The following is a 42959-nucleotide window of genomic DNA, read 5'->3' as shown; positions in this document are numbered from 1 at the left end:
GGCGGTCAACGAAGAACTCGCGGAAGCTCCCCCTCACCCGGAATTCAGGCTGCGCTTGAATTACGACCTCTCCCCGCAAGCGGGGCGAGGTGAAGACCACGGCGTCAGAACGGGCTGATCGAGAAATAGCGCAGCCACAGATCGGTGAAGCGGCCTTTTTCCCAGATCCGGAACAGCGCCCAGTTCAGCGACTGCCGCAGCAGGTCGTTGCCCTTGCGCACGGCGATGCCGACGCCCTCGCCGAAATAGCGGCTCTCGACGAAGGGGCCGCCGGAAAAGGCGCAGCATTCGGCGGAATCGGTGCCGTTGATCCAGAACGCGAGCGAGATCGCATCGCCAAAGATGAAGTCGACCTCGCCGCGGCGCAGCGCCGCGCGCAGCGCGTCGTTATCCGGATAGGAGTGGATCTCGGCGTCGGTGAACATCGCCTTGAGGTAGGCCTCGTGCGAGGTGCCGGCGATGACGCCGACCTTCTTGCCCTCGAGATATTCCGGGCGGATTTCCGGCATCACATTGTCGCGGCGCGACACGAAGCGGGCCGGCGCGCGGTAATAGGGATCGGTGAAATCGACCTTGGCGCGCAGCTGCGGCGTCACCGCCATCGACGCGATGATGGCATCGCCCCGGTTGGTCGCCAGCGCATCGATCAGGGTCTCGAAGCGCCGCATCTGGATGGTGCAAGTGACCTTGATCTCGTCGCAGAGCGAGCGCGCCAAATCGACATTGAAGCCGGCCGGATTGCCGTCCGGACCGGTGAAGTTGAACGGCGGATAGTCGGTCTCGGTCAAGAAGCGGATCACGGTGAGCCGCGACAGGTCCGGACGGTCCGGGCGGCGCCGCGGGTCCCAGAAGCCGGGCACCGCCTGCGGCGCGGCCTCAGCGGCCCTGGCCGGTTGGTTCGGTGCCGACGGAGCGGCGGCTGCCGGGGGCGTCGCGGGCGCACCGGTACGGGGGCGGGCTTTGCCGGCGAGGCCGGTGCGGGGGCGATCTTGGCTGCTGGTGCCTGCGGCGCGGCCGCCGGAGGTGTCTGCCCAACTGCCGGCCCCGCCACGGCCAGCATGGCGGCCGTCATCATTGCTGCGGCCAGGCGAAGCTGGCGCGAGCGGACGGCAAGGGGCTGGGCAGACGGATTTGGCATAACCGGCAATATCAGGAAATTGAACGGCTTATAGACCATCCGGCGCCCGATGCGAGCGCCGAATGGGTTAATTCTGGGCCGGAAATGGCGGTCAGAGATACCGTTTGAGATCGGCGGCCGCCTCTTCCGGCGTCCGTTTCAGATTGAACGGCGCGACGAAATGGCCGTCGCGGTCCATCAGATAGATCAGCGCGGTGTGATCCATCGTGTAGTCGCCATCCTTCAGCGGCACCTTCTTGGCGTAGACCCGGTAGCTCGACAGCACCTTGGCGATCGCTGTGGGATCGCCGGTCAGGCCCTTGAGGTGCGGATCGAAGCTCGACAGGTAGTCCTTCATCGCGGTGGCGGTGTCGCGCTCCGGATCGACCGAGACGAAATAGGCATTCACGCGATCGGCGTCCCTGCCCATCGCCTTCAGGACCTCGGAAATCTCGAACAGCGAGGTCGGGCAGATGTCCGGGCAATGGGTGAAGCCGAAGAAGATCAGCGTCGGCTTGCCCTGGAGGTTCTTGTCGGTGACGATCTGGCCGGCCTGGTCGGTCAGCTGGAACGGCCCGCCGATCGCGGCCGGCGCTGCGACGGTGCGCAAGCCGCCGACCGCCCACAACATGAGGAACAGGCCGACCGCCAGACTGCCCGCGAAGGCAGCGAAGATCACCAATGGGCGAGTGGTCCGGGGCATGATGCAGGGGCGTCCTTGTCAGAAGCAGGCGGCGATGCCGGCCGTGATCATTTCGAAAAACACCGCGGTCCCGTAGTGGAACCAGAGCGCGGCGGCGGCGAGCAGGGCCAATCCGCCGATGCCGGCAGCGCCCCACAGGATCGCGGACGCCACCCGGCCCTGCGGAGCCGTGACAAGCTCGGATCGGGTGGCGATCGGCTGAACCATGCGGTTGAGATAAGCCGGGTTCCCCCAGCCAGCAAGCGCAATGGCGGTCGCATTCCGTCAAATGATAGCGAGGCGATGTCCGCCGCGAACCCAGTCATGCCCGGCGCACCGGCCATGACGCGAGAGGATGTTGGACCGGGATCAGCAGCTCAGTGAGCGGGCTCAGCGGTCGCCTTGGGCGCCGAGGCCTGGGCGTTGAGATAGCACGGCTTGTACAGTGCCTGCAGTTGCTTGCCGCGCAGGAAGATCATGTGCCGGGTCAGGCCACCGCGATCGGTGATCCATTTGCGCACCGCCGGCGGGTACATCAGGTACAGCATATGGGTGGCTTCAGGATTGGGCACCGGGCGGCCGTTGTCGCCGTAATCCCAGGCAGCATGGAAGCCGAGCGTGGCGTGCGAGGTCACACAGATCCGGTCATGCGGGACCTTGCCGAGCACGATGGTGCAGGCCGAGGCGCACAGCCCGTCGATGATCACGGTCTCGCCCGATGTGCGCAGGTCCTGATACCTGTCGACATAGACCCCGATCTTGCCGCCACGATCGTCGGCGATCCTGACCACTGCTTGAGACGCCCCCATTCCCGCCAGCAGGAGAACCGCAGCGAGCAACCCCGTCAGCAACTTCATTGGCCTGCCCCAAGTCGAAACCGAATCTGTTGGTCTTGTGATGCAAGATTGGCGTGAGCGTGTTGCGCGCGCAGATTTTTGTCCAGACGAGCGAAGCCGGTCAAAACAAATTCAAATTGGGTGTTGCGCCGACGCTGCAGTGACGTGGGGAAAAGGTCCCAAACTGGAACAACTTGCCGCAACCATTTGGTGCCTCGCCGCCACAGGCAAGGTCCATTTGGCGTTGACCGCACACAACGACGCGGTCTTGAATCGCAACGGGACGGGGGACATCAAAATGGCTGACGATGCAGATGTGATCGTGATCGGCGCCGGACTTGCCGGCCTGGTCGCCGCGACCGAAATCGCCGACGCAGGCAAGCGCGTCATCGTGCTCGACCAGGAAGGGGAACAGAGCATCGGCGGCCAGGCCTTCTGGTCGTTCGGCGGCTTGTTCCTGGTCGATTCGCCGGAACAGCGCCGGCTCGGCATCAAGGACTCGGTCGACCTCGCGCTGCAGGACTGGATGGGCACCGCGGGTTTCGATCGTGACGAGGATCACTGGCCGCGCAAATGGGCCGAAGCCTATGTCGCGTTCGCGGCGGGCGAGAAGCGCGACTGGCTGCGCGCGATGGGCCATCGCATCTTCCCGGTGGTCGGCTGGGCCGAGCGCGGCGGTTACGATGCGATGGGTCACGGCAATTCGGTGCCGCGCTTCCATGTCACCTGGGGCACCGGCCCCGGCATCGTCGAGCCGTTCGAGCGCCGCGCGCGCGAGGCTGCGAAGAGCGGACGGCTGATATTCAAGTTCCGCCATCGCGTCGATGCACTCAGCGTCAGCAACGGTACCGTCGATGGCGTGAGCGGCGCGATCCTGGAACCATCCGGCGTCGAACGCGGCAAGAGTTCCTCGCGCAACGTGGTCGGTGATTTCTCTCTGCGTGCACCGGCAGTGATCGTCGCCTCCGGCGGCATCGGCGGCAACCATGATCTGGTGCGGCAGAACTGGCCGCAGCGGCTCGGCGCGCCGCCGACCTTCATGATCTCCGGCGTGCCCGAGCACGTCGACGGCCGCATGATCGGGATCACCGAGCAAGCAGGCGGCCGGCTGATCAACCGCGACCGCATGTGGCACTATGTCGAGGGCATCCAGAACTGGAACCCGATCTGGCCGCGTCACGGCATCCGGATTCTTCCGGGGCCATCGTCGATGTGGTTCGACGCATCAGGCAAACGGCTGCCGGCGCCGCTGTTCCCGGGCTCCGACACGCTCGGGCAACTGCATTACATCATGGGCACCGGCTACGATTATTCGTGGTTCATCCTGACCCAGAGCATCATCAAGAAGGAGTTCGCGCTGTCGGGCTCCGAGCAGAACCCCGACCTCACCGGCAAGAGCTGGCGCATGACGGTCAAACGCGCCACCAACAAGGGCGCGCCGGCGCCGGTCGAGGCCTTCAAGCAGCACGGCGCCGACTTCATCGTGCGCGACAATCTCGCCGACCTCGTCGGTGCCATGAACAAGCTTGTTGGCAACGACCTGTTGCAGTTCGACGCCATCAGGACGCAGATCGAGGCGCGCGACCGCGAGATCACCAATCCCTACGTCAAGGATGCGCAGGTGATGAACCTGCACAATGCGCGGCGCTACATCGGCGACCGGCTGATCCGGACCGCGAAGCCGCACCGGATTCTCGATCCCGCGCACGGGCCGCTGATCGCGGTCAAGCTCAACATCCTCACCCGCAAGACGCTCGGCGGCTTCGAGACCGATCTGGATTCACGCGTGTTCGGCAGGGATCATCAGATCATCCGCGGACTCTACGCAGCCGGCGAAGCCGCCGGCTTCGGCGGCGGCGGCGTGCACGGCTATCGCTCGCTGGAGGGAACATTCCTCGGCGGCTGCCTGTTCTCGGGCCGCAACGCCGGGCGCGCGGCGGCGAAGGCGGTGGGTTAACGCAATCCCCTCGCCACGGAAGAGACGGCGAAACGAAAATGAAAAAGCCCGCCGGGTTTGAGCCGCCGGCGGGCTCTTGTCATTGAGTCCGAATGTCCTGAGCGATCCTGGCGCTCACGCCAACTTGGTGAAGAGCGTGAGAATGCCGTTGCTGAGATTGACGGCGACAACCTGTGCCGAGCTCAGTCCCTTCGCCTTGAGCGCGGATGTCGCTTCCGTAGACGCGTCGATGGAACCGCGCAGGCTCTTCAGGTCTTCTTCGCTTGCCTTTGCGATGACAGCCTCGACCCTTGACCGGACTTCGGGCTTCAATTCCTTGACGTCCACGACCTGTATGGTCTTGATCGTGGCGGGTTGGTCAGACTCGGCCTGCGACGGCGTGTTCGGTTGCGTTCCCTGCGTTTGCGCCCAGGCAGGAGTTCCAAGCGAGAGCGCCGCAACGATGATCGACGCCGTAGAGATGCGGATGCGCATGAGCATTCCTTGTGTTGATGACCCCCAACATCCCGCGACAACGACCGTTCCTTGCTTAAGGTTCCGGCCGGAAACGCTCCAGTGCAGCATGAAGTGATGGGACCGTCGCATGGGGCGCTGCCAAAATATCGAAAAACAACCCCATGCAAAGCAGCCGGGTGGCCGACGTTCGACCGGGAACTTGACACGTCGGGCAACTCAGGGGCACACTTCTAATATTCAGAAATTGCGCAGGCGTCCCTCCCCCAAGGCCGGTGCATATGAAGGCTGTCGCATATGGCATTTGCGGGCTGCATTTGACGCTTCCACGTCGCAGGCGGGAGGGAACACGCCTTGGTTCGCGGCCATGGCTTCCCCATCTTGCTGCAAGGCGCGTAGTCATCTTCGTCGATGTCCGGTTCGCGCGGCGCCACATTTCGGGTCGGCCGAGGACCTTCAAAACTGCCGTTCTCATGAGATACTCCCATGCGGCTCCATTGCCTTGGCTTTCCGGGCTTCTCGCCAATTTGCGAAGCGCTGGACCACGACGAAGAACGCCGGCACGAACAGTACGGCCAGACAGGTCGAGGCGATCATGCCCGAGAATACCGTGATGCCGATCGACTTACGGGCGCTTGCGCCGGCTCCGGTCGCAAGCACCAGTGGCACCACGCCGAGAATGAAGGCAAAGGACGTCATCAGGATGGGCCGGAAGCGGGCGCGGGCCGCAGCGACCGCCGACTCGATCAGCGGCTTGCGGTCGCGCACGTGATGCTCGAGCGCCACCTCGACGATCAGGATCGCGTTCTTCGCCGATAGCGCGATCAGCAGAATGATACCGATCTGGGTGTAAAGATTGTTGTCGATCCGCAGGCTTGAGAGCACAAGCATCGGCCCAAGCAGCGACAGTGGCACGGCCAATATGACCGAGATCGGCGCATACCAGCTCTCATATTGTCCGGCAAGCACGAGATAGACCAGCAGCAGCGCGAGGCCGAACACGATGTATATCTGCCCGCCGACCGCCTTCTCCTGGTACGACATCGCCGTCCAGTCATAGCCGGTGCCCGGCGGCAACGTCCTGGCGGCGATCTCTTCCATCAGCGCCATCGACTGGCCGGAGCTGTAACCGGCCGCCGGCAAGCCGATGATGGTTGCAGACGGATAGAGATTGTAGAGGCTGATCAGCGAGGGCCCTACCGACGGCGTGACCTTCGCAACAGTCCCAATCGGAATCATGTCGCCATTGCTGTTGCGCACCATCATGTTGTCGATATCGCGGACGGTCAGACGGAATTTCGAATCCGCCTGGGCGTAGACCTGGAAGGTGCGGCCGAACTTGGTGAACTGGTTCACGAAGCTCGCGCCGAGATAGGATGACAGCGTCGAGAAGATCTGGTCGGGGGTGACATGCAGTGTCTCGCACTTGATGCGGTCGACCTCGACATCGAACTGCGGCACCATCGAGCGGAACGACGACGAGACGCGCTGCAGCGCGCTCTGCGTCTGCGCATTGGCCACGATTGCGCCGGTGACCGCTTGCAGTTTGCCATAGTCGGCGGTGCCGTCGCGCAGTTCGACCTGCATGGCAAAGCCTGCGGCATTGCCGATGCCTTGAATCGGCGGCGGCGGAATCACCAGGATCCGCGCTTCCGGGATCGCCGCAAGCTTCTCGTTGAGCCCGATGACCAGCGAGCGCAGGTCCTCGCCGGGCCCCCGCGAGTCCCAGTCCTTCAGCATCACATACGCGACGCCGGCATTGGCAAGGCTCGACGAGTTGTCGAGTGCGGAGATGCCGGCGATGGAGACCACGTTTTCGACGCCGGGCGTCTTCCCGGCGATCTCGGTGACCTGGTCGAGCACGCGCTGGGTGCGGTCGAGCGCGGCGCCGTCGGGCAGTTGCACGGCGGCGAGAAGATACCCCTGGTCCTCGATCGGAATGAAGCCGGTCGGTATCTGCGACAGGCCATAGCCGGCGAGCCCGATGAGGATCAGCGCGATCAGGACCGCGGCGCAGGCGTGCCGGACGATGCCTCCGATCAGCCTGGCATAACCGCGCTCCAGGCAGGCATAGACGGCATTGAAACCTCGATAGAAGACGTTGCGCCGTTCCGGCGGCACCGGACGGCGCAGCCACAAGGCGCATTGCGTCGGCTTCAGCGTCGCGGCATTCACCGCGCTGAGCAGCGCGGTTGCCGCGATCACCAGCGCGAACTGCGCGTACATCCGCCCGGTCAGCCCCGGCAGGAAGGCCGCCGGCAGGAATACCGAGATCAGGACCAGCGTGATGCCGACGATCGGCGCGAACAATGCGTCCATCGCCTTGATCGCGGCATCATGGCTGGACATGCCGCGCTCGATATTTTGCGCCGCGCCCTCGACCACGACGATCGCGTCATCGACCACAATGCCGATTGCGAGCACTATCGCAAACAAGGTCGACAGGTTAATGGTAAAGCCGAGCGCCGCCATCGCGGCGAACGCACCGATGATGGTGACCGGCACGGTGGTCGCCGGCACCAGCATCGCACGCCAGTCCTGCAGGAACACCAGGATCACCACCAGCACCAGCAGGCCCGCTTCGATCAGGGTCTTGTAGACTTCGATAATGGAGGCGTTGACGAATTTGGTAGTGTCGAACGGCGTGTCATATGTAACGTCGCGCGGAAACGCCTTTGCCAGCTCCGCCATCTTCGTCTCGACCGCCTTCTCGACCTCCAACGCGTTGGCGCCCGGCGTCTGAAACACGCCGATGCCGATGGCGGGCTTGTTGTCGAGCGAGAAGACCTGGCTGTAGGTCTGCGCGCCGAGCTCGACTCGACCGACGTCGCGCACCCGTGTCACGTCGCCATTGTTGCCGCTCTTGACGATGATGTTCTCGAACTGGCTCGCATCGTCGAGACGGCCGTTGACGTTGAGCGTGTACTGGAACGCCTGCCCCGCCGGAGCTGGTGGCGCGCCGACCTGGCCCGCAGTAACCTGCTGGCTCTGCTGCTGGATCGCCTGGATCACATCCTGCGGCACGAGCCCTCGCGCCTGCAGCTTGTCGGGATCGAGCCACACCCGCATCGAATACTGTCCGGCGCCGAACACCGTGACGTTGCCGACGCCTGGCAGCCGCGACAGCTCGTCGCGGATATTGATGGTCGCGTAGTTGGAGAGGAACAGGCTGTCATAGGTCTTGTTCGGCGAGGTCAGCGTCACGAACGAAAGGATCGAGGTCGAGTTCTTCTGAACCGCGACGCCCTGGTCCTGCACCGCCTGCGGCAGTTGCGACAGCGCGGCCGACACCCGGTTCTGCACCAGCACCTGCGCGAAGTTGAGGTCTGTTCCGATCTTGAACGTGACCGTGAGCGTATAGGTGCCGTCGGCGCCGCTATATGACTGCATGTAGAGCATGTTCTCGACACCGTTGACCTGCTGCTCGATCGGCAGCGCCACGGTGTCGGCCACCGCCTTGGCCGAGGCGCCGGGGTAGCGCGTCGTCACCTGCACGGTCGGCGGCACCACGTCGGGGTATTGCGCGACCGCGAGATTGTACAGCGCCACGCCGCCGATCAGGATCATCAGGATCGCGATGACGTTGGAGAGGACCGGCCTCTCGATGAAGTATTTCGAGATCATCGTGTTCCCCTATTCGGATACGTCGATCTTCCGCAGTTGCGGATCGACCTTCTGACCGGGAATCGCGCGCAGCAGCCCGGCAGTGATGACGCGGTCGTCCGGACTCAGGCCGCTTTCGATGACCCGCAGATCGCCCTCGCGCGGGCCGGCAGCCACCTTGCGCTGCTCGACCAGATTGTCGTTGTTCACGACCAGGACGTAGCGTCCGGCCTGATCGCTGCCGAGCGCGACATCAGGCACCAGCAACGCGTCCTGCTTGTCGAAGGGCACGCGGACCCGGACGTAAAAGCCCGGCAGCAAAGCGTGGTCGGGGTTGGAGAACACGCCGCGCGCCGCGAGCGTGCCGGTCGACTGGTTGAGGGAAGGCGAGACGTAGTCGAGCTTGCCCTTATGCGGATAGCCGATATCCGTCTGCAGCCCCACCTCGACCGGCACTTGGTTGAGGTCGTCCGCTGTCATGCCGCGCCGCCGCATCACATCGCGAATTCGCAGAACGTCCTGTTCGTTGACGTTGAAATTCACATAGATCGGATCGAGCGCCACGATGGTGGCCAACTGGGTCGGCGACCCCACACCGACGAGCTCGCCGACCGAGACGAGGTGATTGCTGACGATGCCGTCAAATGGCGCCGCGACATTGGTGTAGCCGTAATTGATTTCGGCGATCTTGGCGTTGAGCTCGGCCTGCCGCCGGCTCGCCTGGGCGTTGTCGCGTGTGGCCGTCGAGACGTCGAGCGTCGACTGCGCGACGTCGTCCTTCTGGACCAGGGTCGCCTGCCGCTGGAAATCGAGCTGAGCCTGTTTCAGCGTCGCCTGCCCGCCGGCTTCCGCGGCTCGCGCCTGCTCGAGCTGGAGCTCGTAGGTCTGCGGCTCGATCGTGAACAGGCTGGCGCCTTGCTTAACGAAAGCGCCGTCCTTGTAATTGATCGATTGCAGGAAGCCTTGCACACGCGCGACCAGGTCGACGGTGTTTATCGGCGCCAGATTTCCGGTCGTCTCCAGATAGCGCGTGAAGGTCTTTTGAACGGGGTGCGCGACCTCGACGACGCGCGGCGGCGGCGGAACGAACGTGTTCTGCTCGCACCCCGTGAGCAGAACACCAGCCGTCAAAGCGAGAAGACTGCGCCGACTAAAAGCAATGCTGTTTTTCATTTGGAGAACTCCAAAGGGTGATTCCCGTGGCCGTGAGACAGTTGACGTCGACGATCGATCCTCTTCGCTTCCAGAAGCGCCGCCCGTCCGATGGACTTCAGTTCTCTTTTCAATTTCTTGCCGCTCTGCGCCGCCTCGAGTAGCCGGCTGGCGACATGGGTACGGATCGTGACTGCGTCCGCAGCAACGCCCTCGCAAACTTCACTGTGGATGGAGCGCAGGACAAAAACCATCTTCGGGCCGAGACTCATGACGCGTATCGATCTGATGTGAGGAAGAAACCGCTGCTCGTCTGCCGGCGCCTTCATTCCGGCAGACGAGAGCGACGCTGGTGGGTTCGACGAGCTAGTGCCAACTCATATTGACAGACGCTCGTTGACGCGCGTCGAGCCGATCAACGGACGTAGTAATAGCCACGCGATCCGTAGACGACCGGCGGCGCGACATAGACGGCTGACGGTGCAGCGTAGGCTGACGTCGCTGCCGCGCCCACCGCTGCACCCGCTACGGCGCCCGCGGCAATCCCGCCTCCGTAGCAGCAACCGCCAGCCCAGCCGCCGCCGCGGTATCCGCCACCCCAATAGGCGCCGCCGCCGCGATAGGCTCCGTAGCTGACGCCGTGAACGCCGCCGAATCGCCCGACTGCGGCTCCGTGAAAGCCAGCTGCTGCGAACGCCCGAGCTTCTGCCGGCACAGCCAGCGATGTTGCGGCGATAGCGACGACCGATGCCGCCAAGACAAGATTGCGTACCATCTGACACTCCTTTAGTTACCGCGACGGTCGATGCCGTCCAGCGGTGTTGCGTGTGAGTAACCAGAGCGCCTGGAGGTGGCGCCTGCTTCGGCGACTGCGAAGCAGGCAACCATTCAGCGTTGGCTACGATGCGTTGTTATGATGAGGTGCGATCAGGGATCGTCACTCGCGTTACAGTCGGGCGGGAGGGAGCGTCACAAGCATGTGTTGGGCGCGTCCCTATAGGGCTACTTGCCCATTTTCGCCTTCACTGCTTTCAGCGCCTTCGCACAGCCAACGCTCACGTCGTCCGGATGCTGTTTGAGGCATTCAATCATGGTACCGCCCCCCGGAGTGACGCCGGGACACATCCTCTCCGCGTCGACCAAACAGTGAGAAAGGGTAGTGTCATCTTGGGCCCTGGCCGCTGATCCAGAAAGCGAGGTTAAGACGATTGCCAGCGCAGTTAGCGATGGTGCGGCGAAAGCGGCAACCGACGCCGCCAAGACAAGTTTACGTGACATCTGACAATTCCTTGAGTTGCCGCGCCGGTCGACGCCGTGCAGCGGTGTTGTGTGAGTAACCGGACCGCCTGGAGGTGTCGCTCTGTCCGAACGACTGCGGAGCAAGCAATCCTTCAGCGTTGGTTACGAGCCGTTGTTCTGACAAGGCGCGAACCGCGATCGTCACTCGCGTTACAATCGAGCAAGAGGGGTCGTCACAAGCACGTGTTGGGCGCGTTAGCTCACGTGTCTGCAGATGCCCACAACTGCAGCACATGATGAAATTTTGTTCGTCTCGGATGCCGCGCGAACGCCGTGAAAATGGCAACGCTCGCAAATTGCCCGGCAGCTCCGGCTTTTCGCGAGGTCAATCGGTTCCACCGGGCTCGATTGAGATCGTCGCAGCGCAGCGATACAATCGAGCGTGAGCGCGTTAGACGAAGCAAGACGGATTTTGGAAGGCGCTGAATGGCTGGCGCCCGACGCCCTCAAGCTTGCCCCGCTTTTGGTCCAACACGGTAGGCTGGTCCGTCGTCCGGCGGGAGCATGGATTCACTCAGAGGGCGACGAAGATACCGGATTGCTCGTCGTCGTGGACGGCGCGGTCGATCTTTTTTGTCATGGAGCAGGTGAACAACGCGTACGTGTTGGGCTCGTTGGACCAGGAACCGCCGGAGGGCAAAGCGTGCGCTTCGGCGGCGGGCGGCGTCTCGTAACTGCTGCGGCTGCAATCCCGTGCGAAATTCTCGTCGTCTCGGACACCGCGCTGAGCCGCATCGCGGAACAAAGCCCCGAAATCTGGCGCGCGTCGCCAAACTACTCTATCGTCAGCTCCGCGCTGCCTTGAGGTTCGGCGCAGACGTATTGACTCTGCCACCCACTCAACGAGTCGCCGCGCGACTTTCGGACATCGCGGAAGCAACCGTGAGGCTTGACGCGCTGCCACTCAGCCAGCAGGCGCTGGGCGAAATGACGGGACTGACACGAAAAACCGTCAACGAGATCCTGCAACGGCTGCAGGCCGACGGAGTGCTGGTGTGCGACTATCGGCGAATTGAGATTCGAGATGTCCACCGACTCCGAGATATCGCTCGGCTTTCGACCTAAGGCCTTCTTACAGAATCCAGATGGTCGTTGGCAGCGAACTACCTTGCTTTCGTTCAGCTCGCCTCGATGAGGCTATGGCTGCGCCTTAATGAGACTGGTCCCGCTCCACCTCCACGCTCGCGAAGCGCACGCCGAACGTGTCGGCGTTGGCCTCGCCCCAATCGTAGAGTGCCTGCAGCATCGGCTTCAGCATCTCGCCGCGCTTGGTCAGGCAGTAGCGCGAGGAGCCGCCGCCGCGCTCCTGTTTGACGAAGCCTGAATTGCAGAGGTCGCGCAGCCGCTCGGTCAGGACCTTGTCGCTGAGCTGCGGGATGTCGTGGCGGAGTTCGCCATAGCGCATCGGCCGGACCTTGAGCCGGCTGAGGATCACGGTCTTCCATTTGCCGCTGAGCTGATCGATCGAGAACTCGACCGGGCAGCCATATTTGTGCTTGGTCTTGCGGATCATCGCAACTCTCCCGCGGCACTTTCCATCTGGTTCGTTGAGAGCCGCCATCGATCCATCTAAGCACGCTTCGCACGGGTTGGGCGAGCTTAGGGATCATTGCAAGGCATGACAGACAACAGTTCCGTCCAAGGTGCGAGCGACAGGCAACACGCGCGCAAGCGCATCCTCGTCAGACGCAACGGCCCCTACGAACCCGAGCCCGGCATTGCGATCGTCGATCATCTCGGCGTACCTGTTGCGGCCGAGGCGCCGGTGCGGCTCTGCCGCTGCGGACAATCGCAGACCAAACCGTTCTGCGACGGCAGCCACGTCGCACGCGGCTTCACAGACGCGAGGGATCCGCGACGCGTGCCCGACAAGCTCGAGGTCTATGCCGGGCAGCAGGCCCACGTGTTCGACAACCGCGGCACCTGTGCGCATTCCGGCTTCTGCACCGACCGGCTCAACTCGGTGTTTCATCTCGGCGAGGAACCGTTCGTCGCGCCGAGCGGCGCGCGCCTCGACGACCTCATCAACGCGGTGCGCGGATGCCCGTCGGGCGCACTCGGCATCGGCATCGGCCCCGCGCGCGATGCCAACCTGTCCGACGTCAGCCGGCCGCCGCAGATCGAAGTGTCGAAGGATGGTCCCTATCGCGTCACCGGGGATGTCGAGCTCGTCGATGAGGATGGCGTACCAGTCGCACAGAATGCGGGTGCATCGCAGGAACATGTCAGCCTGTGCCGCTGCGGCGCGTCGTTGAACAAGCCGTTTTGCAGCGGCATGCACTGGAATGTCGGGTTTCACGACCCCGTCCCCGATCCCTTCCCCGATCCCTTGCGCGAGCCGACATTGTTCGAATGGGCCGGCGGCTATCCCGCGCTGCTCGACATGACGCGGATCTTCTACAGCCGTTACGTGCCGGAAGACCCACTGCTCGGCCCGCTGTTCGCCGAGATGTCGCCGGATCATCCCGAACGGGTCGCGGCCTGGCTCAGCGAGGTGTTCGGCGGACCGCGTCTCTACACCGAGCGCTATGGTGGCTATCGGCGGATGGTGTCGCAACACATCGGCAAGGAAATCCGGCCGGAGCAGCGCGCGCTGTGGGCCACCTACATGGTGCAGAGTGCCGACGATGCCGGACTGCCGTCCGATCCGGAATTCCGCGCCGCCTTCGTCGCCTACATCGAATGGGGCTCGCGGATCGCCGTGGAGAATTCAGGCGCCGACGCGAAGCCGCCGCCGAACATGCCGGTGCCGCGCTGGTGGTGGGTCTGCAACGCGACGCCCGCGGCACGCCGATCCGCAATCGCGGGCGATGCGCAGGCCGCGAACGAAACCGGCGTCGCGCTGCCCGGCCCCGATGAGGCCGTGCAGTTCGAGCAGCACATCCGGCCGCTGTTCCGGCCGATGGATCGCAGCTCGATGCTGTTCGCCCTCGATCTCTGGAAGGAGCAGGACGTCGCGCGGCACAGCCGCCAGATTCTCGCCCGCCTGGAGGCCGGCACCATGCCCTGCGACGGCGCCTGGCCGGCCGAGCAGGTGGCGCTGTTCGCGCGCTGGACCAATGGTCTGAATCCGCCAGCCTGATTGCGCCGAGGCGACCTCGGAGCAATTTGGAGCGTTTCCGTGAACAGCGCTGCAAATGCGCAGTGGCGGCGGTCGCTTTGGCGGGTTAGACAGTGCCGCCATTCAAGTGGAGACCCAAATGAGCATTCAGCGTTTCGAAACCGGCCCGCGCATGAGCCAGGCCGTCGTGCACGGCAACACCGTCTATCTCGCCGGCGTCGTCGCCGGCAAGGCCGCGGGCGGCAGCGTCACCGACCAGACCAAGGACATCCTGTCGATCATCGACGGCCACCTCGCCAAGGCCGGCACCGACAAGTCGAAGCTGCTCAGCGCGACCATCTACATCACCGACATGAAGACCTTCCCGGAGATGAACGCGGTGTGGGATGGCTGGGTCTCCCAGGGCAACACCCCGGCGCGCGCCACCGTCGAGGCCAAGCTCGCGGCGCCGCAGTACAATGTCGAGATCATGGTCGTCGCAGCCAAGTAAGCCCGCGCAAGCTGATCGAACAAGACCTCTCGAGCCCCGGATTGCAAACCGCAATCCGGGGCTTGTTCTATCCGCAGCCTTACGCACTGATCCGTGGCCGTTGAGCCGAGGCATCGCCGATGTCGGACTGAAGCCAGCGCGCGATCCGGCGCCATGAGCTGGTCAGCGCCTTGCAGCCCATGAACAGGCCGAGGTGCCCGCACGGTTCGGTGCCACGCTCCAGCCACATCGGCGGCGTGCCCAACAGCCGCGCTGTCGCAAACGCCTGATCGCGCGGAACAACAATGTCATCGTCAGCGGCCAGCAGGAAGGCAGGCGTCTTCACCTCGGCGAGATTGATCCTGCGGCCGAGCGCGACGAAGTCTCCGCGAGCGATCCGGTTCTGACGGAAAATCCAGTTGATCACCTCGAGATAGTAGACGCCGGGCAGATCGAGCGTCTCGCGATTCCAGCGCTGGAAACGATCGAGCAGCGAACCGGCATCGTCCGATGCGTCGTGCAGGCTCCGTTGCAGCACGGCTTCCACATCCTGCAGGCCGAAGGGAATGCTCCAGCATTGCAGCATATGCTTGCCGCTGATGATGCCGTCACCCTGATGCACCAGCGCCGCGAAGCTCTGCTCGGGCAGCGCGGCCACCATCCCGGAGAGTTGCGATGGCACCGAGATATCGATCGGACTGCTCGCCAGCACGAGCCGCCGCACCTTGCCGGGGAAACGCGCGGCATAGAGCAGCGACAGCCATCCGCCCTGGCAGAGACCGACAAGATCGACCGGCGGGCCGATCGTGTCGACGGCGACGTTGAGGTCGGAGAGATAGCTGTCGATCGAGAAATAGCGCATCTCAGGCGTGGCCGAGTGCCAATCGGTGAGATACAGACGCGCAATGCCCGACTGTTCGAGCGCCTCGATCAGGCTGTGGCCGGGCGCGAAATCCGCGATCAGCGCGCGGTGCAGCGCGTAGGGCGCACAGATCAGCAGCGGCTGCCCTCGCGCGGCCTGCGAAAAATCCAGCAGATGCATCGACGGCAGTTCGAGCGCGATCCTGTTTGGCGTCGTCCAGGCGAGCTGTGCGCCGCCCGGGTCTGCATGCCCGGGTGCGTGGTCGGCGTACCACTGCCAATATGCGTCAAACACCAGCCTCGCGGCTTCAAACGGCCACAGCCAGGCATGCTGCGCCTCGACAGCGCCCGTCTCCCGTTCCGGTAACTTCGCGTTTTCGGTCAAATCATTCACCGATCGATCGCCGCCGACATGGTCCGGCCAGCACGGGTCGAAACCTTGACCCCGATCAAGAACCGACGAATTCAGATCGAAAATTCTACGCCAAATCAAAGGGAGTAGCCGCCACGCTGGGGTTCACGATCTCGCGACCCCCGGGATGACGTTCCAGCCAGGAAGAGGGCCGCCGGCCCGCTCCAACCAAAGCGCGATGAGATCAGGTTGAAGCGTCATCGCGCTTTAGCTCTTTGTTTGAGCATGATCTTTTCGGAAAACCGCATGCTTTAGGCTGCTCGGGCGGCGGTGCGCTCCGCCTCGAGCCTGCGCGCGAACAGCCAGCGGAAATAGGTCAGCGGCGCATCGGCGCCGATCGCCAGCAGCTGATAATCCGGGTCGACGTCGAGCACCTTCTGCTGCGCCTCGATGAAGTCCTTGTCCTCGTTGAAGGCTTCCTCGAGCGAATGCCGCAGCGACAGCGAGATGTTCGGATTGTCGGTGTCGAAATCGTGCAGATAGTTCCAGAAGAAGTGCGTCGAGGAACGGGTCTCCGGGGTCATGAACTGCGCGTTGCGGTATGACCGCGTGCCTGGAACCTGAACACCCTTCTCGACACCCTGCCCGGCCGGCGCAAACGTGGTGTCGAGCGTGAAGATGCCCGGCACGATCATGCGGCCGATATTGCGGCGATCGACCTTGTCGTCGCGGTTGGAGATCACTTTCTTGTGGTAGGGCGGCGCATCGGCGCCCATGTGCCAGCGCTCGACGCGGAAGCCGTCGTCGAGCTTCTCGATCGCGACCGGCTTGGTCTTGTAGGCGTACTCCTCGGAGCCGCCGAGCGTGTTGGTGTGCACGAAGGCGAGATGGGCGAAGTCGCTGAGGTTGTCGACGATCAAAAGCCAGTTGGCCTTGTAGTGCATGTAGCCCGGCAAGCCGCGCCATTTTGGATCTTCCAGCGGCGGATAGTCGAGGACCAGCTTCGGATCGGCCTTCTCGGGATCGCCGGTCCAGATGAAGATCATGTTGTAGCGTTCGACCACGGGATAGCTGCGCACGCCGAGCTTGGCGGGAATCGCGTCCTGGCCCGGGATCTGGATGCACTTGCCGTCGGCCGCGAACTTCATGCCGTGATACATGCACCTGATGTCGTCGCCCTCGACGCGCCCCATCGAGAGCGGCGCGGCGCGATGGCAGCAACGGTCATCGAGCGCGACGACCTTTCCGCTGGCGCCGCGATAGATCACGATCGGCCGCTCCAGGATGGTACGCGCCAGCTTCTTGCCGTCGATCAGCTCGTGATTCAGCGCCGCCACGTACCAGGCGTTGCGCAGGAAAATTCCGTCGTCGGCCATATCACCCTCCCGATGCAAATTTGCTTGCAATCAGGTTAGGTGATCCCGGCGATCGGGATAATCCGATTTGGCTGGACACACTGTACCGCTGGATGGACAATCGGCCATGGAATGGCGCGACTGGGAGCTGTTTTGCGAGGTTGTCGAGCATGGCGGCTTCACCGCGGCTGCGCGCGTGCTCGGGCACCCCAAATCGAGCCTTAGTGCTGCGGTGCAGCGGCTCGAGGCCAATCTCGGGCTGCGGCTGATCGAACGCACCACGCGGCACCTGCGGCTGACCGATTCCGGCGAGACCATCTATCGCAAGGTGCGTCCGCTGTTCGCCGCGCTGCACGACACCCACAGCGAGGCGCTGGCGATGTCGAGCGCGGTCGCCGGCACCCTGCGCATCAAGGCGCCGTACGAATTCGGCGCGCACCATGCGGGGCCGGTCGCCTGCGCTGTGATGAGCCGCTACCCGGAGCTCGCGATCCGGATCGACGTCGAGCACGACATCGTCAACCCGATCGCCGAGAATTACGACATCGTGTTCGCGATGCTGGAGGCACCGCTGCCGTCGGCCGGCATCGTGATCCGCCGCGTCTTCACCCTCGAGCGCGGCCTGTTCGCGGCACCGGCGCTGCTGGAGAAGCTCGGCGAACCGCGCACACTGGATGAGCTGAGACAACTGCCGCTGTTGACCGGCCCCAGCGATCCGCCATGGGCGATTACAGCTCCCGGCGGCGCGGTCGAGCATCTCGCGGTCGATCGCGCGCGTCTCACCTCTTCGAATGCCCATGTCCGGCTGCAGGCGGCGCTCGCCGGCCATGGCGTGCTGCGGGTCACCGCGAGCTACACCCGCGCCGCAGTCGCGGCCGGCCAGTTGCGGCGGCTGTTGCCGGATCATGCCTGCGAGCCGCTCAACGTGCACGCGCTGCTGCCGGCGCGGCAATTTGTCCCGGCCAAGGTGCGCTGCTTCCTCGATGCAATGGAGGCGCATGCACGCGGCGATCCGGAGGCCTATATCAGGCCGTGACCGGCGCGCCGTTCCACGCGCGATGACCTCCGAGGTAATCGATCGGCACCTGCAAACCTTCGATAGTCCGGGCAGCCGCCTAAGGCCGGCAGATCAGAAGGAGAGCACCATGACCGACCACACGACTATCGCCCGCAACTACATCGAGCTCTGGAACGAGCGCACGCCGAGCCGGCGCCGCGAGATGCTGAGCCAGAACTGGACCAGTGATGCGCGCTATGTCGATCCGCTGATGAGCGGCGACGGCCACGAGGGCGTCGATGCGCTGATCGCCGGCGTGCAGCAGAAGTTTCCGGATTTCACCTTCAAGCTGATCGGCGAGCCGAACGGCTTCGGCGACCACGTCCGGTTCTCGTGGGGCCTCGGGCCCGACGGCGTCGACAGCCCGATCAAGGGCACCGACTTCGCCATGCTGAAGGACGGCCGTATCCGGAGCATCACCGGCTTCCTCGACCAGGTGCCGGGCGCCTGAGGCGATTTCCCACGGGACAACTTCCACCTTCGTCATTCCGGGGCTCGCGAAGCGAGAGCCCGGAATCCATCGGGCCGCAAGTTTCGTGGCTGAATGGATTCCGGGCTCGACGCTGCGCGTCGCCCCGGAATGACTGGGGAACGGGTTCAAACCGCCAGAAGCCGTGGCGGCCAACCGCTTCCACCCCCGTGGCGTCGCTGCTAGTCTTCCCGAAACACAGGGAGGACACCATGAAGGCCGATTACGCCTTCAAGACTTCGGTCGTCAGCGACATCACACCGGCGCTGCTGGCGATCGGCCGCGACAGCTTTGCGCAGGCCCTGATCGGCGCGCTGCGCCGCGTCGCCGGGGTCGGCCACTGCATGGTGTTCTCGTTCACCGGCCCGCGCTCCGCCGCATGCCTGCTCGATGTCGGCAACATCCCGACCGGGCGCGACCTCGGGATCGCCTATTCCGAACATTTCCATCAGGCCGACCCGAACCGCGATGCGGTGTTCGAGGGGCAGGCGCAGGCGGCGCCGATCCTGCTGCCGACCTTTGCCCGCCGGATGTACAGCGACGGCTACCGCAAGATCTTCTTCGACGATTCCGACATCGTCGACAAATTCGCTTCCGCAATCTGGACTGGCGAGACGTGCTTCTACGTCAATTTCTACCAGATCACCGAGCAAGGCCGCTTCAGCCGCGAGCAGATCGCGCGGCTGGCCGCGGTCGCACCCGCATTGACGGCAGCCGTGGCGCGGCACTTCCAGCACGATCCAGCGGCGGACACCGATCCAATCGAACGGCTAAAAACCCTGTTCGCAACCGCCGAGCCGCTGGTCCGGCTGACCGGGCGCGAGAAGGAGGTTTGCCTGCGCATTCTCTCGGGCCTCAGCTCGGAGGCGATCGCGGCCGATCTCGGCATCGGGCTGCACTCCGCCCTCACCTATCGCAAGCGCGCCTATGACAAGCTCGGCATCTCCTCGCAGAACGAGCTGTTCACGATCGCGCTGCGGCTGATGGCGTCGGCACGCCTGCTGAACTGAAGGGGCGCGGAGCGACGGGTCTCCCCCTGTCCCCAACGGTGGGGACAGACCGGCGGCGCCTGGGCGCCTATGCTCGGTTCGAAACCTGAAGGCCAACCTGAGATCGCGCCGTGAGCACCGCTCCCCATTTCGACATCGATGTCCCCGCCTTCTGGCAGGACCCCTATCCGACACTGGCGCGCATGCGCAAGGAGGCGCCGATCGCCTTCGTGCCGCAGCTCGGCAGCACGCTGCTGTGCAACCGCGACGACATCTTCGTCTCCGAGAAGCAGATCGACGTGTTCTCGTCGCACCAGCGAAGGGCTGATGAACAGGCTGATGGGCCACAACATGATGCGCAAGGACGGCGATGCGCACATGAACGAGCGCAAGGCGATCTTCCCGGCGATTTCGCCGAAGACGGTGCGATCGCACTGGACCGCGCAATTCGCCGGACACGCGACGCGCATCCTCGATGAATTGCAGGCGGACGGCGTGGTCGACTTCGTGCAGGCCTTCGCGCTGCCGTTCTCGGCCGAATGCCTGAAATCGATCACCGGCCTCACCAACATGCCCTTCCAGGACATGAATGCCTGGTCGCAGGGCATGATCGACGGGATCGCCAATTATGTCGGCGATCCCGCGATCGAGGCGCGCTGCCATGCGGCGACCTCGGGCATCGACGCTGCGATCGACGATATGGTGCCGGTGCTGCGCGAGACGCCCGACCTCAGCCTGCTCGGCGTGCTCTGGCAAGCCGACATGCCGATGGAGAGCGTGCGTGCCAACATCAAGCTCGCGATCTCGGGTGGCCAGAACGAGCCGCGCGACGCGATCGCCGGCGCGGTGTGGGCGCTGCTGACCCACCCGGACCAACTCGCGCTGGCGAGGAGCGGCGCGGTCCCCTGGCTGCAGGTGTTCGAGGAATATGCGCGCTGGATCTCGCCGATCGGGATGTCGCCGCGGCGGATCGCAAAGCCCTGGACGATCCGGGATATCGCATTCGAGACCAACGAGCGCGTGTTCCTGATGTTCGGCTCGGCGAACCGCGACGAGAAGCATTTCAGCGAACCCGACGCCTTCGACGTGCGCCGCGACGCCAGCAAGAGCATCGCGTTCGGCGCCGGTCCGCATTTCTGCGCCGGCGCCTGGGCCTCGCGCGCCATGGTCGCCGACGTCGCGTTGCCCGCAATCTTCGAAAGACTGACGAATCTGCGCCTGATCGCGGACCGGCCGCCGCGGATCGGCGGCTGGGCGTTCCGCGGCCTGCTGGATTTGCCGGTGACGTGGGACCGGTAGCGCACAAGGCGGCCGGTCGCCCGCGACGCCGAGCCCGCCCTGCGGCCGGATTTGTTTAAGTTCCGCAACGGAAGACACACATAGACATGAAAATGCGGCTCCAGCCGCCGGTGCGGACGCGCGCGCGACCTGCCAAAATGCGTCTTGTGCACCGCGACACCATGCCGCCGCAACCGGTCGGACGGCTGTAATCAAACTGTCACGAATCCATTTCAATCCGCCGTTATTGGTGAAACTGCAATTAGTTGTGCGGTCACAAGGGATTTCCGATGAACCCGAACACCAATGGTAGCAGTCACGATACCGCCTTCCACCATGACGCCCCCGAACAGGAATCCGAGGAAGGCGGCGGCATCAACAAGACGGTCGCGGTCGTCGCGGTGGTGGCTGTCGGTGCGGCCGTGTTCGAAGCTGCCTTGCTGCCGGGACTTGCCCTCGGCGTTGCCGCAGTCGCGGCGCCGAAGTATCTGCCGAAGCTGGCGGGCGCACTCAATCCGCTGTTCAAGTCCACCGTTCGCGGCACCTACAAGTTCGCGCAGAAGTCGCGCGAGATGTTTGCTGAAGCGCACGAGCAGGTGAACGACATCGTTGCGGAAGTGAAGGCCGAAGGCCAGGCGCAGGAAAAGGCAGCGGCGACAGAGGGCCGGACTCACTCCGCGGCCTGAGCCGGGCGTCAGACGCTCAAGATACCAGGCGACGACACGCGCCGGTGACCGTCCTTGCGACGTTGAGACCGGCGCCCGCAGGCAATCGTGTTTGACGACGGCATCGTTCGCGTCCCGCGCCGGCGTTCGAATGCTGTTAGAGGACTACGATGACCAAGATGAAGCTGCAGATCGCGCATCAGGTTCCGGGCCGGATTCGCATGAAGGTGCCGTCGGCCAAGGAAAACCCCGAGCTTCTCGAGCAGATCAAGCAGACCTTCAGCGTCATTCCCGGCATCGAGAACGTCATCGTCAACCCGACGACGGGAAGCGTCGTGCTGCACTACGACACCGACCGGCACGACGAGTTTCATGGCCGGCTGCAGCATCACACCGGCGGTCACTACAAGCCGCCGACCAATGAAATCGACGCGCTGGCGAACAAGATCGAGCAGGAAGCCGAGTATCTCGCCGAGCATTCGCACACGGCCAAGGTCATCGTCGACTTCTTCAGGGATTTCGACCACGGCATCAAGATCGCCAGCGGCAACGTGATCGATCTGAAGATCGTGCTGGCAGCCGGAATCGCCGGCTTCACCGTGTTCGAGGTTGGCGCCACCGCGGCGACGCCGGTTTGGGTCACGCTGGCAGTGTTTGCACTCAACCACATGATTCAGGCCAACATGGGTGCCGCCGAGCAGGCGGAGCCGGCAGGCGCGACGGCCTGACCCGCCAGGGGCGAGAGCGCAGATCCATGGACTTCCGCTTCTGCCACTCCATGCCAGGGCGCATTCGTCTGAGCATTCCCGCGCTCGGGCGCGATCGCAAGCTAGGCGAAACCTGCCTCGGCTGGCTGCGGGCGCAGGACGGCATCAGGACCGCGCGGATCAATTACGACTGCGCAAGCCTCGTGCTGGAATACGATCCGGCGCACGAGCAGCGGCTGCTCGTGCTGCTGACCGGCTTCAAGGCCATGAGCCTCGCCGACGTGAAGGCGCTGTGCGCGAGCGCCGCGCCGGAGGCGGCTTCGCCGCGCGCCAGCGTGCCGGAAGTCTCCAAGCGCTCGCCACTGGCGCTGCCGACGCTGTCGTTGTTCATGGCGTTCAGCGCCAATCCGGTGATCGCGGCGATCAACATGCCGCTGATGCTCTGGAATGCGATCCCGATCGCCAAGCGCGCCTGGAAGGTCTGGGCCAACGAGAGCCGGCTGAACATCGACGTGCTCGATACGTTCGCGATCAGCGCCTCGATGCTCCAGGGCAACCCGCTGGCCGGCTGCATCGTCACCTGGTTGATCAAGCTCGGCGACTGGATCCGCGACCTCACCGCGGCGGGCTCGCGGCGCGCGATCAATGAGCTGCTCGAATTCCAGTCCAAGACGGCCTGGCTGCTGCGCGACGGCGAGGTGGTGTCGATCCCCGCCGCCGAGCTCAAGAACGGCGATATCGTCGTGGTGTATCCCGGCGAGATGATCCCGGTCGACGGCGAGATCATCGACGGCTCCGCCACCATCGACCAGAAGACGATCACCGGCGAAGGCCTGCCGGTGCATCGCGGCAAGGGCGAAGCGGCCTTCGCCGCGACCGTGATCCGCGAGGGCCAGATCACGCTGCGCGCGCTGCGCGTCGGAACCGCGACCACCGCCGGCCAGATCGTGCGGCTGATCGAATCCGCGCCGATCGGCGACACCCGCATGCAGAACCATGCCGAACGCTTCGCCGACCGGCTGGTGACCCCGACGCTGGCGCTCGCCACCGGCACCGCCATGGTCTCGGGTGACTTCAACCGCTTCCTGTCGCTCGTCATCGTCGACTACGGCACCGGCATCCGCGTCGCCGCGCCGACGTCAGTGCTGTCCTCGATGACGCTCGCCGCCCGCACCGGCATGATCATCAAGAGCGGCGGCCACATGGAGAAGCTCGCCGGGATCGACACCATGGTGTTCGACAAGACCGGCACCCTCACCCACGGCACGCCCGCCGTGATCGACGTGATCTCCTACCAGAATTCCATCACGCCGAACCATTTGCTCGGGCTCGCCGCCGCCGCCGAGACCAAGCTGCAGCACCCGGTCGCCGAAGCGTTGCGCACGCGGGCCCGGCAGCTCGCGGTGAACATTCCGCCCTGCAATGAGACCACCTACCGCCTCGGCCTCGGCGTCGAAGGCCAGGTCAACGGCTATTACGTCCATGTCGGCAACCAGCGCTTCATGCGCCAGAGCGAGATCGCCGTCGATGCCTCGGCCCTCGATCGCGCGGCGCTCGACCAGCGCGGCTATTCGAGCCTCTATATCGCCGTCGACGGCAAGCTCGCGGGCCTCGTGCCCTACTCCGACGAGATCCGGGAGGAGAGCCGCCCGGTCATCCAGCGCCTGCATGAGCTGGGCGTCAAGAACAGCATCATGCTGACAGGCGACAATGCCGTCGTGGCGCGCGCCGTTTGCAACAGGCTGGGGCTTACTGAGCACTTCGCCGACATGCTGCCGGCCGACAAGGCCGGCGTCATCCAGGAGCTGCAGCGCCAGGGACGCAGGGTCGCCATGGTCGGCGACGGCATCAACGATTCGCCTGCGCTCAGCTTCGCCGATGTCGGGATCGCCATGAAGCATGGTGCCGAGGTCACCCACGAATCCGCCGACGTCATCCTGATGGAGGACTCGCTTTGGAAGCTCGTCAAGGCGATCGAGATCTCGCAAGGCGCCGTCAGCCTGATCAAGCAGAACTACGCCATCGTCGCTGCGCTCAACACGCTGGCGCTCGGCCTTGCCCTGCCCGGCGGCCTGATCACGCCCGAGGTCACCGCGCTGATCAGCAATGGCTCGGCGATCCTCGCGAGCTTCAACGGCATACGGCCAATTCTCAGGTATCAATGAGCCAGGATGTCACCCAGCTCGTTGTCCTTCCTCCCGGCGATCGCGCCGCGCTACAAGCCGCAGTCAAGGCGCTGGAGAGCTCCAACCTCGCGGCACGGATCGCCGACTATGCCGGCGTCCCGGTCAATCGCGTCCTCAACCTGCTGCCGAAGGCCGCCAACCGCCAGCTCAGCGGGCTGGTGCGCACCGCTGTCATGAAGGGGCTGGAAGTCGCCGTCGACACGCTCGACGAGAAGCCGCCGCCTGCACCCGCCGTCACCTTCTCCTCATTCCTCGCAGGGGTGACCGGGGGCGTCAGCGGCCTGTTCGGTTTCGGCGCGCTTGCGGTCGAGCTTCCCCTGACGACGACCTTGATGCTGCGCGCGATCGCGGAAATCGCGCGGCACCAGGGCGAGGACCTCTCCAACATCGAGGCGAGGCTCGCCTGTCTCGAAGTGTTCGCCTATGGCACCAAGCGAACCGACGAGAATGTCGATATCGGTTACTACGCCGCCCGCGCGCTGATCAGCAAATACACCAGCGACGCCGCCGCCTACATCCTGGAGCGCGGCGCGGTCGATGCCTCCGCCCCCGTGATCTCCCATCTGGTCAGCGAGATCGTCTCCCGGTTCGGCCTGGTGGTTTCGGACAAGGCCGCGGCCGGCGCGGTGCCGATCATCGGCGCGGCATTCGGCGCGACCGTCAACGTGATCTTCATGGACCATTTCCAGAAGATCGCGAAGGGACACTTCACTGTGCGCCGGCTGGAGCGGGTCCATGGCAGCGCCGGCGTCGGCAACATTATGCGGCGATCGCGGCCGGGCTCGCGCCGCGGCGCGGCGTCGCGACGGCATGAGGCGGTTGGCAGCAATTGGACATCGGCGCCGTGCTTCAAGACACCAGGCTGCGCGACCTTCGTCGCATGCGGGCGCTTGCCACGGCCCTGCTCGTGGTCATGCTGCTGGTGTTCCTGGCGACCTCGATGGCGCAGCCGCACTGGCCCTGGCTGGCCTATCCGCGCGCCTTCGCCGAAGCCGGCATGATCGGCGCCTGCGCCGACTGGTTCGCCGTCGTCGCGCTGTTCCGTCATCCGCTCGGCATTCCGATTCCGCACACCGCGATCGTCCCGCAGAACAAGCAGCGCATCGCAGTCGCGCTCGGCCGCTTCATCGCCAACAACTTCCTGTCGCCCCGCGTGGTCGGCGATCGCATCCGCGACGTCGACATCGCCGGCTGGGCGGCGCACTGGATCGAGCGGCCGACGCACGCCCGCAGCACGGCCCAGCGCACCGTCTCGGCGGTCCATCAGGCGCTGCAGGCGACACCGAGCGCCGAGATCAACGCGTTTCTGACCCGCCGCACCCGGCAGGGGATCGCAGCCGTTCCTGCAGCCCCGCTCGCCTCGCGCGTGCTGGCGCTGCTGTGGGCCCATGGCAACGCACAGGCGCTGGTCGAGCGCTTGATCACATCGGCGAGCGTGGCGCTCGCCAACAACAAGGAAACGATCCGCAAGAAGGTCTCGCAGCGCTCCTACCGGTTCGTGCCGAAATGGGTCGACGGCATGGTGGCCGACCGTGTCATTTCCGGCGTCAGCCAGACGCTCGACGAGATGCGCGAGCCGAACCATCCCTGGCGCGTCGAGCTCAAGGCCGAGATCGAGCGCCTGATCGACCGCCTCGCCACCGATCCCGACTACCTCGCCAGGGGCGAGGAGCTGAAGCAGCAGATGCTCGACAATCCCGCCGTGATCGGACAGATCGATGCGATGTGGCACGCCATCGAGGCGCGGCTGAACTCCGCGGCGACTTCGGCGGCAATCGCGGACGCGATCGAAACCGCCCTGATCTCGGTCGCGCGCGGGTGCGGGACGATGCCGAAATGCGCGACCGCATCAACCGCTGGCTCCGCGTCGCCGCGCTGCGCGCTGTCGCGTCGCGGCGTCAGGAGATCGCGGCCTTCATCCGCAAGGTGGTCGAGAACTGGGACACCGAAACGCTGATCATGCGGATCGAGCTGCAGGTCGGACGCGATCTGCAATTCATCCGGATCAACGGCACCGTGGTCGGAGGGCTCGTCGGCCTGGTGATCTTCTCTGTGTCACGCTGGCTCTGACGCGTGATGAGATTGGGTTGAGCTGGAACGGCGTCGAAGGTTCACCTCTCCCTTGGGAGAGGTCGATTTGCGCAGCAAATCGGGTGAGGGGTTACGGTCTATCGAGAGAGCAAGAGCCCTCACCCGGATTGCACTGGACGATGCTTCGCATCGCCAGGCGCAATCCGACCTCTCCCCAAAGGGGAGAGGTGAACCGAGACCACGCCAAGCGGATTCAACGACGCTCTAGCGCGCCAATACAAGTTCAGGGAAAGCGAATCCGCAGCAGCGGCAACTGCTGGAGCTTGTCGAGCAGGCTCACCATTTGGCTTGCGGCAAGGCTGAGGCCACCGAGGATAAAGTGGCGGCGGGTCAAGCCGCGCTCGCGGCCCGCGAATTCCAGGCGCTGGAGACGCGGTTCGGGAGCAGTGTTCGCACGCAGGGCAGGAAGCGTCGTCATATCCATCAGCCGATCGGAATCCGGATTTCCGGAGCGGTGGTCATCTGCTCGATCGTCCCGTCGAACGACAGGCAGTCCGGATTCTCGCCCGGCATTCGGCGCAAGGTCTCGACCAGCTGCTCCTGCTCCAGCAGGAATGTGCGGCCGTCGCGCAGCCGGGCATAGGCGGCCCAAGGCACGAATTTGGTGAACGGAAACGGGAATTCCTCGCGCGGCGACACGTCGATGTTGAGGCCGGAGACGAACAGCACGTTCTTGGTCGCAAACGCCGGCTCGCGCAGGATGCTCCGGTAGGTGCGATCGAACTCGGCCTGGGTGACGAAGCGGGCGGCATCCAGCGCGGGATGCGGCGACGTCACCAGCGCCGGCATGACAGGAGCGAGTGCCGCCTCGAGAATGTCATGGCCGTCGGGACCTTCGGCCGGCGCACGGCGGAAGTGAAACAGATCGGGCGACAGCGCCGTCCCGATCGGCGCCGGTGTCTCGCGAAAGCAGGCGTCGCCGAGCCGCTCGCGGATTGCCGGGCTAGCGCGAAAGACCTTCGACGTGCTCAGCACGCTCAGCGGCTGGCGCGGCGTCTCGACCATGCGGTCGAGCCACAGAAAGAGACCTTCGCTGCGGCTGTCGTCGAGATACTGATTGTCGACCTGGAACACCGGCTCGCCATCGAGCCGGCCGCATTGCACCTGCCGGCAGGCATGGGCGTATTCGTCCTCGTACCAGCGCAGCACGCCGCAGAGCTTGCCGCAGCAATCTCCGAACCTGCAGCCGTCGGTGCGGTGGCGCTGATAGACGCCGAAGCGGCCATCATCCGGATTGTAGCCGACATGGCTGGCCTGGATCAGCACCAGGTCCTCGCCGTGATGGGCATAAGGCCCGTGGCGGTTGATCGCGACCTTGCCGCCGACCCGCCCGTGGTCGAACGGAAACGTCCCGAAATGCTGGGCCAGCAGCATCACCGGATAACCCTGGCTCTCGTCGGAGCAGAAGGCGCGTGACGGCAGCATGTGCTGCCGCTGAAAGCCGAGCGACCGGCAATAGTTGTAAAGCCGCGGGACGAAATGCCCGTAGCGCATCGCAAAACCGCCAACCCGGAAGGTTTCGGTCATCCTCTGCCCGAGCGGTCAGACGTGTCCAGAGTGCACACGCGGGGCAAAATTCCCCGCTCCCCGTACCTGACAGGAACGGTAGATACCGTTGTTGACGGTTATGTGAATGCAGCCGGGAGCGATGATCCGGACGGGCAGCCTATGACGCTCAGCGTCCCCAGCGCAGCACCACCGGATCGAGCGTGCGCGCGATCTCGATCAGACCGGCACGCGTCGCCGGATGCAGCGGCTGCAGCGGGTGCCGTACCGCATCCGACTTGATGACGCCGCCCTCGCGCATCAGCACCTTGCAGGCCTGCAACCCGCATTGCCGGTTCTCGTAGTTGATCAGCGGCAGCCAGCGCGCATAGGCCTGCACGGCTTCGTCGCGGCGCCCGGCAAGGAACGGATCCATGATCTGACGGATGCCGTCGGGATAGCCGCCGCCGGTCATCGCACCGGTGGCGCCGGCATCGAGGTCGGCCATCAAAGTGATCGCCTCCTCGCCGTCCCACGGTCCCTCGATCACGCTGCCGCCCTTCTCGATCAGGCCGCGCAGCTTGTTCGCGGCCATCGGCACCTCGATCTTGAAGTACCTGACATTGGCGAGCTCCTTCGCCATCCGCGCCAGGAAATCGACCGAGAGCGGCGTGCCCGCGACCGGCGCATCCTGGATCATGATCGGGATGTTGATCGCATCCGAGACCACCCGATAGAACTCGTAGATCGCCGGCTCGCCCACGCGGAAGGTCGCGCCGTGATAGGGCGGCATGATCATCACCATCGCAGCACCGGCGGCCTGTGCCTCGCGGCTGCGCGCGGCACACACCGCCGAGGAGAAATGCGTGGTGGTGACGATCACGGGGATGCGGCCCGCGACGTGCTCGAGCACGGCATGCATCACGGTCTCGCGCTCGGCATCGGTCAGCACGAACTGCTCGGAGAAGTTGGCGAGGATGCAGATGCCGTGCGAGCCGGCATCGATCATGAAATCGATGCAGCGCCGCTGTCCGTCGAGGTCGAGGTTGCCGCTGGCGTCGAAGATGGTCGGCGCCACCGGAAAGACGCCGCGATAGGGGCGCTGTGCCGAACTCGTCATGTCAAATCCTCCCTCATGATCTTGTCGCAGCTTGTCGTGTCACGCGCTGCGGAACGGCAGCGGCGGGCCTTCGAGCCTGCGCAGGCCCGGCTCGCGCCGCTCCAGCCACCAGCCATACTGCTTCGGCCAGGACGCGAACACTTCGCTGCTTCCGCCGCCGAGCGCGAGCTCGGCATGCAGCGGCCAGTTCGGATCGAACAACGCTTCGCGCCCGATCGCGACCAGATCGGCCTGGCCGCCTGCCAGCACATCCTCCGCCTGTTGCGGATGCAGGATCAGGCCGACCGCGATGGTGGCGACGTCGGCGGCGCGCCGGATCTCGTCCGCATAGGGCACCTGGAAGCCATAGCCGCGCGGAATCCGCGCCGCGGTTGCCGAACCGAGCAGGCCACCCGACGAACAATCGATCAAATCGGCGCCCCGCGCCTTGGCTTCGCGCGCGAACGCAATCTGGTCCTCGAGCGTCAGGCCGCCGTCGACACCGTCGACCGAGGAAATCCGCACCGCCAGCGGCCGCTCGGCAGGCCAGGCTGCGCGGACGGTCTCGATGATCTCGAGCGGATAGCGCATCCGCCCGGCGCGGTCGCCGCCATAGGCGTCGCTGCGGCGATTCGACAATGGCGACAGGAATTCGTGCAGCAGATAACCATGCGCGCAATGCACCTCGACGAATTCGAAGCCGGCCTCGACCGCGCGCAAGGTGGCGCGGCGCCATTGCTCGCGCAGCGCGGCGAGCTCGGCCGCATCGAGCGCGTGCGGCATCAGCCAGCCTTCCTCCATCGGGATCGCGCTCGGCGCCACGGTCCGCCACGGCAGATCGCCGCGGGCGCGATCGGCCTCGTCGAGCGCGGCATTGCCGTACCAGGGCCGCTGCATGCTGGCCTTGCGGCCGGCATGCGCGAGCTGGATCGAGGGCACCGCGCCGTTGTCCTTCAGGAAGGCGGCGATGCGTTCGAGCGGCGCGATCTGCTCGTCATTCCAGATGCCGACATCGCCATGCGTGATGCGCCCTTCGGCCGCGACCGCCGCGGCCTCGACCATCACGAGCCCGGCGCCGCCCTGGGCGAATTTACCAAGATGAACAAGGTGCCAGTCATTGGCGAGGCCGTTGGTCGCCGAATACTGGCACATCGGTGAAATCAGGATGCGGTTTCGGGAGGTCACGCCGCGAAGCGTGATCGGCTGAAACAGAAACGGCTGCGACATCGGGACCTGCGGTAGCGTGGTGGCGGAAAGAATGGCGGCCGCAAGCTAGGCGGCGCGTCCCGCAATCGCAAGTCGCGCAACGGCGCAGGCGGCAGGACCTGCACGCATGCAGCATCCGGGGCGACAGCACGATCCAACCCGCAATGTTTGCCGCGGATATTCACGCGGCTGGTCAACACATTCCACTATCCCTTGATGACTTTCAGTCATCCCCGGCTGACTTTCAGTCATGCCTGGGATCATGCCACGGATCGGCGAGTTCAGAATCCATCCTCCCCTGGAGGGGTCGAGACGAGCGGAGCTCGCTCTGGGATCGGTTCGCATGAAAAATGCGAACCGAGGTGGGGTGAGGGTCTCTCATATCGGGCGCTGCCCGAGTGGAGAGATCACCCCACCCCGCCTCAAATCTCGCTTCGCTCGCTGTGAGCCGACCCTCCCCCTCCAGGGGAGGGTGACCTCTGTTCTCGCCGTTCGTGTGATCGGTCGCAATTCGCATCGGCCGTGCCTACATTGCCGAGATGAAAAAAATCGGATTCCTTTCGTTCGGGCACTGGACGCCCTCCCCGCAATCCCAGGCCCGCTCGGCCGCGGACGTGCTGCTGCAATCCATCGACCTTGCGGTCGCCGCCGAAGAGCTCGGCGCGGACGGCGCGTATTTTCGCGTCCATCACTTCGCCCGACAGCTGGCGTCGCCCTTCCCGCTGCTGGCGGCGGTCGGCGCGAGGACCAGCCGGATCGAGATCGGCACCGCCGTGATCGACATGCGCTACGAAAATCCGCTCTACATGATCGAGGACGCCGGCGCGGCCGACCTGATCGCGAAGGGACGCCTGCAACTCGGCATCAGCCGCGGCTCGCCCGAACAGGTGATCGATGGCTGGCGCTTTTTCGGCTATCAGCCGGGCGAAGGCGAGACCGACGCCGACATGGGCCGGCGTCATGCCGAGATCTTCCTCGACATGCTGCGCGGACAAGGTTTTGCGCAGCCCAATCCGCGGCCGATGTTTCCCAATCCGCCGGGCCTGCTGCGGCTCGAGCCGCTGTCGGAAGGCCTGCGCGAACGCATCTGGTGGGGCGCCGGCTCGAACGCGACCGCGGTCTGGGCGGCGAAGCTCGGGATGAACCTGCAGAGCTCGACGCTGAAGAGCGACGAGACCGGAGAGGCCTTCCACATCCAGCAGGCCGCGCAGATCCGGGCCTACCGTGCCGCCTGGAAGGAGGCCGGCCACACACGCGAGCCGCGGGTCTCGGTGAGCCGCAGCATCTTCGCGTTGATCGACGATCGCGACCGCGCCTATTTCGGCAACGGGCAGGAGGAAGACAGATCGGCTTCATCGACGAGCGGACACGCGCGATCTTCGGCCGCGGCTACGCCGCCGAGCCTGACAGACTGATCGAGCAGCTCAAGACCGACGAGGCGATCGCGGAGGCCGACACCCTGCTGCTGACCGTCCCCAATCAACTCGGCGTCGCCTACAACGCGCATGTGATCGAGAGCATCTTGACCCACGTCGCGCCCGCGATGGGTTGGCGCTGAATCCAGCGAGGAACGCCGCGGCACCCTCGTCACGCGGGTCGAATTTGGACAAGGACCCGCGGCGGCCGTGCTCTAGGGGGGTGTGGTTGAGAGCGGACGACTGGCCGCGGGCTTGAACCGGCCATGCTCCGCCGGAGGTGAGGCCGGTTCTGCCTGGATAATCCCGGAACACGCAGAAACGTTCCGGCGGAACTCCGTTCTCAAACGCGGAGAACTACGGAAACATAACTGCGCGTTGTGAGAAGAACAGGTTGAGTACAGTTCGTTAGGCGCGCACGTTGCGTGAACAGACCGCCGTAATATCCCGGGACCCCGGCGCGAGGTCGGTTAGGGGTCCCGGTCACGCGTGCGGCGATCAAGATCGAGGCGATCGATACGCTCATCGATCCGCCGGTTGAGTTCCTGATCCCCGTCCGAATCCCTGCCGCGCCGGGCGCGGACGGCAAACACGCACCCGATCAGGACGACGGCAAACAGCGCGAAGTACCACCATTCCATGCATCGATCTCGAATGAACGCTCGCAGGGACGAGCGGAAGGGTCATCGTTCAGGCCGGTCAGGACGCCCCGATCTTGGAACGTAGAACGGGTTCACCAGGCAGGTTGCCGGATTGCCCGCCATGCTGGCCTGGCACTGCTGCAACGATGTGAAGATACAATCCATTCGCTCGCCGAGCAGTTCCCCGTAAACATGCATGCAGACGGGATAGCGAGGGTCATACATTTGCGCCGATGCCGGCGTCGTCATGTAAAGCGCGCCGAGCGAGAGCAACAGCGCTGCAAGCAACCTCACGTCTCGTCTCCTGCTATGCTCGCGCGATTTTTGCCTGGGGACTGGAGCGGGCGAAGGGAATCGAACCCTCGTATGCAGCTTGGGAAGCTGCCGTTCTACCATTGAACTCGCCCGCGATCTCAATTGCTTGAGGTCGAACCCCACGGGGGCGACCGGCCGGACCATAGCCCGGGCGGCGGCTGAGGATCAAGCGTGCAGTGACGCAGGTCGCGGCACCGCCGCGCGCTACTGGCCCATCCTCACGAGCACGTCATTGATGAAAAAGGGCGCAGCGGCCGATGTATCGCAGTTCCCGCCGCGTGCATAGATGCAGGCATCGCTGAAGCCGACGCGGGCACAGCTTTGCTGCGAAAAATCCGCCGGCAGATCGCCTGCGGCCTCGGGCCGCGCCAGGATGCGATTGAAGGCCGGCCTGGTCGCCTGCAGCAGCAGCGGCGGCAGAATCAGCTCGGCGAGCGGATCGGCGGGCTGCAGCGCGTAGAGCGGCGCCGGGCCGACCAGTCGCTCCCGCCCCGGCAATTGCTGGAAGCGAACGTTGTAAAGCGCAAGGCCGCACATCTGCGGATCGCTGCGCAGTTCGGCGGCGAGCCACGCGGCGCCGACGCCGCGCATCCAGTACTCGCGCATCCCGTCGCTGGCGCCGGCCATCGCGACCGACAGCAACGCCCAGCCGCCGAGCACGATCGGCAACGCCCAGCGGCGCCACGCGGCTTTCGCGCGCAGCGATTGCACCCAATCGGCCGAGCCCAGCGCCGCGACGATGATGAACAGCACCAGCGACAGGAAGACGAAGCGGTATTCCTTGTGCGTGATCAGGCTGTGGAAGACGAGGTTGACCAGCGCAACGGTCAGCAGCAGCGGCGCGTGCCGCCAGCCGCGCCAGATCGCAGCGAGCGGCAGCAGGATCGCCACCGACCAAACGGTCAGGAAGTCGATCAGATAGGCCGAAGGCGGCGACACGCCGAACTCGATGGCGCGATCGTGGACGAGGTTTTCCTTGATGTTCGCGATCAGCCAGGCGAACGGCACGGCGCCGTGCGCAAGGTCGATCGCGGCGGCGAGCAGCAACGCAACGAGCCCGCCGGCGACCAACGGAACGAGGTTTCGCCAGCGTGTCCAGCACGCCCCGAGGGCCAGCACGGCGATCGCCGGCGCATACTGGAAGCGGCAGACAAAGGCGAAAGCGAGCAAGGCGCCGCCAATCGCGAGACGCCGCTGCGACGGATGATCGGTGATCAGCAGCGCCGCCGGCACGATCAGCGCGGTCGCCAGCGGCTCGCCCAATGTATGGGGTGCGAGCATGAACAACTCGAACCAGGTCGCGGCGGCAAAGGCCGCGACGACGGCATGGGTTCGCGAGATCCGCGCGCCCAGCAACCAGGCGCTGACCACGATCGACAGCGAGGCGCAAGCGGCGATCAGGCGCGGCAGCAAGAAGGCCCCCGCGCCGCCAGGCGCAATCGCATCACCCAGAGCAACCGGCCCGGCCATCAATGTCGGCATGAACCAGCCGCGAATACCCTCGCGCCATTCCCAGGTCAAAATGCCGTCATGGCCGAGCATCCGCCACGCCGGCTCGAGATACTGAAAGACCTCGTCGGGATAGATCACGTTGGGCCAGACGGCGACCGCAAGGCGGATCACCAGCGCCAGCAGCAGCAACGCGAACAGCGGGTGCAAACGCCCACTCGCGCGCCCGGCCATGGCAGCGCTGCCGGGCGCGGCCTCGGCGCTCGTGCTCGTCATCGTCCCAAAGATCGTCTTCTGGAGCAGCATGCCGGCGACCAGATAGCGGGCAAAGCATTTAAGATGCGTGACTGGACGATGCGTGACCGGACGTTGTCGAGGTCACACAGCGCCGGTCGCAACATGCTTAACCAAACGTCAAGATTATCGGATGCGCCGGTCCGCGACGATGTTATGCTCGCCTGCGTGGGGGCGCGTGGCGTCATGGCGGGGCGTGGGTACACCATTTTCGACACGGCAATCGGCCGATGCGGCATCGCATGGGGCGAAGCCGGCGTTGCCGGTGTCCAGCTTCCCGAGCTCCGCGAGATCGACACCCGCAGGCGGCTGTTCCAGCTCTATCCCGATGCGCGTGAGACGCGGCCGCCCGAGGAGATCGAGCTTGCGATCGAGGGCATTGCAGCGACCTTGCGCGGCAGCGATGCCGACCTCGCAGGCGTGGCGCTCGACATGAGCGGCATGCCGGCTTTCAACCAGCGCGTCTACCAGGCCGTCCGCAGCATTCCCCGCGGCGAGACCCGGACCTACGAGGATATCGCCAGCGCCCTCCGCGCGACCGGCGCGGTCTATTCGGTGGCGCAGGCGCTCGGCCGCAATCCCTTCATGATCATCGTGCCCTGCCACCGCGTGCTCGAGGCGGGGCACTATCCTGACCGGATTTCAGCGAACGGCGGCAGCATCTCCAAGCGGCGGCTGCTCTCGATCGAAGGCGCCCAACCGACCACCAGCAAGACCCTGTTCGACGTTCTGCTGCCCGTTGCACGGCCCCGGCCGCACGCCTAAATCTCGGGTATGACCCACACCACGCTGTTGCAGCGCGATCGCATCACGGTGAACGAGTTTCGCTGCACGGCGGAACCCGGCGACAAGCCGTTCGCCGAGCAGTTCGCCTGCCACTCCGTGTCCTATGTGCGCAGCGGCAGCTTCGGCTGCCATTGCCGCGGCCGCTTTCATGAGCTGGTGGCCGGCTCGATCCTGGTCGGCCATCCCGGCGACGAATACACCTGCACGCACGACCATGTGGTCGGCGACGAATGCCTGTCATTCTTCCTCGACCCCGAGCTGGTCGAGACGATCGGCGATCGCACATCGGTCTGGCAGGTCGGCTCGGTGCCGCCGCTGCCGGAATTGATGGTAATCGGCGAACTCGCCCAAACGGCGGCAGCTGGCAACAGCGATGTCGGGCTCGACGAGGTCGGCCATCTCCTGACGAGCCGCCTTGTCGAGTTGGTGTCGGACCGCAAGGCAAAGCCCCTCACCGCCGGCCTGCGCGATCGCCGCCGCGCCGTTGAGGCGGCGCTGTGGATCGACGCCAATTCGCATCATCAGATCGATCTCGACGATGCAGCCGAACAGGCCGGGTTGAGCACGTTTCATTTCCTGCGGCTGTTTTCTGCGGTGCTCGGCGTCACCCCGCATCAATATCTCGTGCGCTCGCGGCTGCGCCATGCGGCGCGGCGGCTGGTTGACGACGACAGCCCGGTCACCGACATCGCCTATGACGTCGGTTTCGGCGATCTCTCCAATTTCGTGCGCAGCTTCCACCGCGCCGCCGGTGCCTCGCCGCTCAAGTTCCGCCAGGCCTCCCGCGGCGACCGCAAGATTCTCCAAGAACGCCTTGCGCTGCAATAGCTAGGCTTCTCCAGTCCGCGTCCGTCGACGCGCACAGCGACTGGAGACTTCATCATGTACGACCATATCGGATTGCGCGTCGCCGACCTCGACGCCAGCGTGCGCTTCTACACCGCGGTGCTGGCGCCGCTCGGCTTCGTGCTGTGCTCGCGCGACGACAGCGGCGCCGGCTTCGGCCCGAAGGGCGAGCCCGCGCTCTGGCTGCATCTGCAAAAGGGCAAGGCGCAGGGCGGCGCGCATATCGCGTTCCGCGCGCCCAGCCACGACGCAATCAAGACATTCCACACCGAGGGCCTGAAGGCCGGCGGCAAGGACAACGGCGCGGCGGGCCATCGCAAGGACTACAGCCCGACCTACTACGCGGCGTTCCTGCTCGACCCCGACGGCAATAATGTCGAGGCGGTGTCGACCTGAGTGCACGCGGCAAACTCCGCCGTCATTGCGAGCGGAGCGAAGCAATCCACCTTCCCGCTTGCTGCGACATGGATTGCTTCGTCGCTTCGCTCCTCGCAATGACGGCTTCACCATCTTTCGAAGGACCCAATCTCATGGCTTCCATTCACAAAGACATTCCAATCGACGCGCCGGCCGACCACGTCTGGGACGCGCTGCGCGATTTCGGCGCGCTGCATACGCGGCTGGTGCCGGGCTTCGTCACCGACACGCAGCTCGACGGCGACGTACGCACCGTCACTTTCAGTAACGGCACCGTGGCGCGCGAGACGCTGGTCGATTGCGACGACAAGCGACGACGGCTGGTCTATGCGGTCAGCAGCGAGCGGCTGAAGCAGCATTCCGCCTCGGTACAGGTATTTACCGACGGCGATGCGCGCTGCCGGGTGGCGTGGATCGCCGACGTGCTGCCGCACGAGATCGCGCCCTACATCGACGCGCAGATGGACCTCGGCGCGGCGGCGATGCAGGGCGCGCTTGCGAAATCGGCCAGGGAGAAGAGCGCGGCGTGATCCGCCAGGTCATGCGACCGGCCGCGCATTTCAAACTATGACCGTCACCCCCGCGCAAAGGCTTTGCCTTTGTCGCTGGAGGAGGCCACGAAGCGGCCGTCTCGAAGGGCGACAGCCCAGCTGTTTCCACGAGCGCACGCCGAAGCAGCGGGGCCGTCGATCCTTCGAGACGCCGCTTCGCGGCTCCTCAGGATGACGGATTGACAGATTTTAAGACAGCGCCGGCTGCGCCTCGGCGACCGGTGCCGACTTCCCCCAGCGCGTCAGGATCACGCTGAGGCAGGACAGCACGCCGAGCACGCCCATCGAGGCGGCGGCGAGTGCGAAGAAGTTTTGCGCGCTCGCCTCATGCGTCGACAGCCACCAGCCGCCGGTGCCGATGAAGATCAGCCGCGCGGTCTGCGCCAGCACCGGGCCCAGCACCTTGGCGGCGCCCTGCGAGGAGAAATACATCGACATCGCAAGGCCAATGAAGGCGTACATCGGCGCGGCGGTCGACAGATATTGATGGCTGGTCGCCCGCACATGCGGATCACTGGTGAACAGATTGACCCAGAGGTCGGGGAACACGGCGATGAAGCTGCCGACCACGCCGACCGACAGGAACGACACCGTGCCCGCGGTCCAGGCGATGCGGCGGGCGCGCGCGACGCGCTCGGCGCCGACTGCCATGCCGATCATCGGCACCGAGGCGATGCCGACCGCGAAGGCGACCGAGGTCAGCATGAATTCCAGCCGCGCGCCGATGCCGTAACCGGCGAGCACCGCGGTGCCGAACTGCGCCAGCATGTGGGTGAAGATCGAGATCGTCAGAACCGATTGCAGCGGCGAGAAACAGGAGACCGCGCCGACCCTGAGGATGTCGATGAACATCGCCCATTGCACGCGCAGCCCCTTGAGCTTCGGCTTGACGCGGGCGCGGCCCGAGAACAGGTACCAGCCCATCACGCTGATGCTGATCGAATAGGCGATCAACGAACCCGCGGCGACGCCGCGCATGCCGAATTGCGGCACCGGCCCGAGGCCGAGCCCGAGCGTGCCGCCGAGCATGATCTGCCACACCGCGGACGACAGGATCATGGTCGACGGCAGTTTCATGTTGCCGGTGCCGCGCAGGATGCCGGCCATCGTGTTCATCAGCCAGGGCAGGATCGCGCCGCCGAAGAATATCTGCGTATAGGCGATCGCCTGTGCCAGCACATTGCCGCGGCCGCCGAGCAGTTCGAGCAGGCGCGGACCGAAGATCAGCATGCCCAGCATGAAGGTGACGCCAAACGTCAACCCGATCAGCAGCGCATGCATCGCCAAGGTCGAGGCGCGCTCGATCTCGCCGGCGCCGAGCGCGCGCGCAATCGCAGATGCGACGCCGCCGCCCATCGCGCCGCCCGACATCGTCATGGTCAGGATCACGCAGGGAAACACCAGCGCCATCGCCGCGAGCGACTCGACGCCGAGCCGGCCGATATAGGAGGTCTCCGCGATGACCACGCAGGTGCCGGCGGAGAGCGCGATCACGTTCGGCCAGGCGAGCCACAACAGCGTGCGCAAAATCGGCCCGTCGAGCAGCGCGTTGCGCGCCGGCTTGGTCACCGGCGGCGGCAGCGGCCGTTCTTGTTCGTCGACAGGTATTTCGGCGAGGCCGAGATCGGACATTTCCACCCCCACGCGCGATCTGGGGAGCCGCGCCAAGGTGTTTCCCTACCATGGCAGCGACGGATTCCACGTGCGCGGGACGCAAGGGGGGCCTGCGCGATTGCAGGTGAAGCTTGATGAACCTCTGATCTAGCCGATCGACCACACGAACGGCGCGCTGGCGGCGCTGTTCGGCTTCAGATGCACCGGAATGTGCCGCCCGCAGCCGGCTGCCAGGCCCTCGAACAGCCCAGTCAGCACGCTGGCGCAGGCCGGATGATAATCGGCGACATCGGCCATCAGCTTCCAGCCCTGCTGGCGGAATTCGAACTGGCCCTCGGACTCGCTGATCTCAGTGACATCATCCTGCGACTCGAAGAGCGTGCGCAGAAATGCGGCAAATTCCGTGGCACGGCCACGGCTGCCGCCGAGCCCCTGCGCGACCTCGTCGAAATACTGCATGCCAATCAGCTTGCCGGTGAGGTGCAGCAGATAGCTCGCATCCTCAGGCCCGAACACCTGCACGATAACCGGTGCGGCCGTCTTCACATATTCCATCGCGTAGTTGCGGTAGGCCTTCTCCAGCCGCTGACGCGGCCAGCTGTCGACCGGCAGCGCCGGCGCGGTCTTCGGATCGAACGCCGGCGCCTCGAGATGGCGCGCGAACACCAGGCGCTGATCGAGCTCGAGCGGATGGTCGTATTCGCAGTAATAGCCCTCGAGGCCATCCTGGCCGTCGACGCTCTGCTTGGTGCAGACGAAACCGAGCCTGAGATCGCCGAGCGCCACACCGTTGTTGGCGTGCCAGCCGCGCAGCATCGCGCGCGAGACCTCGCCGGGCACGCCGCAGATCGCGGTGCCCTTCCAGATCCAGCGCGGCGGCGGATAGCGGATCCAGGCCTTGCGGTCGGTCTCATACATGTATTCGACGTGCACGCCGCCGATCCAGTTGGAGAGATAATGATACTGCGCGGCCGCGACCGCAGGCGGCAGGCCGTCGAGGCCGAGCTTCTTCAAGCCGGGCAGGAAGCGCTCCTGCTGCTGGCGGCGAAACACCCGGAAGACGAGCTCCGCGGCATCAGCCGTGCCGCGCCGCGTCACCACGGTGAGGATCAGCCCGGTGAAGAAGGCATGATAGAGATCAGCGACGCTGCGCCACTTCCGCCACTGCGCCTCTTGCTGCGCTGAATCTGTTGCGGCGCTCATGTTCACTCCCGATTTGTTGTTTGCCGGAATGTGTCATCGCCGAAGAACCGGCGCAACACACACACTGTCATCGCCCGACTTGATCGGGCGATCCAGTATTCCAGAGACAGTCGTTATCGATGGAGAGGCCGCGGCGTACTGGATTCCCCGCTTTCGCGGGGAATGACGGCGGAGATTGTTGGCGAGGATCGTAGCCCGGATGCAGCGAAGCGCAATCCGGGGCAGCTCAATGCGCGTATGCAGCGTCCCGGATTTCGCTGCGCTTCATCCGGCTACGGAATTACGCGCGCCGCGAAACGGAATTACACGCGAAAATGCTTGGAGAGCTTGAGGCCCTGCGCCTGATAGTTCGAGCCGATGCGCTGGCCGTACAGCGCGTCGGGACGCTCGAGCATCCGCTCATAGACGAGACGGCCGACGATCTGGCCGTGCTCGAGGATGAACGGCACCTCGCGCGAGCGCACTTCGAGCACGGCGCGCGCGCCCTTGCCGCCGGCGCCGGCATAGCCGAAGCCGGGATCGAAGAAGCCGGCATAGTGGACGCGGAATTCGCCGACCAAGGGATCGAACGGCACCATCTCCGCCGCGTAGTCCGGCGGCACCTGCACCGCCTCTTTCGACGCCAGGATGTAGAACTCGCCGGGATCCAGGATCAGGCTGCCGTCGGGCCGCGCCTTGATCGGCTCCCAGAAATCGTCGACCGCATAGCCGCCGCGGCGATCGACATCGACCACGCCGGTGTGGCGCTTGGCGCGATAGCCGACGAAGCCGCCCGAGCTCTCGCCGGAGAGATCGACCGAGAGCGCGACGCCATGGGTGAGATCGGCATTGTCGGCATCGACCAGCCGCTCGGCGGCATGCAGCGCATCGAGCTCGTCGGCGGAAAGCGTCGCCTCGCCGATCCGGAAGCGGACCTGGCTGAGCCGCGAGCCCTCGCGCAGCAGCACGGGAAACGTCTTCGGTGAGATCTCGGCATAGAGCGGGCCGTGATAGCCGGCGCCGATCATGTCGAAGCGGCGGGTGCCGTCGGCGATCACGCGGGTGAAGACGTCGAGCCGTCCGGTCGAGCTCTTCGGATTGGCGGCGGCCACGATCTCCGGCGGCAGCGCTAGGCTCTCCAGCAGCGGGACGATGTAGACGCAATTGGTCTCCAGCACCGCGCCGTCGGAGAGGTCGATCTCGTGCAGCTTCAGTTGGTCGATCCGCTCGGCGACGGTGGCGTCGGGCCCGGGCAGGAAGCTGGCGCGGACGCGGTAGGCGATGTCGCCGAGGCGCAGGTCGAGGCTCGCCGGCTGGATCTGGCTTTCGACGAAGTCGTAGGCGGGCAGGATGAGGCCGGCCTCCGCCATCTCCGCGATCATGCGGTCGGGCAGAATTCCGTTGGATTCATCTTCCAGCGTGAACGACACGATACGGTCCCTCGGCGATCCCTCGAGATGGCCCAAAATCAACCTCTGAGCGGCCATCAAGCCCCAAAATATGGGCTTTTACGGGTTATCCGATGACCGTCTTGACGGAAAGGGCGCGAGGGAATATCAGCTCCAGTTATCCCGTGGTGATTTGAGCCGGCCGGCTTGCAGCCACGTTAAATAAGTCGCTAAACAGGCCGGGGACAGTGTGATCCCGGCTTGTGGAGGTTTCTCCAGGCCGGTTTTTTTGTGGCCATTTCCGAGGGAAATGGCCACTTCGGAGGTCACATGTCTGAATCTGAAGGTACCGCCCGCTTCCGTCCCGAAACCCGCCTGGTCCATGGCGGCACGCTGCGCTCGCAGTTCGGGGAGACGTCGGAAGGGCTGTTTCTCACCCAGGCTACGTCTACGACACCGCCGAGCAATGCGAGGCGCGCTTCAAGGGCCAGGATCCCGGTTTCATTTATTCGCGCTATTCCAACCCGACGATTGCGATGTTCGAGCGCCGCATGATCGAGCTCGAGGGCGCGGAAGCCGCGCGCTCGACCGCGACCGGCATGGCCGCGGTGACGACCGCGATCCTCGCACCGCTGAAGGCCGGCGATCACGTGGTGGCGTCGAAGGCCCTGTTCGGCTCCTGCCTCTATGTCGTGCAGGATTTGCTGCCGCGCTACGGCATCGAGACGACGCTGGTCGACGGTCTCGACCTCGACCAGTGGCAGCGCGCCTTGCGGCCGAATACCAAAACCTTCTTCCTGGAGAGCCCGACCAATCCGACGCTTGACGTGCTCGATATCGCTGAAATCGCCAAGATTGCGCATAGCGGCGGCGCCCGGCTGATCGTCGACAACGTGTTCGCAACGCCGATCTGGCAGAGCCCGCTGTCGCTCGGCGCCGACGTCGTGGTCTATTCCGCGACCAAGCATATCGACGGCCAGGGCCGCTGCCTCGGCGGCGTCATCCTGTCGTCGGAAGCCTTCATCGCCGAGCACATCCATAATTTCATGCGCCAGACCGGCCCGTCGCTGTCGCCGTTCAACGCCTGGGTGCTGCTGAAGGGGCTGGAGACGCTCGGCGTCCGCGTCCGCGCCCAGACCGAGAACGCGGCCAAGATCGCCGAGGCACTGGCGAACCATCCGAAGGTCACCCGACTGGTTTATCCGGGCCGCGCGGATCATCCGCAGGCTGCGACGGTGAAGAAGCAGATGGGCGCCGGCTCGACGCTGGTCGGCTTCGAGGTCAAGGACGGCAAGGCCGGCGCGTTCCGCTGCCTCAACGCGCTGAAGATCTCGCGCATCTCCAACAATCTCGGCGATGCCAAGAGCCTGGTCACGCATCCCGCGACCACGACGCATCAGCGCCTGGCGCCGGAGGCCCGCGCCGAACTCGGCATCAGCGAAGGCTTTATCCGCTTCTCGGCCGGGCTCGAGCATCCCGACGATCTGATCGAGGATTTCCAGCGCGCGCTGGAGCAGGTTTGAGGCGAACGCGTCGCCCCGGAATGAACTGAGCTCCCTCTCCCGCTTGCGGGGGAGGGCTGGGGTGGGGCTCTCTCCGCGAGTCATTCCGTGGAGAGAGCCACCACCCGCA

39 protein-coding genes, 1 tRNA gene, 5 pseudogenes and 1 riboswitch are annotated in these 42959 nt (G+C 65.0%); of the genes and pseudogenes, 21 read left to right on the top strand and 24 right to left on the bottom strand.

The genetic code is table 11. The features are described 5' to 3' along the window. Positions 1 to 104: 104 nt before the first annotated feature. The 4 genes and pseudogenes from AKN84_RS36770 to AKN84_RS36755 form a co-directional block, all read right to left on the bottom strand. Positions 105 to 941: pseudogene (locus AKN84_RS36770) on the bottom strand (ABC transporter substrate-binding protein); the annotation flags it as partial. 288 nt (positions 942 to 1229) lie between these two features. Further along, positions 1230 to 1820 carry an SCO family protein gene (locus tag AKN84_RS36765; protein WP_050425301.1) on the bottom strand — a complete coding sequence of 197 codons (591 nt, stop codon included), beginning with the start codon at positions 1818 to 1820 and terminating at the stop codon, positions 1230 to 1232. A gap of 18 nt (positions 1821 to 1838) precedes the next feature. After that, complete coding sequence (locus tag AKN84_RS36760; protein ID WP_050425300.1) at positions 1839 to 2027, bottom strand: hypothetical protein; 189 nt, start codon at positions 2025 to 2027, stop codon at positions 1839 to 1841. 149 nt (positions 2028 to 2176) lie between these two features. Then, the gene (locus AKN84_RS36755; RefSeq protein WP_050425299.1) at positions 2177 to 2656 is read right to left on the bottom strand and encodes a hypothetical protein; all 480 of its coding nucleotides are present in this window, start codon (positions 2654 to 2656) and stop codon (positions 2177 to 2179) included. A 277-nt stretch (positions 2657 to 2933) separates the two neighbouring features. On the opposite strand from AKN84_RS36755, the gene AKN84_RS36750 reads away from it, so the two are divergent. Continuing rightward, positions 2934 to 4592: an FAD-binding dehydrogenase gene (locus AKN84_RS36750; protein WP_050425308.1), complete on the top strand. Its 1659-nt coding sequence runs from the start codon at positions 2934 to 2936 to the stop codon at positions 4590 to 4592. A gap of 114 nt (positions 4593 to 4706) precedes the next feature. Here AKN84_RS36750 and AKN84_RS36745 read toward each other — a convergent pair whose 3' ends face one another. From AKN84_RS36745 to AKN84_RS36720, 6 genes are all read right to left on the bottom strand, one after another. After that, complete coding sequence (locus AKN84_RS36745; RefSeq protein WP_050425307.1) at positions 4707 to 5066, bottom strand: hypothetical protein; 360 nt, start codon at positions 5064 to 5066, stop codon at positions 4707 to 4709. 450 nt (positions 5067 to 5516) lie between these two features. Next, entirely contained in the window at positions 5517 to 8669 is a 3153-nt protein-coding gene (locus AKN84_RS36740) for an efflux RND transporter permease subunit (RefSeq protein WP_050425298.1), read from the bottom strand. Positions 8670 to 8678: 9 nt separating this feature from the next. Continuing rightward, the gene (locus AKN84_RS36735) at positions 8679 to 9821 is read right to left on the bottom strand and encodes an efflux RND transporter periplasmic adaptor subunit (RefSeq protein ID WP_050425297.1); all 1143 of its coding nucleotides are present in this window, start codon (positions 9819 to 9821) and stop codon (positions 8679 to 8681) included. Then, positions 9818 to 10072, bottom strand: coding sequence for a hypothetical protein (locus tag AKN84_RS36730; protein WP_128971484.1), 255 nt, complete (start codon positions 10070 to 10072; stop codon positions 9818 to 9820). The genes AKN84_RS36735 and AKN84_RS36730 overlap by 4 nt, the downstream gene beginning before the upstream one ends. 143 nt (positions 10073 to 10215) lie before the next feature. After that, positions 10216 to 10575, bottom strand: coding sequence for a hypothetical protein (locus tag AKN84_RS36725; RefSeq protein ID WP_050425296.1), 360 nt, complete (start codon positions 10573 to 10575; stop codon positions 10216 to 10218). Between the two features lie 227 nt (positions 10576 to 10802). Further along, complete coding sequence (locus AKN84_RS36720) at positions 10803 to 11078, bottom strand: cysteine rich repeat-containing protein (protein WP_050425295.1); 276 nt, start codon at positions 11076 to 11078, stop codon at positions 10803 to 10805. Between the two features lie 403 nt (positions 11079 to 11481). On the opposite strand from AKN84_RS36720, the gene AKN84_RS50865 reads away from it, so the two are divergent. Together AKN84_RS50865 and AKN84_RS50140 are read left to right on the top strand one after the other, a co-directional pair. Further along, on the top strand, positions 11482 to 11904 hold the full coding sequence (locus AKN84_RS50865; RefSeq protein WP_157863380.1) for a Crp/Fnr family transcriptional regulator: 423 nt from the start codon (positions 11482 to 11484) through the stop codon (positions 11902 to 11904). Continuing rightward, positions 11793 to 12164, top strand: a complete 372-nt coding sequence (locus AKN84_RS50140; RefSeq protein ID WP_128971483.1) for a Crp/Fnr family transcriptional regulator — start codon at positions 11793 to 11795, stop codon at positions 12162 to 12164. Before AKN84_RS50865 ends, AKN84_RS50140 begins: the two co-directional genes overlap by 112 nt. Positions 12165 to 12249: 85 nt before the next feature. On the opposite strand, the gene AKN84_RS36705 is transcribed toward AKN84_RS50140, so the two are convergent. After that, a complete protein-coding gene (locus tag AKN84_RS36705; RefSeq protein WP_050425292.1) occupies positions 12250 to 12612 on the bottom strand; it encodes a winged helix-turn-helix transcriptional regulator in 363 nt (120 codons plus the stop codon). A 105-nt stretch (positions 12613 to 12717) separates the two neighbouring features. Between AKN84_RS36705 and AKN84_RS36700 the strand changes: the two genes are divergently transcribed. Next, on the top strand, positions 12718 to 14181 hold the full coding sequence (locus AKN84_RS36700; protein WP_050425291.1) for a CDGSH iron-sulfur domain-containing protein: 1464 nt from the start codon (positions 12718 to 12720) through the stop codon (positions 14179 to 14181). Between the two features lie 118 nt (positions 14182 to 14299). Beyond that, entirely contained in the window at positions 14300 to 14650 is a 351-nt protein-coding gene (locus AKN84_RS36695; protein ID WP_028334578.1) for a RidA family protein, read from the top strand. 79 nt (positions 14651 to 14729) lie between these two features. Here the strand turns inward: AKN84_RS36695 and AKN84_RS36690 are convergent, their stop codons facing one another. Continuing rightward, a complete protein-coding gene (locus AKN84_RS36690; RefSeq protein ID WP_244485692.1) occupies positions 14730 to 15884 on the bottom strand; it encodes an alpha/beta fold hydrolase in 1155 nt (384 codons plus the stop codon). A gap of 269 nt (positions 15885 to 16153) precedes the next feature. Then, entirely contained in the window at positions 16154 to 17218 is a 1065-nt protein-coding gene (locus AKN84_RS36685) for an aromatic ring-hydroxylating dioxygenase subunit alpha (RefSeq protein ID WP_050425290.1), read from the bottom strand. Positions 17219 to 17324: 106 nt separating this feature from the next. Between AKN84_RS36685 and AKN84_RS36680 the strand changes: the two genes are divergently transcribed. The 10 genes and pseudogenes from AKN84_RS36680 to AKN84_RS50860 all read left to right on the top strand — a co-directional run bounded on the left by AKN84_RS36680 (position 17325) and on the right by AKN84_RS50860 (position 26618). Then, the gene (locus tag AKN84_RS36680) at positions 17325 to 18233 is read left to right on the top strand and encodes a LysR family transcriptional regulator (RefSeq protein WP_050425289.1); all 909 of its coding nucleotides are present in this window, start codon (positions 17325 to 17327) and stop codon (positions 18231 to 18233) included. 109 nt (positions 18234 to 18342) lie between these two features. Then, on the top strand, positions 18343 to 18705 hold the full coding sequence (locus AKN84_RS36675; RefSeq protein WP_050425304.1) for a nuclear transport factor 2 family protein: 363 nt from the start codon (positions 18343 to 18345) through the stop codon (positions 18703 to 18705). A gap of 230 nt (positions 18706 to 18935) precedes the next feature. Then, a complete protein-coding gene (locus AKN84_RS36670; RefSeq protein ID WP_050425288.1) occupies positions 18936 to 19733 on the top strand; it encodes a helix-turn-helix transcriptional regulator in 798 nt (265 codons plus the stop codon). A 110-nt stretch (positions 19734 to 19843) separates the two neighbouring features. Beyond that, positions 19844 to 21011, top strand: a pseudogene (locus AKN84_RS36665) (cytochrome P450). Between the two features lie 269 nt (positions 21012 to 21280). Next, the gene (locus AKN84_RS36660) at positions 21281 to 21676 is read left to right on the top strand and encodes a DUF5132 domain-containing protein (RefSeq protein WP_050425287.1); all 396 of its coding nucleotides are present in this window, start codon (positions 21281 to 21283) and stop codon (positions 21674 to 21676) included. A gap of 149 nt (positions 21677 to 21825) precedes the next feature. Continuing rightward, positions 21826 to 22383 carry an HMA2 domain-containing protein gene (locus AKN84_RS36655; RefSeq protein WP_050425286.1) on the top strand — a complete coding sequence of 186 codons (558 nt, stop codon included), beginning with the start codon at positions 21826 to 21828 and terminating at the stop codon, positions 22381 to 22383. Positions 22384 to 22409: 26 nt separating this feature from the next. Further along, positions 22410 to 24527, top strand: a complete 2118-nt coding sequence (locus AKN84_RS36650; protein WP_050425285.1) for a heavy metal translocating P-type ATPase — start codon at positions 22410 to 22412, stop codon at positions 24525 to 24527. After that, positions 24524 to 25549 carry an EcsC family protein gene (locus AKN84_RS36645; RefSeq protein WP_128971482.1) on the top strand — a complete coding sequence of 342 codons (1026 nt, stop codon included), beginning with the start codon at positions 24524 to 24526 and terminating at the stop codon, positions 25547 to 25549. Before AKN84_RS36650 ends, AKN84_RS36645 begins: the two co-directional genes overlap by 4 nt. Continuing rightward, a pseudogene (locus AKN84_RS49555) lies at positions 25462 to 26298 on the top strand (DUF445 domain-containing protein); the annotation flags it as partial. The gene AKN84_RS36645 and the pseudogene AKN84_RS49555, both read left to right, overlap by 88 nt. 86 nt (positions 26299 to 26384) lie before the next feature. Next, positions 26385 to 26618 (top strand): DUF445 family protein, encoded by a 234-nt coding sequence (locus tag AKN84_RS50860; protein ID WP_128971480.1) that lies wholly within the window; start codon positions 26385 to 26387, stop codon positions 26616 to 26618. Between the two features lie 244 nt (positions 26619 to 26862). Here the strand turns inward: AKN84_RS50860 and AKN84_RS36635 are convergent, their stop codons facing one another. The 4 genes from AKN84_RS36635 to AKN84_RS36620 form a co-directional block, all read right to left on the bottom strand. After that, positions 26863 to 27063: a hypothetical protein gene (locus AKN84_RS36635; RefSeq protein ID WP_050425283.1), complete on the bottom strand. Its 201-nt coding sequence runs from the start codon at positions 27061 to 27063 to the stop codon at positions 26863 to 26865. After that, positions 27063 to 28166: a hypothetical protein gene (locus AKN84_RS36630; RefSeq protein ID WP_050425282.1), complete on the bottom strand. Its 1104-nt coding sequence runs from the start codon at positions 28164 to 28166 to the stop codon at positions 27063 to 27065. The genes AKN84_RS36635 and AKN84_RS36630 overlap by 1 nt, the downstream gene beginning before the upstream one ends. Before the next feature lie 148 nt (positions 28167 to 28314). Further along, entirely contained in the window at positions 28315 to 29244 is a 930-nt protein-coding gene (locus AKN84_RS36625) for a dihydrodipicolinate synthase family protein (RefSeq protein ID WP_050425281.1), read from the bottom strand. A gap of 39 nt (positions 29245 to 29283) precedes the next feature. Further along, positions 29284 to 30450: an NADH:flavin oxidoreductase/NADH oxidase gene (locus AKN84_RS36620; RefSeq protein WP_050425280.1), complete on the bottom strand. Its 1167-nt coding sequence runs from the start codon at positions 30448 to 30450 to the stop codon at positions 29284 to 29286. 518 nt (positions 30451 to 30968) lie between these two features. Between AKN84_RS36620 and AKN84_RS36615 the strand changes: the two are divergent. Further along, a pseudogene (locus AKN84_RS36615) lies at positions 30969 to 31987 on the top strand (LLM class flavin-dependent oxidoreductase). Positions 31988 to 32314: 327 nt separating this feature from the next. Here the strand turns inward: AKN84_RS36615 and AKN84_RS48250 are convergent. The 4 genes from AKN84_RS48250 to AKN84_RS36605 all read right to left on the bottom strand — a co-directional run bounded on the left by AKN84_RS48250 (position 32315) and on the right by AKN84_RS36605 (position 34525). Next, positions 32315 to 32485, bottom strand: a complete 171-nt coding sequence (locus AKN84_RS48250; protein ID WP_167351898.1) for a hypothetical protein — start codon at positions 32483 to 32485, stop codon at positions 32315 to 32317. A gap of 42 nt (positions 32486 to 32527) precedes the next feature. Then, on the bottom strand, positions 32528 to 32779 hold the full coding sequence (locus AKN84_RS46510) for a DUF3551 domain-containing protein (protein WP_128971478.1): 252 nt from the start codon (positions 32777 to 32779) through the stop codon (positions 32528 to 32530). Positions 32780 to 32821: 42 nt separating this feature from the next. Then, positions 32822 to 32894: transfer RNA gene (locus AKN84_RS36610), tRNA-Gly, on the bottom strand. 110 nt (positions 32895 to 33004) lie between these two features. After that, the gene (locus tag AKN84_RS36605) at positions 33005 to 34525 is read right to left on the bottom strand and encodes a glycosyltransferase family protein (protein ID WP_050425303.1); all 1521 of its coding nucleotides are present in this window, start codon (positions 34523 to 34525) and stop codon (positions 33005 to 33007) included. A 204-nt stretch (positions 34526 to 34729) separates the two neighbouring features. Here AKN84_RS36605 and AKN84_RS36600 point away from each other — a divergent pair, with 204 nt between their 5' ends. From AKN84_RS36600 to AKN84_RS36585, 4 genes are all read left to right on the top strand, one after another. Next, the gene (locus tag AKN84_RS36600) at positions 34730 to 35308 is read left to right on the top strand and encodes a methylated-DNA--[protein]-cysteine S-methyltransferase (RefSeq protein ID WP_050425302.1); all 579 of its coding nucleotides are present in this window, start codon (positions 34730 to 34732) and stop codon (positions 35306 to 35308) included. 9 nt (positions 35309 to 35317) lie between these two features. Then, on the top strand, positions 35318 to 36157 hold the full coding sequence (locus tag AKN84_RS36595; RefSeq protein WP_050425279.1) for a helix-turn-helix transcriptional regulator: 840 nt from the start codon (positions 35318 to 35320) through the stop codon (positions 36155 to 36157). Between the two features lie 54 nt (positions 36158 to 36211). After that, entirely contained in the window at positions 36212 to 36571 is a 360-nt protein-coding gene (locus AKN84_RS36590) for a VOC family protein (protein ID WP_050425278.1), read from the top strand. Positions 36572 to 36705: 134 nt separating this feature from the next. Beyond that, entirely contained in the window at positions 36706 to 37122 is a 417-nt protein-coding gene (locus tag AKN84_RS36585; RefSeq protein WP_050425277.1) for an SRPBCC family protein, read from the top strand. A 210-nt stretch (positions 37123 to 37332) separates the two neighbouring features. Here AKN84_RS36585 and AKN84_RS36580 read toward each other — a convergent pair whose 3' ends face one another. The 3 genes from AKN84_RS36580 to AKN84_RS36570 all read right to left on the bottom strand — a co-directional run bounded on the left by AKN84_RS36580 (position 37333) and on the right by AKN84_RS36570 (position 41369). Further along, on the bottom strand, positions 37333 to 38775 hold the full coding sequence (locus tag AKN84_RS36580; protein WP_050425276.1) for an MATE family efflux transporter: 1443 nt from the start codon (positions 38773 to 38775) through the stop codon (positions 37333 to 37335). A 129-nt stretch (positions 38776 to 38904) separates the two neighbouring features. After that, on the bottom strand, positions 38905 to 39960 hold the full coding sequence (locus tag AKN84_RS36575; RefSeq protein ID WP_050425275.1) for a hypothetical protein: 1056 nt from the start codon (positions 39958 to 39960) through the stop codon (positions 38905 to 38907). Between the two features lie 302 nt (positions 39961 to 40262). Next, positions 40263 to 41369, bottom strand: coding sequence for a 2'-deoxycytidine 5'-triphosphate deaminase (locus AKN84_RS36570; RefSeq protein ID WP_050425274.1), 1107 nt, complete (start codon positions 41367 to 41369; stop codon positions 40263 to 40265). 133 nt (positions 41370 to 41502) lie between these two features. Then, positions 41503 to 41582: riboswitch (SAM riboswitch) on the top strand. 75 nt (positions 41583 to 41657) lie between these two features. On the opposite strand from AKN84_RS36570, the pseudogene AKN84_RS36565 reads away from it, so the two are divergent. Further along, positions 41658 to 42850, top strand: a pseudogene (locus AKN84_RS36565) (O-succinylhomoserine sulfhydrylase). Positions 42851 to 42959: the final 109 nt, after the last annotated feature.

This window comes from Bradyrhizobium tropiciagri, assembly GCF_001189845.1.
Classification (GTDB): domain Bacteria; phylum Pseudomonadota; class Alphaproteobacteria; order Rhizobiales; family Xanthobacteraceae; genus Bradyrhizobium; species Bradyrhizobium tropiciagri.
This window is presented reverse-complemented; position numbering and strand designations above follow the sequence as displayed.

Bases quoted from the DNA above. Each gene is read 5' to 3' on its own strand.
- AKN84_RS36590 (WP_050425278.1), top strand. From the start codon at position 36,212: ATGTACGACCATATCGGATTGCGCGTCGCCGACCTCGACGCCAGCGTG.
- AKN84_RS36675 (WP_050425304.1), top strand. From the start codon at position 18,343: ATGACCGACCACACGACTATCGCCCGCAACTACATCGAGCTCTGGAAC.
- AKN84_RS36670 (WP_050425288.1), top strand. From the start codon at position 18,936: ATGAAGGCCGATTACGCCTTCAAGACTTCGGTCGTCAGCGACATCACA.
- AKN84_RS36650 (WP_050425285.1), top strand. From the start codon at position 22,410: ATGGACTTCCGCTTCTGCCACTCCATGCCAGGGCGCATTCGTCTGAGC.
- AKN84_RS36725 (WP_050425296.1), bottom strand. From the start codon at position 10,575: ATGGTACGCAATCTTGTCTTGGCGGCATCGGTCGTCGCTATCGCCGCA.
- AKN84_RS36730 (WP_128971484.1), bottom strand. From the start codon at position 10,072: ATGAGTCTCGGCCCGAAGATGGTTTTTGTCCTGCGCTCCATCCACAGT.
- AKN84_RS36630 (WP_050425282.1), bottom strand. From the start codon at position 28,166: ATGACCGAAACCTTCCGGGTTGGCGGTTTTGCGATGCGCTACGGGCAT.
- AKN84_RS36705 (WP_050425292.1), bottom strand. From the start codon at position 12,612: ATGATCCGCAAGACCAAGCACAAATATGGCTGCCCGGTCGAGTTCTCG.
- AKN84_RS36700 (WP_050425291.1), top strand. From the start codon at position 12,718: ATGACAGACAACAGTTCCGTCCAAGGTGCGAGCGACAGGCAACACGCG.
- AKN84_RS36585 (WP_050425277.1), top strand. From the start codon at position 36,706: ATGGCTTCCATTCACAAAGACATTCCAATCGACGCGCCGGCCGACCAC.
- AKN84_RS48250 (WP_167351898.1), bottom strand. From the start codon at position 32,485: ATGGAATGGTGGTACTTCGCGCTGTTTGCCGTCGTCCTGATCGGGTGC.
- AKN84_RS36595 (WP_050425279.1), top strand. From the start codon at position 35,318: ATGACCCACACCACGCTGTTGCAGCGCGATCGCATCACGGTGAACGAG.
- AKN84_RS36695 (WP_028334578.1), top strand. From the start codon at position 14,300: ATGAGCATTCAGCGTTTCGAAACCGGCCCGCGCATGAGCCAGGCCGTC.
- AKN84_RS36765 (WP_050425301.1), bottom strand. From the start codon at position 1,820: ATGCCCCGGACCACTCGCCCATTGGTGATCTTCGCTGCCTTCGCGGGC.
- AKN84_RS36600 (WP_050425302.1), top strand. From the start codon at position 34,730: ATGGCGGGGCGTGGGTACACCATTTTCGACACGGCAATCGGCCGATGC.
- AKN84_RS36680 (WP_050425289.1), top strand. From the start codon at position 17,325: ATGGAATGGCGCGACTGGGAGCTGTTTTGCGAGGTTGTCGAGCATGGC.
- AKN84_RS36580 (WP_050425276.1), bottom strand. From the start codon at position 38,775: ATGTCCGATCTCGGCCTCGCCGAAATACCTGTCGACGAACAAGAACGG.
- AKN84_RS36750 (WP_050425308.1), top strand. From the start codon at position 2,934: ATGGCTGACGATGCAGATGTGATCGTGATCGGCGCCGGACTTGCCGGC.
- AKN84_RS36635 (WP_050425283.1), bottom strand. From the start codon at position 27,063: ATGGATATGACGACGCTTCCTGCCCTGCGTGCGAACACTGCTCCCGAA.
- AKN84_RS36745 (WP_050425307.1), bottom strand. From the start codon at position 5,066: ATGCGCATCCGCATCTCTACGGCGTCGATCATCGTTGCGGCGCTCTCG.
- AKN84_RS50860 (WP_128971480.1), top strand. From the start codon at position 26,385: ATGCGCGACCGCATCAACCGCTGGCTCCGCGTCGCCGCGCTGCGCGCT.
- AKN84_RS36735 (WP_050425297.1), bottom strand. From the start codon at position 9,821: ATGAAAAACAGCATTGCTTTTAGTCGGCGCAGTCTTCTCGCTTTGACG.
- AKN84_RS36645 (WP_128971482.1), top strand. From the start codon at position 24,524: ATGAGCCAGGATGTCACCCAGCTCGTTGTCCTTCCTCCCGGCGATCGC.
- AKN84_RS36655 (WP_050425286.1), top strand. From the start codon at position 21,826: ATGACCAAGATGAAGCTGCAGATCGCGCATCAGGTTCCGGGCCGGATT.
- AKN84_RS36740 (WP_050425298.1), bottom strand. From the start codon at position 8,669: ATGATCTCGAAATACTTCATCGAGAGGCCGGTCCTCTCCAACGTCATC.
- AKN84_RS36760 (WP_050425300.1), bottom strand. From the start codon at position 2,027: ATGGTTCAGCCGATCGCCACCCGATCCGAGCTTGTCACGGCTCCGCAG.
- AKN84_RS36720 (WP_050425295.1), bottom strand. From the start codon at position 11,078: ATGTCACGTAAACTTGTCTTGGCGGCGTCGGTTGCCGCTTTCGCCGCA.
- AKN84_RS36605 (WP_050425303.1), bottom strand. From the start codon at position 34,525: ATGACGAGCACGAGCGCCGAGGCCGCGCCCGGCAGCGCTGCCATGGCC.
- AKN84_RS36575 (WP_050425275.1), bottom strand. From the start codon at position 39,960: ATGAGCGCCGCAACAGATTCAGCGCAGCAAGAGGCGCAGTGGCGGAAG.
- AKN84_RS36660 (WP_050425287.1), top strand. From the start codon at position 21,281: ATGAACCCGAACACCAATGGTAGCAGTCACGATACCGCCTTCCACCAT.
- AKN84_RS36685 (WP_050425290.1), bottom strand. From the start codon at position 17,218: ATGGCCGACGACGGAATTTTCCTGCGCAACGCCTGGTACGTGGCGGCG.
- AKN84_RS36755 (WP_050425299.1), bottom strand. From the start codon at position 2,656: ATGAAGTTGCTGACGGGGTTGCTCGCTGCGGTTCTCCTGCTGGCGGGA.
- AKN84_RS36625 (WP_050425281.1), bottom strand. From the start codon at position 29,244: ATGACGAGTTCGGCACAGCGCCCCTATCGCGGCGTCTTTCCGGTGGCG.
- AKN84_RS36620 (WP_050425280.1), bottom strand. From the start codon at position 30,450: ATGTCGCAGCCGTTTCTGTTTCAGCCGATCACGCTTCGCGGCGTGACC.